This window comes from Deltaproteobacteria bacterium (assembly GCA_016218975.1).
Lineage (GTDB): Bacteria > Desulfobacterota > Deferrimicrobia > Deferrimicrobiales > Deferrimicrobiaceae > JAENIX01.
On the sequence record JACRCO010000001.1, the window covers coordinates 57,672 to 112,615 of the forward strand.

A 54,944-nucleotide genomic window follows, 5' to 3' on the forward strand; every position below is an offset into this window, starting at 1 on the left:
CGGGCGGATCGGTGGTCGTAAGCTACGGAGACTCCGTGGTGCTGGTCACGGCCTGCGGCAACGAGACTCCGAGGCCCGGGATCGACTTCCTCCCCCTGGTCGTCGACTACGTTGAGAAGACGTTCGCCGTCGGGAAGATCCCCGGCGGCTTCTTCAAAAGGGAGGGCAGGCTGTCGGAACACGAGGTGCTGACGTCAAGGCTCATCGACCGTCCGATCCGTCCGCTCTTCCCGAAAGGCTACTACAACGAAACGCAGGTTATCGCCACCGTTCTTTCGGCGGACAAGGAAAACGATACCGGCATCCTGGCGATGATCGGAGCGTCCGCCGCGCTTTCCCTGTCCGACATCCCGTTTCAGGGGCCGATAGCCGGCGCCCGGGTGGGGCGGATCGACGGGAAGCTCGTCATCAATCCTCCCATCCCCGACCTCGACAAGAGCGACATGAACATATTCGTGGCCGGAAGCCGCGACGCCATACTTATGGTGGAAGGGGAAGTGTCCGAGGTCCCCGAAGAAGATGTGCTCGACGCCATCCTGTACGCCCATGAGTCCCTCAAGCCGATCCTCGACATGCAGGAGGCGATGCAGGCCGAATTAGGCAAGCCGAAGCGTGGATTCGAGAAGAAGGACCTGCCCGCGGAAGACCTTGCCCGGATCGGGGAGATCGCTCGAAACGCCCTCCGGGAAGCGTACGACCTCCAGGTAAAACAGGAGAGACGCAAGCGGATAGACGAGATCGCCGAGGCCGTGCGGAACTCCTTCCCCGAAGAGGAGCGGGCGGAAAAGGCCCCCCTCATCGCCGAAGCTTTCAAGAACCTGGAGAAGAAGATCGTCCGCGGAAAGATCCTCGCCGAAAAGAAGCGGATCGACGGACGGGGGCTCACCGACATCCGGAATATCGATTGCCGTGTGGGAGTGCTGCCGCGAACCCACGGGTCCGCGATCTTCACGCGCGGCGAGACCCAGGTGCTCGTCACCGCAACGCTGGGGACCACGCAGGACGAGCAGCGGATCGACTCCCTTCTGGGCGATACCACCAAGGCGTTCATGCTCCACTACAACTTCCCGCCGTTCAGCGTCGGCGAGGTGAAAATGCTTCGGGCGCCGGCGCGCCGCGAGGTTGGGCACGGAGCGCTCGCCGAGCGGGCTGTCACCAAGGTGCTCCCTCCCCAGATCGAATTTCCGTACACGGTCCGCATCGTGTCCGAGGTCCTCGAGTCGAACGGCTCCTCGTCGATGGCCACGGTCTGCGGCGCTTCCCTGGCGATGATGGACGCCGGGATCCCCACGACCGGCGCGGTGTCGGGCATCGCCATGGGGCTCATCAAGGAGGACGGGCAGGTCGCGGTGCTCTCGGACATCCTGGGAGACGAAGACCACCTGGGAGACATGGACTTCAAGGTGGCGGGCACCGCGAAAGGCGTAACCGCCATCCAGATGGACATCAAGATCGGCGGCGTCAGCCGCGAGATCATGCTGACCGCCCTCCGCCAGGCGCGTGAGGGCCGCCTCTACATCCTCGGAAAGATGAACTCCACGATGGACACGGCGCGTCCCGAGCTTTCGCCGTTCGCCCCGCGGATCTACGTGATGACCGTGAAGACCGAGAAGATCCGTGAGATCATCGGCCCGGGAGGAAAGGTCATCCGCGGGATCCAGGAACAGACCGGCGTGAAGATCGACATCGACGACGACGGGACGGTCAAGATCGCTGCCGTTGACGCCGACTCGGCCAAGGCGGCCATCGCCATCATCGAAGGAATCGTCCAGGAACCGGAGGTTGGGAAGGTCTACGACGGGAAGGTGCGTCGCATCATGGACTTCGGCGCCTTCGTGGAAATCTTTCCCGGCACCGAGGGCCTTTTGCACATTTCCCAGATCTCCAAGCAGCGCGTCCGCGCCGTTTCCGACTGCTTCAAGGAAGGGGACGAGGTCAAGGTACGCGTCCTCGAGGTCGACCGGGACGGGAAGATGCGTCTGTCACACAAGGAATTCGAGGTCGAGGGGAAGTTCCCGGTCGCCCCTCCGGGCGAGCCGGGCGAGGGCAGGGGAGAGCGTGAAGGAAGAGGCGATCGGGAAGGAAGGGGAGACCGCGGCCGGGACAGGGATCGCGACCGCGGCGGGCCCAGGGGCCGCAGGTAGATTCGGGTTTACCTCGCCGATGAGCGTCGGGAAAACCATCCTCGACAGCGGCGTCACCATCCTGAGCGAGCAGGTTCCCTACCTGCGCTCCGTCACCATCGGCGTCTGGGTTTCCGTGGGCTCCCGCTCGGAGTCCCCGGTCGACAACGGCATCGCCCATTTCATAGAGCATCTCCTCTTCAAGGGAACCGCCCGGCGGAAGGCCGTCGACATCGCCCGCGAGATCGAGTCCGTCGGAGGCTCGATGAACGCCTGCACCGACCGGGAATACACCTTCTTCTTCGCCAAGGCTCTCGAAAAGGATTTCCCCCTGGTCTCCGACCTTCTCACAGACATCTTTCTCAATTCCAGCTTCGACGGCGAGGAGCTGGAGCGCGAAAAGGGCGTCGTTCTACAGGAAATCCTCATGGTCGAGGACAACCCGGAGGATTACCTTCACGACTTCTTTCACGAATCGTACTGGGGAGGCCACCCGCTCGGATTTCCCGTCCAGGGCACGTCCGGAAACGTCTCCGCCTTCGACAGGGACCGGGTCCGCAAGTACTTCTCGGACCGGTTCCGCCGCCAGGGAACGATCGTCTCGGTTGTGGGGAACCTCCCGCACGAGGACGTCGTCGCCGGGTTCTCCGGGGCCCTGGGTTCCCTTGATCTCGGGCTGCGGCTTTCCCCCGAAGCGCCGCCTCCTCCACGGCATGGCGTGTTTCTCAAGAAGAAGCCGCTGGAGCAGCTCCACCTGCTTTTGGGAGCGCCGGGCGTGTCCCGCGGAAGCGAGCACAAATACGCAGCGCACGTCATGAACGTGGTCCTTGGAGGCGGCATGAGCAGCCGGCTCTTCCAGGAGGTACGTGAAAAGCGCGGCCTGGCCTATTCCATCTATTCCTCCCTTTCCGCCTATGCCGACTCGGGGATTCTGAAGATTTGCGCGGGGACATCCCGTGACAAGGCGGGCGAAGTCCTATCCGTGGTATCCGACGTGATCGGGGAGATCCGGGAAGGTCGGATCGGGGACGAGGAGATATCCCTCGCCAAGGAGCTGATCAAGGGGGGCATGCAGCTGAACCTCGAGAGCTCCGAATACCGCATGTCCCGGCTGGCGATGAACGAGATGTTTCTCGGCCGCATGGAGTCCCCCGAAGAGGCGTTGCGACGGGTGGAAGACGTCACTCCGGATCGGGTCAGGAGCCTCGCCGCCTCGATGCTGCGCCGGGACCTGTTTTCCCTCGCCGCAGTCGGCGACCTGCCGCCGGACAGCGAACTGGTTTTTTGAATATGGGAGCCGACCGGCCGATTCCCGTGCGCTTCCTGAGGGAAGTGCGCGAGGACTTGCTGCCGGCCTACCAGACCGAGGGAGCGGCCGGGATGGACCTGCGCGCCGACGTGGACGGCGAGGTCGTGCTCCCTCCGCTTGGGCGTGCGCTGATCCCTACGGGGATAGCGGTGGCGCTGCCCCCGGGCGTCGAGGCGCAGGTGCGGCCGCGCAGCGGCCTTGCGGCCAGGCACGGGGTGACATGCCTCAATTCCCCCGGCACGATCGATTCGGACTACCGCGGAGAGATACTTGTGATCCTCGTGAATTTCGGCAGCGAGCCGTTCTCCGTACGGCGGGGCGACCGCATAGCCCAGATCGTCTTTTCGCCCGTCCTTCGGGCGGTTTTAAGGGTCGTCGACGATCTCGACGAGACCCGGAGGGGCGAAGGCGGGTTCGGCCACACCGGCATGTAAGCCGGGTACGCGGCGGGCAAAAAAGGAGGAACATCGTGATCGGAAGATATACCAGGCCCGGGATGGCGAAGATCTGGGAACCGGAGAACCGGTTCCGGATCTGGCTGGACATCGAGCTGCTTGCGATGGAGGCGATGGCCGAGAAGGGGTGGATCCCCTCCGACGCGCTTTCGCGGGTGCGCAAGCGCGCGAAGTTCGACGTCGCCCGGATCGACGAGATAGAAAAGAAGGTCAAGCATGACGTCATCGCCTTCCTTACCTCGGTGGCGGAGCACATCGGCGACGACTCGCGGTTCCTGCACGTCGGGATGACCAGCTCCGACGTGCTCGACACGTCGTTTGCGGTGCAGATGCGGCAGGCGCTGACCCTCCTCATCCGTGAAGCCGGGAAGGTGGTCGATACTCTCGGGCGGCGGGCCCTCGAGCACAAGGACACCGTGATGATCGGCCGCACCCACGGCATCCACGCGGAACCGATCACCTTCGGCCTGAAGATGGCCCTGTGGGCGGACGAAATGCGGCGGAACGCCGCCAGGCTGCGCCGCGCAAGGGACGTTATATCCGTGGGAAAGCTCTCCGGCGCCGTCGGGACGTTCGCCAGCATCGACCCGTTCGTCGAGGAGTACGTTTGCCGGAAACTCGGGTTGAAGCCCGCACCGGTTTCGACACAGGTCGTCCAGAGGGACCGGCATGCGGAAGTTTTCTCTACGCTCGCCATAGTCGGATCTTCTCTGGACAAGTTCGCCGTCGAGATCCGGCACCTCCAGCGTACGGAAGTGCTGGAGGCGGAGGAATATTTCTCGGAGGGGCAGAAAGGATCCTCGGCGATGCCCCACAAGCGCAACCCCATCCTTTCCGAGAACATATCGGGGCTGTCGCGCCTCCTTCGCGGTTACGCTGTCACCGCCATGGAAAACGTGGCGCTATGGCACGAACGCGACATCAGCCACTCCTCCGCGGAGCGTGTGATAGCACCGGACGCGACCATCGTCCTCGACTTCGCGCTCGACCGTTTCAACGGCATTATGGACAAGCTGCTCGTTTATCCCGACCGCATGAAGAAGAACCTTGACCGCACGCGAGGCCTGCTCTTTTCCCAGCGGGTGCTCCTGGCGCTGGCCGCCAAGGGACTTTCACGGGAGCGGGCCTACGCGCTGGTCCAGAAATCCGCCATGGAGGCGTGGCGCGGTGAAAAGGACTTCGCTTCCCTGCTCTGGAAGGACCGGGAAATCCGCGCGCTTCTGCTGCGCAAGGAGTTTGACGAATTGTTCGACATCGGGTATTACCTGAAAAACGTCGATGCGATTTTCGACCGGGTATTCAGCGGCAAGACAGCCGCGGGATGATAAGATGGAACTTGGGCGGCCCCGGCACGGGCGCCCAGGGTGGGGGATAAGTACCTAAATGTGCGGCATATTCGGCGTAATCGGGAACCCTGAAGCGGCCAACCTTACCTACCTGGGGCTGTACGCGCTTCAGCACCGGGGACAGGAAAGCGCGGGGATCGCCTGTTCCGACGGCGATGTGATCACCTTTCACAAGGAGATGGGGCTCGTCGCGGACATCTTTTCGGAAGATGTCCTTTCGCGCCTTCCGGGCCACATGTCCATCGGGCACGTCCGTTACTCGACCACGGGCAGCTCGGAGCTGAAAAACGCCCAGCCGTTCGTCGTGGATTTCGAGAGCGGCTCGATCGCCGTCGCCCACAACGGGAACCTGGTGAACACACACCTCCTGAAGCAGGAACTCGAGGTCGGGGGTTCCATCTTCCAGTCCACGATGGACACCGAGGTCATCATCCACCTGATCGCGCGTTCCCGGCGGGCGAAGATCGAGGAGCGGATAGTCGATGCGCTGACCCAGGTGAGGGGTGCCTACTCCCTGCTGTTCCTGACGAGGGACAAGCTCATCGCGGTCCGCGATCCCCACGGCATACGGCCGATGGTGCTGGGGAAGATAAAGGGAGGGTTCGTCGTCTGTTCGGAGTCGTGCGCCCTGGACCTCATCGAGGGCGAACTCGTCCGGGAAGTGGACCCGGGGGAGATGCTCGTGATCGACGAAAACGGCCTGCATTCCTCGCGTCCCTTTTTCCCCGCGCCTCCCCACTTCTGCATCTTCGAGTTCATCTATTTCGCCCGGCCGGACTCGATTTTCGGCGGGATCTCCGTCTACGAAATACGCAAGCGGCTGGGGCGGGAGCTTGCCCGCCTCCACCCGGTCGAAGCCGACATCGTCGTTCCCGTCCCCGACTCCGGGGTGCCGGCCGCAATCGGTTACTCGGAAGCATCCGGCATTCCGTTCGAGATGGGGTTCATAAGGAATCATTACGTCGGGCGGACGTTCATCGAGCCGCAGCAGTCGATCCGGCACTTCGGCGTGAAGATCAAGCTCAACGCCGTGCGCGACGTTGTGAAGGGGAAGCGCGTCGTGGTGGTGGATGATTCGATCGTGCGCGGGACCACGGGGCGGAAGATCATCAAGATGATCAGGTCGGCCGGGGCGAAGGAGGTCCACGTCCGTATCAGCTCGCCCCCCACCTCGTTCCCCTGTTTCTACGGGATCGACACTCCTCTCCGCCGCGACCTCATCGCGGCGACGCACACGCTCGATGAGATCAACCGTTATATAACGTCCGATTCCCTTGGATACCTGACGATAGACAGCCTGCGGGCCTGCGTCCCGACCGCTCCGAAAGGATATTGCGACGCCTGCTTCTCCGGCAGCTACCCCGTGCCGCTGGAAATTGAAGAATCAGAGGAGCAGCTCCCGTTGTTCCGCGGCTCCATCAGGGTTTGATACGGACGCACATTTCTCCTTACCGGAGGTAACACGCCAATGACCCTTCAGACTGCGGCCGCCGCCGGCGACCGCGCCCGGTTTCTTGCGATCCTCAAAGAGAAGAGCTACGAGAAAAGGAAAGTGATCCTGTCATCGGGCAGGGAGTCCGATTTCTACATAGACTGCAAGCAGACCACGCTCACCGCCGAGGGAGCAGTCCTTTGCGGCAGGCTCATCTGCGAGATGCTCGCGAAAGGGGAGTGGCCCGAGGCGGTCGGGGGGATCACCCTCGGGGCGGACCCCATCGTGACGGCGGTCTCGCTGACCAGCGCGCTTCTCGGACGGCCGATTCCAGCCTTCATCATTCGGAAAGAACCCAAAAAGCACGGCACCGCCCAGTGGGTGGAGGGTACGAAGAATCTCAGCGAGGGGATGAAGGTCGCGATCGTGGAGGATGTCGTGACGACGGGCGCCTCGACCCTGCGCGCGATCGAGCGCGCGGAAGGGGCCGGGCTGACGGTTTCCCGGGTAATCGCTCTCGTGGACAGGAACGAGGGGGGCGCCGAAACGATCGCCGAAAAGGGATATCGGCTCGAGTCGATGTTCCTCAAAGAGGACGTCGAAAATGCCTGAAGCTTCGCGCCGCGCGGCTCTCTGCGTTTGCGTGTTCGCCATTTCGGCCGCTACGCTCCTCTTCGCGGGCTGCGGCACCCGTGTCGGACGGCTGTACGAGAGGGTGATGGGTTCGCCCACCTACGCGCAGACGACGGAGAAGTACACCCGCACGAAAGAGGTCCACGACGGGCTCGACACCCGGTTCATCCTGTCCGCCACGTGGCTTTCACCCGACTGGGTCCGTGCGTTCACCGAGGAATTCACAAGCATCTACTACCTCGACACCGAGCGGACGGAGAAGGTGACCCGGCAGTGGAAGGATGAATCGGAGAGGCACGCGCGGTTCTTCGTCGCGCTCTTCGTTCCCGACGAGAGAGGTAACGACCTCGAGAAGGAGGGAACGCTGTGGAGCCTGCGCCTGGTCAGGGCCGACGAGAAGGATTTCGCGCCGGCATACGTCCGGAAATCGGATCTGAAGCCCGCGGAGATCTCCCGGTTCTTCCCTTACTCGGGGACGTGGTACCGCGCCTACGAGGTCGCGTTCCCCAAGGAGGCCATGGGCGGCGAGCCCGCCAAACCCGGAACGCCGCGCCTGAAGCTCGTCCTCTCCGGTGTGCAGGGCCGCGCGGTCCTCGCCTGGGAGTAACGTTCCCCGAAGTCGCTACGCCTGCCCCCCCCTCTCGAGCCTCGCACGCCTCAAGGGGTGCCCTGCTCGAGAGTCATGGTGGCGGAGTTCCTCAGAATCTTTCTCTGCGCAGCAGCGTGTCCTTCCGGCAGTGCTCGTCGTCGAGGTAGGGGTAGTCGATCGTGGTGTGCAGGCCGCGGCTCTCCTTGCGCTGCATGGCGCACCTCACGATCAGCTCGGCGGCCGTGCAGATATTCCGCAGTTCCAACAGGTCCGCGGTCACCTTGAAGTTCCAGTAATACTCCTGGATCTCCCGCTTCAGCATTTCGATCCGGTCGAGAGCCCGCATCAGGCGCTTGTTCGAGCGGACGATTCCGACGTAGTTCCACATGAGCCGCCGTACTTCGTCCCAGTTCTGCGTGACGACGACCGCCTCGTCGGAGTCCTGTGCCTTTCCCGGGTCCCATTTCGGGATAGCAATGCGGGCGCGGGGCTTCCCGGCGTACGTTTCGGCCGACCGCTTGACGGCCCGGGCGGAATACACCAGGGCCTCCAGCAGTGAATTCGAGGCGAGCCGGTTGGCACCGTGCAGGCCGGTGCAGGCGCACTCGCCTATGGCGAAAAGCCGCCGGATGTCCGTCTCTCCGTGCAGGTCCGTACGCACGCCGCCGCAGAGGTAATGGGCGGCGGGAACGACCGGGATCGGCTCCTTCGTCATGTCGATGCCGAAGGACATGCACGTCTCGTAGATGTTCGGAAACCGCCGCTTTATGAACGCGCTTCCCTTGCGGGTTATATCGAGGTAGACGCAGTCCTCCCCCGAACGCTTAAGCTCCGAGTCGATGGCTCGCGCTACTATGTCCCTCGGCGCCAATTCCGCCATGGAATGGACGTCCTTCATGAAACGGTTTCCGGCCCGGTTCAGCAGGACCGCCCCCTCCCCGCGCACCGCTTCCGAGATGAGGAACGATTTGGCGTGCGGGTGGAACAGGCAGGTGGGGTGGAACTGCACGAACTCCATGTTCGCGATCGTGGCGCCTGCCCGGTAGGCCATCGCGATTCCGTCGCCGGAGGCGATGTCGGGGTTGCTGGTATAAAGGTAGACCTTCCCCGCGCCGCCGGTGGACAGGATCGTGGCATCCGCGATGAAGGTGTGGATCGCCCCCGATTCCCGGTCGAGGACATAGGCGCCAAGCGCCTCGTCCGCCCCGCGGCGGTCGAACGCCTCCAGCCGCTGCCGCGTTATGAGGTTGATCGCCACGTGATGCTCGTAGAGGCGGATCCGCCGGTTCGCCCGTGCCTTGGCGAGCAGGGCGCGCTCGACCTCCCGGCCGGTCAGGTCCTTGGCGTGGAAGATGCGGCGCCGCGAGTGTCCGCCCTCGCGTCCAAGGTCGAATTCCTGCTTTCCGTCCCTCCGGGTGAACCGGACGCCCCAGTTGATGAGCTCTTTTATCCTTGCGGGCGCGTCGCGGACGACCATGTCCACCACCTCGGAACTGCAAAGCCCCGCCCCGGCCCGGTGGGTGTCATCTATGTGCGACTCGAAGGTATCCTCTCCGCTCCATACCGTTGCGATCCCGCCCTGGGCGTAATTCGTGCTCGACTCCGACGCCTGGACTTTCGTGACGATCGTCACCGTGCCCAACTTCGCCGCGCGAAGGGCGAAACTCAAGCCGGCGATTCCGCTTCCTATCACCAAAAAATTCGAGGTGCGTTCCATGACGCCTTCCCTCCCGTTGAAAGCCTCCTCCCAAGGTTGACAGGGAATGGGGGTTCTCTTAGAATTGGAAATTATGATTTATTTCCGCATATTTTTAATCATATCCCTGGCTGTTTGTCCAACGGTACTTTGGGCGGACATATACCGGTTCGTGGACGGGGACGGCGTCGTCCATTTCACAAATACACAATACGACGGTAAATATGAGCTTTACCTCAGGGAAGGGATCAAGGAGCCCCCCGCGTCTCCCCGCAGCGAAGCTTCCAGCGGATGGATGATGGATTATGCCGACCGTTATTCCCGGGCGCATAACCTTTCCCCGGCGCTCGTAAAAGCGATCATCCGGGCGGAGTCGAACGGCAACCGGTTCGCCGTCTCCCGCAAGGGGGCCAAGGGGATGATGCAGCTAATGCCGTTCACGTCGAAACGCCTCAAGGTGAGCGACCCGTTCGACCCGGTGGAAAACATCGAGGGAGGCGTGAAGTACATCAAGGAACTTCTGGGTACGTTCGGCGGCAATGTCACCCATGCGGTCGCCGCCTACAACGCGGGGCCGGCAGCGGTTCAAAAGTTCCGCGGCATCCCCCCCTACCCGGAGACCCGGACATACGTCAAACGGGTGCTGAGCCTCTACGAGAAGTACTCCGCAAAGGAATGAACCGCCAGTCCCGTCTCAACCCGCCTACGATCCTTACCCTTCTGCGGATCCTGACGATCCCGATCGTGGTGGTTCTCCTTTATGTCCCGGACGATTACGAAATTTCCTATTCACGTTCGCTGGTTACGTTCGCCCTGTTCGTTGCGGCCACCGTGACGGATCTCTTCGACGGGTACCTCGCCCGGCGGTACGAAATGGTGACCGCGCTCGGGAAACTCCTCGATCCGCTGGCCGACAAGCTGCTTGTATGTTCCGCCATGATAATGCTGATTCCTCCCGAACGGGTTCCCGCGTGGATGGTGGCGATCGTCGTCGCGCGGGAAATCGGGGTGACGGCCCTGCGCGGCGTCGCCTCCACGGAGGGACTGGTCATCGCCGCTTCCAAACTCGGCAAGGCCAAGACGCTCCTCCTGAACATCGGCGTTGCGGCGCTGATCCTTCATTACCCGGTTTTCGGGCTCGACGCGCACCTCGTGGGAATGGGGTTTCTCATCGGCGGGATCATCCTGACGGCCTGGTCGGGGATCGACTACTTCTTCCGGTTCGTGGGGGAGATCTTCAAGCAGTGACCGGGGTCCGCCCGATCTGTTCCTGCACTATCTGTTTCTTGACAGCGAGCGGCGGATTCCCATAAAATCGACTTTCCGAATGCGGGCGTAACTCAGTGGTAGAGTGCAACCTTGCCAAGGTTGAAGTCGCGGGTTCAAATCCCGTCGCCCGCTCCATCCTCCTTCGCTCGAAATTAACAATTAAAACCTTCTGAATTTCGAGCTACGGAGGATAGCCCGCCGTAGCTCCGAGGCTCGGGCTTCTTGTTGCGCTGACGGAGCCAAGGAGGGCACCGATAACATGCCTCCTGACGATCAAACCCCTCCGGGGTTTTTTTTTATTTAAGGGGGACGCAGACCGGGCACGGCGGCGCCCCGGCAGTTTCCGCAAGCCTCCTGTCCTCTTCGGACTGGTACTGAGGAGTGTCGACGCGTTCCAGGCGTTCGTCGCCTTCAGCGAATGCCTTTTCCTTCCAGATCTCGTCATCGGACCAGCGGAAGGGGAGCATCTTGACCGTCCCCGGGGACGACAGGGAGGAGAACGCATCGAGCGCCTCGACAAGGATACGCCGCTGCAGCTCGGGATCGCCCGGCTTGCCCGTAGTGTGTCCGAGGGGATAGTCGAGGAACGCCGCGCGGGGCGGCCGGACCGCGTTCGTGATGTCGAGGGCGCTCGTCATGCACAGCGTCGGGATGCCCGCCGCCTCCAGGTGCCTTGCGACCAGTCCCACGGACTGGTGGCAGACAGGTCAGACGGGTACGAGAAGGACCGCATCGACCTCTTCTTCCCGCAGGCGCTGAAGCAGTTGCGGGGCCAGTTCCCCGGTGACGCGGCGCGCCGAGTAAATTCCCCCCATGAACGATTGAAACCGGCTTGCGAGCGACCCGATGACCCCTTCACGGGCAAGCCGCCGCAGTGTGTCTATCGGGAAGACGACGTTCGGATCGGTCCGGGCATCGGAAAGGTCGTACGCGAAATGGGTCGCGCGGAGCATGGACGAATCCACGTCCGCAGGGATATCGCGCAGGGATGTGTCGTCCTTGTAATGGAAGGCGACCTGCCCCGCCACGTAGACGCCCCCCGAAGCGGCGAGCCCGAGACGGCATTCCGACAACGGCTTCGATAAGTGCGTCAAGGGGGGCGCGGTCTCGCTCACGATCCACTTGTACGCGGTGTATCCGAGCCTTGCGTAGTTGTCACGTATCCTCGGGATGTACTCTACAGGGACCGAGTGCGCGGCTTGCGTCTTTTCCGACGTCATGGGGACCTCCGTTTCCGGGAGTTCTTCAGGTATTGTATCTCAACGGCGTCTTCCCCCGAGATACGACTCCTTGATCTTCGGGTCGTTACGCAGGTCGAGGGAACAGCCCTGGTGGGCGATCCTTCCGGTCTCCAGCACGTAGGCGTAGCGGGATGCCTTAAGCGCCTGGCGGGCGTTCTGCTCCACCAGCAGCACGGTAGTCCCTTCGTCGTTTATCTCCTTCACGATGCGGAAAATATCGGTAACGACCAAGGGTGCAAGTCCGAGCGACGGTTCGTCCAGCAGCAGAAGTTTCGGTCGCGCCATCAGTGCGCGGGCGATGGCCAGCATCTGCTGTTCGCCCCCCGACAGTGAGCCGCCCCGCTGCCCCAGCCGGTTTTTAAGCGCGGGAAACCGTTCAAGGAGCCTCTCCAGGTCCTTCCGCACTTCGACGCCCTTCCTGTGGTATGCGCCCATCTCGAGGTTTTCCAGGACCGTCATCCGGGAAAGGATCGCCCTGCCTTCCGGAACGAGGGAAATCCCTTTCCGTACTATGGTATCCGGTGAGAGCCCGGTGATGTCCTCCCCCCGGAACGCGATCTTCCCTCCTGCGGGAGGCAGCAGGCCGGTGACGGTTTTCATGAAGGTCGTCTTCCCGGCCCCGTTGGCGCCGAGGATGCAGACGACGCTTCCCGCTTCGACGTCGAGATCGACGCTTTTGAGCGCCTTGATGTTCCCGTACGATGCCTCGAGCCCCCGGACTTCAAGCATCCCGCTCTTCTTCCTCTTCCTTGCCGAGATATGCTTCGATCACCTCAGGATTCCCCCGTATTTCCACGGGGGTCCCTTCCGCGATCTTCCTGCCGAAGTTCAGGACGACCAGCCTGTCGCATACGTTCATGACGAGCTCCATGTCGTGCTCGATCAGGAGCACTGTCACCCCCGATGCGCGGATCTCGAGGATCAACCGGTGAATTTCCAGGGTCTCGGCGTCGTTCATGCCAGCCGCGGGCTCGTCCAGAAGCAGGAGCCGGGGCTCGGCGGCCAGCGCGCGTGCGATTTCCAGGCGTCTCTGATGGCCGTACGGAAGTTTCCCCGCAGGGGAGTCCTCGAAGCCGGCAAGCCCCATCAGCGAAAGGAGTTCGTCCGTCTTTTCCCTGATACCCGCCTCTTCCGAACGCTGCCCCCGGGTCCGGAGGACGCTCCTCCAGATCCCGGCGCGGCTTTTCGCGTGCCTGCCGACCATTACGTTTTCCCGTGCCGACATCTTCGGGAACAGGCGGATATTCTGGAAGGTGCGTGCGATCCCGTTCCGCGTGGCGTCGTGCGGTTTGCGCCCCGCGAGGTCTTCCCCGCGGAAGAGGACATGCCCGCCGCTCGGCGGGAAAACCGATGTGATGATGTTGAACAGGGTCGTCTTCCCGGCTCCGTTCGGTCCGATCAGGCCCGAGATCTCCCCCTGCTTCACCGAGAAGGAGACATCGCTCAAAGCATTCAGGCCGCCGAAGCTCTTTCCGACACCGGCAAGAGAAAGCAGCGCCACCTTATCCGCCTCCCGGGTTCCTCCCGCCGTTGGCAAGGCGGGCCATAAGCGCGGGATCGATCAACCCCTGCGGCCGGAATACCATCATCAGGACGACAAGAATCCCGTAGATGATATACCGGTAGTCGATGACCGCCCGGAGCAGCTCCGGGAGCACGGTCAGAAGGGTTGCGCCGAAGACCGGGCCGAACAAGACCTCGCTTCCCCCGAATACGGCGAAGACAAGGATCTCGACGGCACGGTGGTATGTGAAATCCGCGGGGCTGATGTAGGTAGTGGCGTGCGCGAACAGCGCCCCGGCAAGCCCCGACAGAAACGCTCCCTGGCTGAAGGCGAGAACCTTGTAATAGGTGGTGTCTATCCCCGAGCATTCCGCCGCGGTTTCGTCCATGCGGATGGCCGTGTACGCCCTCCCCACGCGGGAGGAGTAGAGCCGCAGGAAAAACAGGATTGCGATGATGACGCACAGAAGCAGGATCAGGAATACCGCGAGGCTTATGAACTGGTTGTTCATCAATCCCCGGGATTCGGGCGAAACGCCCGCGTTTTCGGCGAAGGCCAGGATCTCGCTCCCCATTTGCGGGATGGCGGCGATCCCGACGGCGCCCCCGGTCAGCGATTCCCAGTTGATGAAGATCACCCGCAGCACTTCGCCGAAACCGAGCGTCGCTATCGCCAGGTACACACCCCTAAGGCGCAGTGCGGGGATGCCTACGAGAATGCCCGAAACGCCCGCCAGGACCGATCCGGCGGAGATCCCCGCGGGTATGGAGTATCCGTGCTGCGTGGTAAGGATCGCGGAGGCGTATGCCCCGATGCTCATGAACCCGGCGTTGCCGAGGGAAAGCTGCCCGGTGGAGAGCGTAACGAAAATGCTGATGCCGAGCAGCACGTTGATGAGAAGGAACGAGCCGACCTGCAGGTGATATGGGTTCAGCCAGTCGAACGACACCGCGTCACCGCTGCATTTCCGTCGGCGCCTGGCCGAACAGCCCCTGGGGACGGAGCAGCAGCACCGCTATGATCGCGGCGAACGCGATGGCGTCGCGGTAGCCGGAGTTTCCGTAGGCGACGACGAACGTCTCGGAAAGGCCGAGGAGCAAGCCCCCCGCCACCGCGCCGGCGACACTCCCCATGCCGCCGAGAATGATGATCGCCAGCCCTTTGAGTCCCATGGCCAGCCCCATCTGGTTGTTTATATAGTTGAAGGCCATGCCGACAAGGACGCCCGCCACGCCTCCCATGGCGGACGCTATGACTACCGTGGCGGTGATGATCTTCGTGGTGTCGACACCGAGAAGGGCGGCGGTCTCCAGGTTCTCCGCCGTTGCCCGCAGCGCCTTGCCGGCCTTCGTCCGATGGAGCCAGAGGGAGAGACCCGCCATGAGGAGAAGGGAAATCGCCAGGATCGCCGCCTGCACGAGATAAACGGTGAGCGGACCGATCTCGAACCGGATCTCCGCGAAGGGCGTCTCGAACAGCTGGTTCCCCGCCCCGAAAATCTTGTGGGCCACGTTTTCCAGAAGGATGGAAACGCCTATCGTGCTTATGAGCGGAGCCAGCGGGGACACACCCGTCCGTCCGCGCAAGGGCCGAAGGGCGATCCGCTCCAGCAGGAAACCCATCGCCGCGGTGGCGGCGATCGCTCCCAGGAACGCCATCCAGAGCGGCGCATGGGCCTTCGTGACGATCAGCATACCCACGAACGCCCCGAACATGAAGATCTCGCCGTGCGCCATGTTGATTATGTCGAGCACGCCGAAGACCAGCGTGTAGCCGAGCGCCACGATGGCGTAGATACTGCCCAGGGTGATGCCGTTTATCAGCTGTTCCGCGAACAATGACTTTCGGCGTCTATTGGAATATCTGGAACTTCCCGCCCTTGATCGTCAGCACGACGGGGTCCATGACGACGTCCCGTTCGGCGTCGAAGGAAAACTTTCCGAGGACCCCGTTGAAATTCCGGACTTCCGCCAGTGCGTCCCGCAGTTTTTTGCGGTCCGCCGTCCCGGCTTTTTTAAGCGCTTCCGCCATGATGTAGAGCGCGTCGTAAGCCTGCGCCGCGAACTGGTCCGGTTTTTTCCCGTATGCTTTCTGATAACGCGCGACGAATGCCTTCACCTTCGGGTCGTTCCTTTCGGCGAACCACGGCGTCGCAACGATGAGTCCTTCGGACGCCTCCTTGGCGATTTCGATGACCTTGGGCGAATTGAACCCGTTCCCGCCCACGAAAGGGACCTTGATCCCCATCTTTCGGGCCTGCGAAAGGATCACGCCGCCTTCCTCGTAAAGCGCCGAGCAGAAAACCGCGTCGGGGGAAAGAGCCTTGATCTTCGTAAGCTGCGCCTTGTAGTCCGACTGCCCTCTCTGGAACGTTTCGGTCGTGACGACGGTGAGTTTCAGGTCCGATGCCACCTTTTTCATCGTGTCGTAGCCCGACTTGGTGAAGACGTCGTCGTTGCCGTAGAAGAGCGCCACCTTGCGGATGTTGTATTTCTTCACGGCTTTGTTCACGGACGCCGGAATCGCGAGGGACTCGGGGAGAGAATTTCGGAAAACGTACTTGCCGATCAGGGTGATACCCGCCGCGGTAGTGGACGTCCCCATGATCGGTACGCCGCCGGAGTTCGCCACGGGCGCCACGACCTTCATCTCGGTGGAAAGGGTGGGGCCCAGGATCGCTGCCACCCGGTCGGAGTTGATGAGCTTCTGCGCGGCCGCCAGCGCCTGCTCCTGTTTTCCGGACGAGTCCATGACGACGAGCTCGATGTTCACTTCCCTTTTGGCGTTGATCTCTTCGCGCGCGAGCTTGAAGCCGTTCGTTATCGCCTCTCCGTAGCCGGACCCCTGCCCCGTTATGATCGAGATCACTCCGATCTTCGCGGGAATCGCCGGGCCTTTCGCTTTTGCCGGAGCCGCCGCTTTGGGCGAATCTTTCGCTGCCCCCATGAAGACCAGGGCGAACGCCAGAACGAATGCCAGGCCGGCCAACCGGAACGTGCGGGACATTTAACCCCCTCCTTTTTTCACAGGGCGGGCTTGAGAGTAACCTGCCTGCGGTCGGGATATGGCTTGCCAGCCGAAGCTCCGAAGCCAGGTGTTGTCGTAGCGGCGAGGAGCGAAGGCTGGTGCCCGGGGAGAGAATCGAACTCTCACGGCTTATTCAGCCTCGGGATTTTAAGTCCCGTGCGTCTGCCAGTTCCGCCACCCGGGCGCGCCTGTCAAAACATAACACAAAAACCTGACAGCACAAAAACAGCGCACAAAAACAAACAAAAACAGGGACGTTCTTAAAAACTCTACGAGGTTCAGACGTGATAAGGGTGCGTGAGTAAAGAGAAAGCTTGCCGGTGGAATCGACTTTTTAAGAACGTCCCTGTTTTTGAGGTGAGAAGGGAGGATGGAGGCGGCACCCGGATTTGAACCGGGGGATAAAGGATTTGCAGTCCTCTGCCTTACCACTTGGCTATGCCGCCGTAATGCTAATTGTCGGGCGAAACCTGCCGCGCTGTCAAGCGCGCCGACCAGCGGCCCTGGATATTTTATTATCTCTGTATGCGACAAGAGGGTGAAGGCCACGATATCGGCCCTCACCCTCCGGACTATTCGGGATCAGTACCTGGTTCCGGGCCGGGTGTCTTCTCCTATTTTCGCCCGGGGCGAAACCGCGTCACGTAAATTCGATTCCAAAAGAAAACGAAAACAGCGATTCCCGGAGACGGCAAGCCATGAGTCCGGTTGCATTGGAGGCGGAAAAGGACGGCATCGCCGTCCTGCGGCTCGGCATGCCGGATGGACGGAACTTCCTGGGGCCGGAGGACATCGCCCGCTGCATCGAACTCGTCGATGGCGTTTCCGCAAACGATTCCATACGTGCGCTGGTGATTACCGGGGGGGAGAACTACTCCGCTGGGACGGATTTCATGGAGGCGATGCGCATTCGCCTGGATCCCGGCTCCGGGGGGCTCGCGTACCGGTTTCTATCGGATTGGAAGAAGTTGTGCGACAAGGTACGAGGCCTTGAAATCCCCACCGTCAGCCTGGTCCGAGGGGTTTGCGAGGGGTCGGCGCTGGGTCTGGCCGCCGCCGCCGATTACATGATCGTCGACGCGACGGCGAGAATCCGGCTTCCCGAGGTCAAGGTCGGCCTCATACCCGGAAACGGCGCCACATGGTTCCTTCCGCGGCGGATGGGAGCCGCGGCCGCCAAATACTTCGGTCTAACCGCCTCCACGATGAGCGGCAGGGAAGCGGCGGGCTTCGGACTGGCGCAGGGGTACGCCGGAGACGAGGCGCTTGGCTTCCTGGTCGGACTCAAGCGAGTGGAAGGTCCTCTCGACGGGCGCAGGATATCCGCGATGCTGGAAGAAACGGGCGCCTCCGTCGACGCTTGCAAGGACGGCATACGCGATCTTGCGCTGAATATCGACCGCCACTTTGGGTACGGGATAGCCGGCAAGGGTTATCTCGGGGACATTTTCGCAAGCCTGGAGGGCGCCTCCGCGAACGGGGACGAATTCGCCCGGAGGGCGCTGGCAGCCATGCGGTCGGCTTCGCCCCAGGCGGTGTGGGCGACGGAGTTCCTCATCGACACCTTCGCGCAGCATGGTCTTTACGGCGAGGACGAAGCGAGGGAAGCGGAACTCAAGTTCTCTCAGGAGTTGACCGCCGGTTTCGCCCACCTGGAAGGCGTCCTCGGCCTCGTGAAAGGCTTTGCCTCCGGAGAGTCCGACAGCCACCTGGACCGTATCGTCCTGTCCGACGCCAAAGGGTTCCGTGCAGCGATTCCGGCTATGCCCGTTTCCACGGGATCCGCGCTGGAGCATGACGCCTCGTTCCTCTATGGAGGAACGGAGTACCTGCTTCCCCGCGGGACTTATCATTGCGGCGAGAAGGGCCGGGTCCTGCCGCCGAAGGGCGGCACGGGCCTTCCTGCGTCGTTTCGAGTCGATCTTCGCAACTCCCAATGGTCGGATGACAGGGTCGTGGACGAGCTCGGCGTTCTCCGCTCTCTGCTGGAGACCAGAATGGGATGGCGCGTGGTCCGCCGCGCATGGCTTTGCAATCCGGAAAAGTTCGAGCTCGACATGGTCTACCCGTACGCGTGGAGCGTGCGCCCCTCCGTCTCCCTCGATTTGAGCGGTTTCCCGGTGATACGCCGCTTCGAGGACGGAAGGATCAATCCCGCCTGGGCCGTCTTCGACCGCCTCGAGACGCAGGGACTGCTGGACGAGCGGTGCGTGATCAATATCGGAGAGGACCAGAAGGACGGGAAGAACGTCGACGTACGGACATACACGTACCGGGAGATCAGGCGGGAAGCCAACCGCCTGGCGAACGTGCTGACCGGCATGGGTGTGGCGCCGGGGGACATGGTCGTCATGTACATGTCCACCGACATCGTCGGGCTTATAGCGCAATTGGCGGCGACGCTTGCCGGCGCGACCTACCACTTCGTATTCGGCGCAAAAGGTCCGGATATCTTCAGCGACACCGTCTACAACATGGGCGCCAAGGTGATAATCACCGAAGACGGATACCGCGTGGGAGACAGGTCCCGCGAGTTGAAAAAGGATTCGGTCGACGTTGCCCTGTCCCGCTTTCTTCCGAAGCCGGTCTTCAGGGAGAGGCTCGAAGCGGCGCTTGCGGGTCTCCCGGAAGATCTGGCGGAAGAAGGGAAGACCGTCGGCGCGGCGGTGATCGACCGGCTCGAGGGGAAGGTCACTTACAGCAGGGACTCCATGCGCGATTTCCTCGAAGTCCTTCACGAAGCGCACATAAAGAACGTCGTCCTTGAGTCCCTGGACGAGGATTCCGCGGAAGATCTGAAAAAAGCGCTCCGTACGAGGGAAGAGGAGATCCGCCGGGCGAAAATGCGGATAGCCGCATCCGGGCGCGACGAACGCATTTTCGACCGGTATGCCGCAATCCTGACGGCGGCCTTGCGGGGAGGGGCGGGCGAACCCGGCACGGGAGAAGGAAAGGAGCCTTGTCCGCAGGCAGGCAGGGAACTCGCCGCCGCCTTGCAGGAGCATTGGGAAGAGGTGCTCGAAACGACGGGAGAGGCGATAGAAAGCCGCCACCGCGACTGGCTGAAGAGCCATCTTCGGCGGATCGCGAGCGGGGCGCCGGGACCCACTCTGGATTCTCTCCTTGCCGAAGACAATAAGCTGGATGTTCCGGAGTTCATCCTGCGCCATGCGCAGCGAAACGGCGTGGGCGCGGAGCGGCTGGGCGGGATACGGCGGCAAAGGCTGGTCATCGATCTCATCATCGGCGCATTCGAGCAGCCCTTCGAGCGCGACGAGAAGCTGATCGTTTACGACCGGCTCACGAAGCTGGGACTTCTGCCGGGCGCTCCCGTCGTTTCGGGGCGAGACGTTCTTTGGGACGACGCGATACGGCGGACGGAAGAAAAACTCAAGGCCGAAGGAAAAGATATCGACGAGTTCACCGCGGTCGAGATGGGAGGCGGGGATCCGGCGATGCTCAGCTACTCCAGCGGCTCCACCGGGCAACCCAAGGGCATCATCTCGCTTGTGGGCGCACTTGTCGCCGGCGGCCAGACGATGTTCAACTCCTTCGGGCTGGCCCCCCACGAGATCCACCACACCTCCACCGACTACGGCTGGATCGTGGGTCCGGCGTATGCCCTGTGGTTCCCGATGATGGAGGGACGCAGCTTCATCCTCCAGAGCTTCACCCCCACTCCCCGCAGACTTGCCCAGGCGGTCGCGGACCACCGGGCTTCATTCCTGAAGGCCGGTTCCCCGATCTACGAGGCGATGTCGAAGGTCGACGGGCTCTTCGAACCCGCCAAGGGGGGATTCGACGTAAGTTCGCTCCAGCGGGAAGGCGCCCCCGGGATTTGCGGTTGCGCCGCTCCCTACTCCTATCCGGCGCACGCGCGGATCCAGGCCGTCCTCGGCGATGTGGCCATCAACTCCCTGTGGCGGACGGAAGATTTCGGATCCCAGCACGCCACTTTCAAGCGGCGGCCGGGCGTCGAGAGCCGGTGCGCGGAGACATACCGGAGCGAGCTCGGGAAGCTTGCCGGAGGTCGCGATCCTTTCGCCGTGGCGGCCGAAGTGCGGACCCCCATCGAAATGGACTTCGAGCATCCTGAGATCCTGCCGCTGCCGTGGGTGAATCCCGTTATCGCCGACCGGCTGGAAGATGAAGAAGGCAATCGGGTCGGATCCCCGCGCGAGGTGACCGAGGCGCTCATAACGGCGAAGGGACGAGGCCGCAAGGCGGTTATCGGGCAGCTTCTTTACCGCGGCTCCCAGCCGCACCGCATGGCCTGGCTTATGGGAAGCAACGAAGGCCGCCGCGGGCCTGCCCGGCCCGATGCGAAGCTCACCGCGGCGAAATATTACAACCACGCCTTTGCGCCCGAATGGCCGGGAAAGGGCAGGGAAGGCAGGCGCCTGGCGCACGACGGCGGCGACTCGGCCTACTGGGTGCGGGTTATCTACGATCCCGAAACACCGGAGGACGCGCTGATCCTTTCCGGCCCGGAAGACCCGGTGACTCCCAGGACCTTCTACGCATCGGGCCGCTCCGGTAACATCGCCAACGTCAACGGCCACCTGGTCAACGAGACCATGTACGAAAACGTGCTGAACGAACACACCCGGTACTTCCGGAAAGTCGGCGTGACCTTCATCCACCATCCCACGAAGGACCGGACGCCGGTCGTTGTCGTCGCGTTACAGCCGGGGATCCAGCCCGGCCAGGAACTGATCGACCTCGTACAGATGACGATCAACCAGAAATTGAATCCCCAGGTCAAGCCGGAACCCCAGGACATCGTCTTCCTGATTGCCGAGGCGCCGGGTTTCGAAGGGGAGGAAACCTTCCTGCCGATGACGCTGACGGCGAAAATCATGTACGAGCTGATAAAGTTCTACGCCGCCAGGCCCCTTGAAACCCTCAAAAAGATGCAGCAGGCGCTGCTGCCCGGCGAGGTCCGCGCCTCGATCCGCGGGGGAGACACCGAGTTTTTCCGGGCGAGCGCATTGTTCCAGGGGATGCCGAACCTCGACGGGCTGAAGGTCAAGGGAACCCTCGTAAATCTGCTGGACCGGGTCATCGCTTCACGCGAGGGAGACGAATCGGTGAAGGTTGCCTTCCGCCCCGAGGCTCCTCCGGCTATCTCCCATGCGGGAGTTCCGGAACGGCTTATAAAGCGTCTCGGCACGAAACCGCTGCGACCCGGCATCGACCCGATTCCTCCGTACCAGGAAGCATACGGCATCGTCCGCAACGAAGACGGAATGAGCATGGTGCACCGGGACCCCGCGCTCGGATTCCTCAAGTTCGTACGCCCCACCCCGTCGCCGAAAGCGGGTCAGGCCCTTGTCCAGATACTTTACGCCGGAGCGACCTACAACGTTATCAACGGGATCACTTCCGACCCGGTCGACGTTCTGGGCGAAAAGGACCATCATGTGCTCGGCGACGCCGCTGTCGCACAGGTCCTGGCGCTGTCCCCGGAAGCAGAGAACGAGGGGCGTTTGGCCATCGGCCAGCTCGTGCTCGTGGATCCGCTGGTGTTCAACCGACAGGCGCCCACGGTGACGCTCGACGCGCAGCGTGAAGGCCACATAGGCGGATATCAGGGCGGGCGGGACCAGGCCACTCTCCAGGCGTTCGCCGCTTTCGATACCGGCAGCCTGATCGAGGTCCCGGTCGACATGCCGCTCCCGCTGGCGGCGACGCTGATCCTGAACGGGCCGACCGTGGAGCACGCGCTATTCAGCCCCCGCAAGCTCGATCTCACATCGGACGACGTCCTTCTGACGCACGGCGGTAGCGGCCACACCGGGTCCATCGCTATCGACATGGCGGTTGCCCTGGGCATCCGTGTCCTCGCGTACGTCTCCGATGCGGCGGAAGGCGAACTTGTCCGCAAGCGGCACCCCGGGGCCGACCTCGCGTTCATCCATCGCAATGAACATCCGGAAGCCTTGCGGGCGGCGCCGGCCGGCGACCCGGAAGGGCTCGCCAGGTGGAGGGAGGCGGCGGACCGCCTCGTGAAATCGGTTCCCGCCGGGTACCGTCCTACGAAAATAATGCAGAACGCCGGCAGGGGGCTTATGGCGGCGGACTTCCTGCTGCTGCGGCCCGGCAGAAGGGGAAGCCGCACCGCCTGGTTCTCCGGGGCCTTCGGTCTCTACGGCACGTTGAACGGGTACGACGCGACGCTTTCGGCTTGCGAGGCCCTCGGCCCGGACGGCGCGGATGTGAAACTCGGGGAAAACGTGCTGGTCCACTACGGCGCCGGATCCGACCCGGACGGGATGGACGCGCAGGCAGTCGCCGCCATTGCGGAAGCTGCCCGGCTCGGAGCGCGGGTGACGGTGCTCGCCGAGACCCAGGAACAGCAGAACCTGCTGCTTCGCCGTGAAGACATTTCCGTGCATTTCGGCAAGACCCGCATACGGAACGTCGAGGCCCTGCGCGAGGGGGAAGGGAAAAAGAAGCTCCTGTGGCCCGAACATATGCCCGACGTGGACGAGGGACGCTTCGATCCGGAAAGGGAGGCCCACGAAAGCTGGCCCGGCCGGGACGCGCAGGCGCGCTTCGCCACGGAAACGGTCAGCGTGGTCAAGAACTCGCTGGCTCCCTACAACACCAACGGCAACGGATTGTGGGACGTGATCTGGGACAACGGCCGCCGGGACCGGCTGGGATTGAACGTCGCGATTCTCGCGGAGCAGACCGGCCGCGTGGTGTATGGAGAAACCGATTCCGGGCAGACGCTGACCTGGCACCTCGCACAGGGCTGGATGCTGCAGAGGACGATCCTGGTCCCGGCGGACCCGAAAGCGCTCGGTCCGGGCGCCACGGCGCGGGAGAAGATAATACGCATGGCGGGCTCCCACATGTACGAGCCCCACGAGGCTCAAGCCTTGCGGGACAAGATCGACAAGGGAATATATCGCTTCCAGGGGCCCGACCGGATTCACGGTGCGGACAACGTTCCGCTCGGGTTCAGCGACCAGCTTCGGGGACGCGCTCCCGGCTCCACTGCGTACAGGATCGCGACGGATCTCGACCTTGTCCGCTCGGAGCGCGACCTGCTTGCGGCCCAGGGAATCCGGATAGCCGAAGAGCTTTCGCTCATGAGGCTGCTTCTCCACCACGCCGGCGCGGACGGTTCAATCGCGACTATCGAGTTCATGCTCAATCAGCCCAAAACGAGCAATACGCTTCGCAACTCCGACCTGCACTGGTTCCGCGGCGACGCGGTAAGACAGCTCAGGATGCTGCTCCGCAGGGTCCGGGAAGATTCAGGGATAAAGGCTCTTGTTCTGACCGCCGAGGGCACCCGGGCCTTCGTGCCCGGACAGAACAGCGACGAACTCGCCGTCATGGACGACGAGCGGATCACGGAGCTCGCCGCACTCGCCCAGGAAACGATGAGCGCCATCGAGAGCTTCGGGATCCCGGTCGTGCTGAACCTGAACGGACTGGCGCTGGGCGGCGGAGCAGAGCTTGTGGCCGCGGCTCACTACGTCGTCGCTTCCCGTGTCGAACGCATATACATCGGGCAGCCCGAGACAGTCATCAACCTGATCCCAGGGTTCGGCGGCACCCAGCGGCTTGTCCGGCTGATGGCGGACGGATCACGCCTCGGGCGAAGGGCCGGTTTGCTGTTCGCCGCCGATACGATCCTCACCGGTGCGCCGATGAGCGTCGAGGAAGGGTACGCGCATGGCCTGATTTCGGAGCTTGTCCCGTCGAATTCCCTGTGCAGGGCATACCGGCTGGCGGCCGGCCACGCCATGGGGACGGACGATACGCTCCGCCGCGCCATGGAAGAGCGGCGCCGTGCCGTGAAGCGCTGGGAAGATCCCATGATCGACGAGGAGACAGGGCTCCCCGTGGCCCCGTCGATAGTCACCGGGGACGAGCATATAAAAAGGTATCTGCGGCACGCCGAAACCGTCGGGCGAAGGGGGACGGTGTTGCGTTATGCCCTGGATCTCATCGTCCGCAACATCACGGAAGGGGTCCGGTACGGGGAGGAAGCGTACTTTTTCGGACAGGCGGGCGCAAGCGGCGAATTCAGGCAGTCGATTGCACGTTTCCGCAATCATGTTCCGCTGCCGCGTCCTCCGCGCCGGCCGATGACTGAAGGGGAACGCGCCAGGGTCCGGGTGCTGGCGGAGGAGGCGATGGCGGAAGCCGGAATGCGCGACCTGTCGCAGTGGAAAGATGCCGCCGTGCGGGAGGCCGGGGATAGTGCCGAACGTATCCGCCTGCGTAGAGCCGGCTGACAGGGCCGACCGGCTGATTATCAACCTCTCCCGCCGCGCTTCATCGGGCGCCTGTTCCCCGATGCCTCTCTTTCGAACTCCGGCAGTATCTTCCTGAAGAACGCGTTCCTGACAAGGGAGCCGATGATCTGCCAGTTGCTGATTTCGGGCTTTTCCACTGGCCCCGAGATGTCGGCCTTCGCCGCCGCGCTTCCTGCAAAATCGTACGGCCGCATAAGCGCGGTGATGTTGCGCCGCCCGGGACAAATAGTGTTAGTATTGTTCGTACCCCGATACCCCTCCCAAAAAGGAGGAATGGTTGTCGGATTCCGTTTTTTTCATAACAGGGGTGGCCGGGTTCATCGGCTCACACGTTGCCCTGGCTCTCTTGAGGCGCGGCGACCGCATCTTCGGACTGGACAACTTCGACCCCTTCTACGCCCGGGAGATCAAGGAGCGGAACCTTGCTTCGCTCACGGAGTACCCGGGTTTCAATTTTATCGAGGGAGACATCCGGGACGTCTCCGACCTGAAGCGCTGGGGGCAAGGCGAATCCCCCGATGCTCTGATCCACCTCGCCGCGAAGGCAGGCGTGCGGCCGTCGGTGGCGGATCCAGCGTCGTATACGGACGTAAACGTCATGGGCACCGTGCGCGTCCTGTCGTGGGCCAGGGAACGTTCCGTCCCGCGCGTCCTCTTCGCCTCCTCCTCGTCCGTGTACGGCGGGAACAGGAAAGTTCCCTTTTCCGAGGATGATTTCGTCGACCATCCCGTCAGTCCCTACGCGGCCACCAAGAAGGCGGGGGAGCTGCTTTGCCACACATGGTCCCACCTTTACGGGATGAACATCGCGGCGCTGCGGTTTTTCACGGTCTACGGACCGGGGCAGCGGCCGGAGATGGCGATCCACAAGTTCACCCGCAACCTGCTGTCCGGCAAGGAAATCGAAATCTACGGCGACGGGACCACGCGCAGGGATTACACGTACATAGACGACATCGTGGACGGCGTCCTCGGAGCGCTCAAAGCGCCCGCAGGGTACCGGGTCTACAACCTGGGAGAGTCGGCCACCATCTCGCTGTCCGACCTCGTTGCGAGGCTGGAGGAGGCCACCGGAGTCCGCGCGAAGCGGAAGGTCCTTCCTCTCCAGCCGGGAGACGTTCCGTTGACCCATGCCGACATATCGCGGGCCCGCGCGGAGATCGGGTACGAGCCGAAAACTCCCGTCGAGGCCGGGCTGAAAAAATTCGTCCGGTGGTACCGCAACACCATGATCACACCATAATCATCCAAAGGAAGGAGGCAGTGATGAAGATCACACTTTCCGTCATCAAGGCGGACATCGGATCCATCGGCGGGCACATCCGCCCGAGCTCGAAGCTCCTCGACGAGGTCCGCCGGAAGGTCGCCGAGCTCGGGAATGGACTGCTGATCGATACCTACATAGGTCACACGGGCGACGATATCGCGATCCTCATGACGCACACGCGCGGGAACCTGGATGAAAAGGTTCACAAGCTCGCCTGGGAAGCCTTCCTCGCGGGAACGGAGGTGGCGAAGGCGCAGGGGCTTTACGGCGCGGGGCAGGACCTGCTCAAGGACTCCTTCTCGGGGAACGTGAAGGGCATGGGCCCGGCGGTTGCGGAGATGACCTTCGAGGAGCGGCCCAACGAGCCGTTTCTCTTGTTCGCCGCGGACAAGACGGACCCGGGCGCCTATAATCTTCCCTGCTACATGGCGTTCGCGGATCCGATGCACAGCGCCGGCCTCATCCTCTCGCCGAAGGTCGGTATGGGATTCACCTTCCGGATCATGGACGTCGAACATACGGAGGGAGACAGGATCATAGACCTCAACGCCCCCGAGGACCTTTACGACATCGCCGCGCTGCTGCGCGACCAGGAGCGATTCGTCGTCGAATCCATCTACTCCCGGTCCACGGGAGACATCGCCGCGTCCGTGAGCACGACGCGCCTGCACAACATCGCGGGCAAGTACACAGGCAAGGACGATCCCGTGATGCTGGTGCGCGTACAGGGGAACTTCCCGGCCACGGGGGAAGTCATCTCCCCGTACACCATAGGCCACTTCGTGGCGGGATTCATGCGGGGGAGCCATCACGGCGCGCTGATGCCGGTGCCGCGGAACACGGGCACTTCATTCTTCGACGGCCCGCCGATCGTCTCCTGCCTCGCGTTCTGCACGAAGAACGGGAAGCTCACGGAGCCTGCCGACGCGTTCGACCATCCGTATTGGGAGTACGTGCGCACGAAGGTGTCGGCGAAGTCCGAGGACCTGCGGCGTCAAGGCTTCTTCGGGCCGGCGATGCTCCCGTACAGCGAACTCGAGTACGGCGGTATCGTGGACAGGCTGAAGAAGATGGATGCGCGTTTCCGCATCGCGTCCGGGAAGGAAGAAGTCAAGACCTGAAGCCGACAAGGGACCGGCCGAGTCTTTGACTTCGCCGGTCCCTTTGTTTTTGCCGCAAAGGATGGCGGCATGTCGCGGAGGCCATGGACAGCCGGGAGCGACGGCCCGACCGGGAGGGATTTTGGGAAACACGCTCGACCTTCGATTCGACTTTTCCCTTGTGCTCGAAAAGAACCTGAGGAGCGGTGAGGGCCTTACCGCCGCGCAGCTGCGAACGGCCCTGCGGCGCGCGGAGAAGGCCGCCCTTGGGGCGGCGCGCCGGCATGCCGCCGGAGAGATCGGTTTCCCCGACCTTCCGTTCGGCGTTTCGGAGGCCCGGAGCATTTCACGCGATGCGGCGAATCTGCGGAAGCGCTTCACGCACATGCTGGTGCTCGGCATAGGCGGCTCCGCCCTGGGAACGAAGGCCGTCCTTGAAGGAATCGGGGGAGAGGAGAGACGGAAAGGCCTCTCCGTAACAGTCGCGGACAACGTCGATCCGGATTCGTTCTTTCCGATACTGCGCTCCCTTCCGATGAAGAGGACGGTCGTCGTCGCCATCAGCAAGTCGGGTGGGACCGCCGAGACGAACGCGCAGCTTTCCCTCGCGATCGACGCGCTCAAGAAAGCGAACGGAGGCTCCTGGAAGGAGCGCCTCATCCTCGTGACCGATCCGGAAAAGGGGATCTTTCGCCGGATGGCGGCGGAAGAAGGCATAAAGGCCTATCCGGTTCCCCCGAACGTCGGGGGCAGGTTTTCCGTGCTGTCGCCGGTCGGCCTCCTGCCGATCGCGGCGGCGGGGGTGTCCGTGGAGAGGCTGCTCGACGGAGCGCGGTTCATGGAGGAAACTTTCAGGGGCAGGTCTCCCGAGGACAACCCGGTCCTGTTCGCCTCGGCGGTGTACGCGCATTACATGATCAGCGATCTCAAGCCGGTTCATGTATGGATGACTTACGGCAAGGGGCTCGAACGGGTGGCGGAGTGGTGGCAGCAGCTCTGGGGGGAAAGCCTCGGGAAGACGAGGAAGGACGGGAAGGCGGTCGGCCAGACGCCCGCGCGGGCGGTGGGCGTTACGGACCAGCACTCGCAGGTCCAGCTCTACCAGGACGGCCCCGCCGACAAGATCTACACCTTCGTACGCTGGAGGGAGGGAAAGGAAAAAGGAATCGTTCCGCGGGCGGGATTCGCGCCCGACATGTCGATGCTCGGGGGCAGGCCCCTCCGGGACCTGTTCGATGCGGAATTCGATGGCACCGTCGGCGCGCTCTGGAGCGCGGGCAGGCCGATCGTGCGTATCGATATCGGCGCGCGGGACGAGGCGCACATCGGCGCATACCTTCACTTCTGGGAATGGGTTACGGCGGTCGTCGGGGAATGCGCCGGAATCGACCCGTTCGACCAGCCGGGAGTCGAGGAGGGCAAGAAGATCACGCGCGCGCTGATGGGGGAGAAAGCCTCATCGTCGCGGCGCAAGGAATTTCTCGGGAAGATGAAAGGGCGGGCGCCCGCCGCGATCCGCGTTCGCACGGACGGGTAGTTTCGTGGCGGGACGAATACAAATCCTTTCCGACACGGTCGTCAACCAGATCGCCGCCGGCGAGGTCGTGGAACGTCCCGCATCCGTGCTCAAGGAACTTCTCGAGAACGCCGTGGACGCCGTTGCCTCGCGTATAGAGGCGGAGGTCTCCGGGGCATTTCCCTTCACGCTGCGGGTATCCGACAACGGGACGGGCATGACCCAGGACGAGCTCGAAATCGCCGTCCGCCGTCACAGCACGAGCAAGATCCGGTCGGCCGAAGATCTCCAGAAAATTTCCACTTACGGCTTCCGCGGGGAAGCGCTCCCTTCCATAGGCTCGGTCTCGAATCTGCGGATAGTGACCCGCCCCGCCTCGCGGACCCTGGGCGCGGAAATCGCAGTGGCGGGCGGAGAGATCAAGACGCTCCGGCAGGCGGGGACTCCGGCGGGGACCACCGTGGAAGTGTCCGATCTTTTCGGCAACGTTCCTGCAAGGAGGAAGTTCCTCAAAACCCCTCGCACCGAGATGCTTCACCTGTGGGAGGTATTCCACATGGTGGCCCTTCCGCGCGAGGGGATCGCGTTCCGGATGTACGACGGCAGAAGCGCCGTCTCCTACGAGGCGGCGGAGACCCGCCTGGCCCGGGCGATCAGGTATGCGGGAGACGACGGGAAATATCTCGTCCCTCTGCATCTTTCCTCTCCCTTCTTCCGCGTGTCGGGGTGGGCGGGGCTTCCCCATCTGTCACGTTTCGGTGCAACCGGCATGTCTTTCTTCGTCAACGGACGCCATTTCCGCGATAGGGCGGTCTTCGCCGCAGTCAAGGAGGCGTACAGGGGGATCCTTCCCGCCGACAGGTATCCGGTCGCATTCGTATTCATCGAGTGCGATCCCATGGAAGTCGACGTAAACGTCCATCCCTCGAAGACCGAGGCGAGGTTCCGTTACGCAAGGGAGCTCTCAGAGCTTCTGCGACACGCGATCGGCGGCGCGGTGGGGGAGCCTCCCGCCCTGTCGATCCCCCCGAGGCCCGCCGTGCAGCCGGAAGGCGAACGGATTCCCGTATCGTCTCCGCCGGCCGGAGTCGGGGAAAACGGCCGGCTCTTCGCGGGCGCACCGGAATTTCCCGCGGCGGCGGGGCTCGGGCAGACCGAGCCGGGAGCGGGCTTCTTCTCCTCCCTCAAGCCCGTCGCGCAGATCCTCGGAACATACATCGTCTGCGAAAAGACTGGAGAGGTCGTGATCATAGATCAGCATGCCGCGGACGAAAGGATCGTCTATTCCCGGCTGAAGGACCTTCTCCTCGGAAGCGGAGCCGCCGCACAGCGATGGCTTGTCCCGCAGCTGGTCACGTTGCCCGGCGCGGCTATGAGCGAGCGGGCCGAAGTGGAGAGCTTCCTCTCACGCACGGGATTTCTCTTCGAGCCTGCGGGAAGGGACAGGTACAAGCTTTCGGGCGGTCCGGCGATCCTCGGGCATTTCGACGTGAAGCGGTGGTGGAAGGATTTCTGCGAATTCCTGACAGCACAGGAGACCGCGCCGAAGGGTATCTTCGACGCGGACCGGGAATTGTGGCGGATAGCGTGCCATGCGTCGGTGCGCTCGGGGGACATCCTGGAAAAGGAAGGCATGCGCGCACTGCTGAACGAGCTCGACCATGCCGTCGGCGCCCATAGCTGCCCGCACGGCCGCCCGGTGTGGGTGAGAATATCCGGCGCCGAACTGGGGCGGATGTTCGGGCGGACCTGAAAGCGGCCGGATCGCGACAAGATGGAGGAAAACCGCCTTCTGGCGTTGTCCGGGCCGACCGCCGCGGGAAAGACCGCGCTCGCCCTCTCCCTCGCCCGCATCTATCCGCTGGAAATAGTGAACGCCGACTCCCTCCAGGTATATCGGGGAATGGACATCGGCACCGCCAAGCCGGACGCCGGGGAAAGGAACGAAGTTCCCCACCACCTTATCGACGTCGCGAACCCCGACGAGGAGTTCAACGCCGGCCGGTTCGTGGCCGAGGCGGAGATCGTCATACGCGGTATCAGGCAGCGGGGAAAGTTTCCGCTGGTGGCGGGGGGGACCGGGATGTATATCCGGGCGCTGCTGCGCGGGCTCGATCCGCTTCCTTCCGATCCGCGGATCCGTGCGGGGCTCGCGCGCCGGTGGAAAGAGGAGGGCGGCGCAGTCCTGTTCGGGGAACTCGGGAAGATCGATCCGGCTTCCGCGGCGGCGATCCATCCCTCCGACCGGATCCGTGTCTTGCGTGCGCTGGAGGTGGCCGCAGTCGCCGGGGTTCCTGCAAGCGGCCTTAAAGGCCGGTGGAGCAACGTGGAAAGGAAATTCCGAATCCTGTTCATTTCGCTTTCCATGGAGCGTGAAAAACTGTACTGTCGCATCGAAGAACGCGTGGAGAAGATGTTCCGTGACGGGCTGGTGGAAGAGGTGCGCGGGCTATTGGCGGCGGGATACGGGGCGGACCTCAAACCCATGAAGTCGCTGGGGTATCGTCATGTCATATCGCATCTTTCCGGCGCCGTTTCCCTTTCGGGGGCGGTCGCGGAAATAAAGCGGGACACGCGGCGTTACGCGAAGCGCCAATCTACCTGGCTCTCCCGGGAGCCCGACGCGGTGCGGATCGACGCGGAAAACGCGGCGGAAACGGCTGCCGCATTGGCCGGAAAGTTCTTGAGTTGACCCGTAGATTGCCGTAAATTAAGAAATTACCCTCGTAATAAGGAGCGCGGATGATCCTTCAGTATCTGGATTTCGAAAAGCCGATCATCGACCTTGAGAACCGCCTCGAGCAGCTACGGCGTGTGGACGACGGGACGGACAAGAACCTCCGGGAAGAAATCGTCAAGCTGGATAAAAAGATCGGCAAGATCCGCAAGGAGATATTCTCGAACCTGACGCGCTGGCAGATCACACAGCTTGCCCGCCATCCGAATCGGCCATATATGCTCGATTACATAAACCTTTGCTTTAAGAATTTCCTCGAGATCCACGGCGATCGGGCGTTCAAGGACGACCCCCCGGTCGTCTGCGGCTTCGCGGAGCTGGACGGCGAAAAGGTCCTCATCATCGGGCAGCAGAAAGGCCGGAACACGACCGAAAAAATCCGCAGGAATTTCGGCATGGCGAACCCGGAAGGGTACCGCAAGGCGCTGCGCGTGATGAAGCTCGCGGAGAAGTTCCGTCTTCCGGTCATCACGTTCGTCGACACCCCCGGCGCGTTTCCGGGCATCGGCGCGGAGGAGCGGGGACAGTCCGAGGCGATCGCAAGGAACCTGCTTGAGATGGCGCGTCTGGAGACCCCGATCCTCGTCGTCGTCGTCGGAGAGGGAGGCAGCGGCGGGGCGCTTGCGCTGGGAGTCGGCGACACTATACTTATGATGGAGTACGCCGTCTACTCGGTCATCTCGCCTGAAGGCTGCGCTTCGATCCTCTGGCGGGACACCGCGCGTGCGGAGACCGCGGCGGAAATGATGAAGATCACCGCCGTAGACCTCAAGAAGTTCGACGTAGTGGACCGGATCATCCCCGAGCCTCTCGGGGGAGCCCACAGGGACCACAAGGCGGCCGCCGACGCGGTCCGGGTCGCCATGGTCGAGTCCGTCGCCGCCCTAAAGCCCCTCTCCGTGCGGGAGCTGCTCGACCGCCGGTACGCGAAGTTCCGCGACATCGGCGTTATCCGCAGGAAGACGGGGAGCAACGGGTGACGGCGCACCGGCTGAAGGAACTGCGCGTCGAAATCGACCGGCTGGACGACATGATCCTCGACCTGCTGAACCGCAGGGCGAAGGCGGTGATCGAGGTCGGGAAGATCAAGTCGGACGAGAACCTCCAGTTCTACGTCCCGGAGCGGGAGGTCGAGATCCTGCGGCGCCTCACGGCCGCGAACCCCGGCCCCTTCCCCAACGACGCGCTCAAGGCGATTTACCGGGAAGTCATCTCGGCCTCCCACGCGCTGGAGAAGCCGCTCTCCGTGGCTTTCCTCGGCCCCCGCGCGACTTTCACGCACCTTGCGTGCCTGAAGCATTTCGGCGAGAGCGCCGACTACGTCCCGCAGATCAACGTTTCGGAGGTCTTCCAGGCGGTTGAGCGCAGCGTGGCGGACTTCGGCGTCGTCCCGATCGAGAACTCCAGCGAAGGGATCGTGAGCAACACGCTGGACATGTTCGTCGCGCACAACCTTATCATCTGCGGCGAGATCATGGTCGAGGTGTCCCATGACCTGCTCTCCGTAACGGGAGACCCGGAGCACATCAGGAAAATCTACTCGCATCCGCACGCGATCGCCCAGTGCAGGGGGTGGCTGGAGAAGAACCTGCGGGCAACGCCCGTTTTCGACGTGGAGAGCACGGCGCGCGCCGCGGAGCTGGCGGCGGACGATCCGTCCGCTGCTGCGATCGCCGGGGAGGCGGCCGCCAAGATCTACGGGCTCAAGAGCATCCGGAAACGGATCCAGGACAATACGAACAACTTCACGCGGTTCATCATCCTCGGGAAGATCGCGCCGAACCGGACCGGAAACGACAAGACCTCGATCGTGTTCGCGGCCAGGGACGAAGTGGGGGCGCTCCACCTCATGCTGGAGCCCTTCGCGAAGTACCAGGTCAATCTCACCAAGATCGAATCCCGGCCGGTAAAGACGAAGGCCTGGGAGTACCTCTTCTTCCTCGACATGGAGGGGCACATCTCGTCCGACCCGGTAGCGAATGCCGTGGACGAGCTCCGGATGCGGGCCCAATTTCTGAAAATCCTCGGATCCTATCCCCGCGCCATCTGACGCCGGTGCCGCGGCGCCGGATACCGGTTTGCAGGCGGGGGAGGCGGGAGAGGAAGGAAGGAAATAGATATGATCATCGTGTTGAAAGCGGGATCGACCGACGGGGAAATACTGCTTGTCGAGGAGAAGATCAAGTCCCACGGGCTCTCCGCCCACATCTCGAGAGGGACGGAGCGGACGATCATCGGGGCGATCGGAGACGAGCGCCACCTCGACCCCGAGGCGTTCGAGGGGCTGGAATGCGTCGAGAAGGTCCTTCGTATCCTCAAGCCCTACAAGCTGGTCAGCCGTGATTTCCGGAAAGAGGACACCGTCATCACCGTGCGGGGGAAGAAGATAGGCGGCGGAAGCGTCGCGCTCTTCGCGGGCCCCTGCTCGGTGGAGAACCGGGAAATGATGATCGGGATCGGCGGGTCCGTGGCGGCGGCGGGCGCATCGTTCCTGCGCGGAGGAGCGTTCAAGCCCCGCACTTCACCATACGCATTCCAGGGGCTGGGGGAGGAAGGCCTGCGTTACCTGGCCGAGGCGCGCGATGCGACGGGGCTGCCTGTCGCCACCGAGCTCATGGACCCGCGCGACATAGACCTCGTCGCCAGGTACGCGGACGTGATCCAGATCGGCGCCCGCAACATGCAGAATTTCCGGCTGCTGACCGAGGTGGGAAAGCTGAACATGCCGGTTATCCTCAAAAGGGGGCTTTCCGCCACGATCGTGGAATGGCTGATGTCCGCCGAGTACATAGCCTCGGAGGGGAACCAGCAGATAATCCTCTGCGAGCGCGGGATACGCACCTACGAGCAGGCCACCCGCAACACGTTCGACGTTTCCGCCATTCCGATCGTGAAGGGGCTTTCTCATCTTCCCGTGATAGCGGACCCCAGTCACGCGGCCGGGAAGGTGGGCCTCGTGGAGCCGCTCGCCGCCGCGGCCATCGCCGCCGGCACGGACGGCGTCATGGTGGAGGTTCACAACAGGCCGGAGGCGGCGCTTTCCGACGGCCCGCAATCGCTCAAGCCCGAAGCGTTTCACGCGATGGTCTCCCGGCTGAACAGGATCGCATCCGCCGTCGGGAAAACGTTGGGGTGCGCATGAGCAGGGAACGGGTCGGAATCCTCGGGCTGGGGTTGATCGGAGGGTCGCTGGCCCTTTCCCTGAAGGGGAAGCGCGGCGCTTTCGAAGTATGGGGGTGCGATCGCAACAGGAAGCACGTCCGGCTGGCGCTTGCCGACCGCGCAGTCGCGCGAGGATGCACGGAGAAGGAAATCGCGGATTGCGACATCGTGGTCGTCTGCGTCCCCGTGCTCAGTTCCCTGGATATCTTTAAGCGGCTTGGCCGCGGGATGCGCCCGGGGACGATCCTGACGGATGCCGGCAGCGCAAAAGCGGCGGTGGTCCGCGCGGGGCATAAGGCGGTGCGGGCGGGCGTGGAGTTCGTGGGAGGGCACCCGATCGCCGGGACGGAAAATTCGGGATATCAGTCCGCCGACGCCTCGCTTTTCAGGAACAAGACCTTCATACTCACTCCGACCGAAGCGAACACACAGGAATCGCTCCGACGGGTGGAGCGGCTGTGGGAAACGGCCGGCGCGCGGGTCCTGCGGATGGACCCGGCCCTGCACGACCACGTGTTCGCCTACGTGTCCCACCTTCCGCACGCCGTCGCCTACGCTCTCGTGCACTCGGTGGCAACGCTGGATTCGAAGGTCCCGCTGGGATACTCGGCCGGGGGGTTCAGGGATTTCACGCGGATCGCCTCAAGCAACCCGGAGATGTGGAAGGACATCGTGCTTCAGAACCGTAAAGAGGTCCTCTCCGCGGTGGGACACTATCGCAGGAACCTCTCGCTGCTCACGGAGCTGATTCGCCGCAGGGACGAGGCCGGCCTTCTCGCGTATTTCCGCAAGTCGAAAAAAACCAGGGACGGGATGTGAACCGGGCATGAAAAACAGGGTCAGGATCTCGGGATCCATAAGGATCCCGGGGGACAAGTCGATCAGCCATCGGGCGGCGATGCTGTCCGCGCTGGCGGACGGGGAGAGCCGAATCCGGGGTTTTCTCCACGCCGGGGACACTTACTCCACGGTGGGGATGATGCGCGCGCTCGGCGCTTCGGTCATCCAGGATTCCGATAACGAAATCGTGGTCGGGGGATGCGGGCTGCGGGGGCTTTCCGAACCGGATGACGTGATCGACGCCGGCAATTCGGGGACGACGATGAGGATCGGCGCGGGGATACTCGCGGCCCAGCCCTTCATGACGGTCGTGACGGGTGACCGGTACCTGCGCCGCCGGCCGATGAAGCGTATCGTGGAGCCGCTGGCCCGCATGGGTGCGGCGATTTCCGGGCGAAAGGGAAACACGCTCCCGCCGCTCTGCATCCGCGGCGGAAATCTTGCCGGGATCAGGTACGAGATGCCCGTGGCCTCCGCCCAGGTCAAGTCGTCGCTGCTCTTCGCGGGTCTGTTCGCCGACGGGCCCACGACCGTGGTCGAGCCCCTGCCTTCGCGGGACCACACCGAGAGGATGCTTTCCGCCATGGGCGCGAAGGTGACCCGGGACGGGAACGAGGTCACGGTCCACCCGGCGGAACGCCTCGATCCGCTCTCCATCGCCGTCCCGGGGGATATCTCCTCGGCGGCGTTTTTCATAGTTCTCGCGGCTTCGGTCCCCGGTGCGACCCTGCGCCTCGAGGGGATCGGCGTGAACCCGCTGCGGACGGGCCTGGTCAACGTGCTCAGAAGGATGGGCGCGGAGGTCCAGCTCGAATCGCTCCGCCAGGAGGGCATGGAGCCGGTGGCCGACATCGAGGTCCAGGGGCTGGAGCTGGCCTCCACGGAAGTCTCTCCCGCGGAGATCCCCGGGATGATCGACGAAGTCCCCGCTCTGTGCGTGGCGGCGGCCCTTGCGGTCGGCCGTACCGACATCCGCGGGGCGGGGGAGCTGCGCGTAAAGGAATCCGACAGGATCGGCGCGATGGTGTCCGCCCTCGCGTCGCTTGGCGTGCGATGCGGCGAGTATCCCGACGGGTTGTGGATCGAGGGCCCTTCCGCCATCGTCCCCGGGGCGCGTTGCGACAGCCTGGGAGACCACAGGATCGCGATGTCCCTCGAAATCCTCGCCGCCGCCTCCGGCGTCCCCATCGAAGTCGCCGACACGGCGTGCATCGACACTTCCTTCCCGACCTTCCGCTCTCTTCTTTCGAGGATCGTTTCTTGAGGGAAAAGCCCATCGTGACGATAGACGGTCCTTCGGGGGCGGGAAAGACGACGGTCTCCCGTCTCCTCGCGGAACGCGCATCCCTGACCCGGCTGGATACCGGGGCGATGTACCGGGCGTGCGCTCTCGCTGCCCTCAAAAGCGGGATCCCCTGGTCGGACGGAGAGCGCCTGGGCCGTCTGTGCGCGGAGATGGACCTCGATTTCCGGAAGGGGGACGGCGGAGATCTACGGCTGTTCCTGTCGGACGAGGACGTAAGCGAAGCCATCCGTACGCCCGGGATCAGCATGGGCGCCTCGGAGGTTTCGGCCCACAGGCCGGTCCGGGAGGCGATGGTTTCGCTGCAGCGGAAACTGGGCGAGGCGGGCGGCACCGTGCTCGAAGGCCGCGACACGGGGACGGTCGTGTTTCCCGACGCCGAGGCGAAGTTTTTCCTGGACGCCGTCGCTGCGGTCAGGGCGAGGCGGCGGTTCCTGGAATGGGGCAAGGAAGCGCGGAAACCCTTCGAAGAGGTGCTCCGGGAGGTGCTGCAGCGGGATGTCCAGGACAGCACGCGGGAACATTCCCCGCTGAGAATGGCCCGGGACGCGGTGTATATCGACACCACCACGCTCACCGCGGACGAAGTGGTTACGGAGATGCTCAGGCATATCCCCGGCGAGCCGGGGAAAGGGAAATAAGCCTTGAAACGGATCCTGATCGCGCGCAGCGCGGGTTTCTGCTTCGGAGTCAAGCGCGCCATTTCCATCGCAAACGAGACGGCGGGAAAGGCGTCGGACAAGGCTCCGGAAGAGGGCGGCCTGCCCATCCGTTCTCTCGGCCCCCTTATCCACAACCCGCAGGCGGTGGAGGAGCTCGAAAAGAAAGGGGTGCACGTCGTCGAATCGGTGGACGACATTCCTTGCGGAAAGGTCATCGTCCGCTCGCACGGCATCACCCGGCGCGACGGCGAGGCGCTGGCGGCCAAGGGGGTCAGGATCATCGACGCCACATGTCCCTTCGTGAAGAAGGCGCAGGAGCACGCGCGGTCGTTGAGCCGGGAGGGGTACGCGGTGATAGTGGTGGGTGACGCAAACCATCCCGAGGTGAAAAGCATCATCAGTTATATAGGTACCGGCGTGCCCATCCTCACTTCCCTGGAAGACCTGTGGGAAGCGGCGGGAATCCGCAAGGCGGGGATCGTCGCGCAGACTACCCAGTCGTTCGAGAACCTGATGGAGTTCGTATCAGTGGCGCTGAAGACCATTCCGGAGGTCAGGGTATACAACACGATCTGTCACGCCACCGTCCTCCGCCAGAAGGAGACCATGGCCGTGGCCCGCGAGGCCGACGTCATGGTGGTTCTGGGCGGGTACAACAGCGCAAACACCCGTCGCCTGGCCGAAATCTGCAGCGATTTGAACCCCCGGACGCGCCACATAGAGACCGCCGCGGAACTCTCCCCCGAGGCGCTGGCGGGAGTGGAATGCGTGGGGGTGACGGCCGGGGCCTCCACCCCCGAATGGATCATCGAGGAACTGGTTGAAAGGATCCGCACTATATGGAAAGAAGAAAAAATTCAAGTTTCCTATTATCAGTGATAACATACATAATTTCAGAAGCATTGCATGTTGGACGGATACTTCATTCCGGGGTGCACTGACCTTTCGGCGAGGAGCAGCCATGGAAAACAAATCGAACAGACCGGACCGGTCCGTGGGAGCGGATGAGGGGGGACAGGCCGGCCCGATCGCAACCGGCAGGAACGAAGACGATTTCGCGAAACTGTACGAGGAAAGCATCGAGGTCCCCGAGGAAGGCCAGATCATCCACGGCGTGGTGATCAAGGTCCTCAAGGAATACGTCGCGGTCGACATCAACCGCAAGTCGGAAGGGATGCTTCCCCTCGAAGAGCTTCCGCCGGAAGAAGCCGCCGCGCTGGTCCCGGGCAAACGCATCGACATAATGGTGGAACGTTACGACTCCGAACAGGGGTTCGTGCTCCTTTCACGTTCCAAGGTCCTCAAGATCCGCGTGTGGGACGACCTCCAGAAGGCTTTCGACGAGGGGACCGCGGTACCCGGTTCCATAGTGGCCAAAGTGAAGGGCGGATTCACGGTGGAAATAGGCGTCAAGGCCTTCCTTCCCGGCAGCCAGGTGGACATCCGGCCGGTGCGCGACAACGATTCCGTGGTGGGACTTGCGGGGAAATTCAAGATCCTCAAGTTCTCCCGGAAGAAGGCGAACGTCGTCGTGTCCCGCCGTGCGGCGCTTGAAGAGGAGCGCGAGTCCCAGAAAAAAGGGATCCTGGAGAAGATCCAGGAAGGCGACACCGTGGAGGCGAGGGTCAAGAACATAACCGACTACGGCGTATTCATGGACCTGGGCGGGCTCGACGGGCTGATGCACATAACCGACATGAGCTACGGCAAGGTGACGCACCCCTCCGACATCTGCAAGGTCGGCGAACCGCTCAAGGTCAAGGTCATCCGGTTCGACAGGGAGAAGGGAAGGATTTCCCTCGGGCTGAAACAGATGAAGTCCGATCCGTGGCTCGACATCGAAACCCGGTACGCGGCAGGCGGGCGCGCCAGGGGAAGGGTCACCAACATCACGAAATACGGCGCCTTCATCGAGCTCGAGGAAGGGGTCGAAGGCCTTCTGCACGTCTCCGAAATGTCCTGGAGCAAGAAACTGAGGGACCCCTCCGAGATCCTCAAAGCCGGCGATACGGTCGACGTAGTCATCCTCCGGGTGGAGAAGGAGCACAAGAAGATCTCCCTCGGCCTGAAGCAGCTCCTTGTCAATCCGTGGGACGAGCTGCGCGCGAAGCACCCCGAGGGGTCCACGGTGGAAGGGGTGGTGAAGAACATAACGGACTTCGGCGTTTTCGTCGACGTCGGCAGCGAGATCGACGGGCTGGTGCACGTATCGGACATTTCCTGGAACCAGCGCGTGAAACACCCCTCGGAAATGTTCAAGAAGGGGGACCGGGTGCAGGCCCGCGTCCTCAAGATCGATCCCGAGTCCCAGAAATTTTCCCTGAGCATAAAGCACCTCACGCTGGACCCCTGGACGGGAATCGAGGCGCGTTTCCGGAAGGGCGACGTCGTGAACGGAAAGGCGACCCGCGTGGCGGATTTCGGCGTGTTCGTCGAGCTGGCCGACGGCGTCGAGGGGCTCGTGCACATATCGGAGCTGTCGCGCGAGAAGGTGGAAAGTCCGGGTTCCCTTTTCAAACCGGGAGACGAGATCGGAGCGGTCGTGCTGTCGGTGGACCGGGCCAACAAAAAGATCTCCCTCTCCATCCGCTCCTACCATGATGATCTGGATCGGAAAAACATGGAATCGTACATGTCCCGGTCTTCCGAGCCGTCCGACAATCTGACGGTGCTGGGCGAAGCGCTACGAGCGAAGCTGAAGATCAACAGCGAGTGAAGCAAGGCGCCGCATGACGACAGATTCGCCCCTTCCGGCCCCGCGGAGCCGCCGCCCGTTCCTTCGCGGCTGCGCGATCGTTGCCCTGGTGTTCGCCGCGTTCTTCATCCTCATCGGAGTCGTTTCACGCATGGACGACATGTCCCTGAAAACAGGGGACAAAGTCGCGGTCCTTCCGGTAACGGGCCTGATCGCCGACTCCGAGGCGACGATAGAACAGCTCAAGAAATTCGCCAGGGACGATTCCGTGAAGGCGATCGTCATACGCATAAATTCCCCGGGGGGCGGGGTCGGACCGTCCCAGGAAATCCATGAGGAGGTCAAGAAGCTCCAGGGCAAGAAGATCGTCGTCGCCTCGATGGGGGCTCTCGCGGCTTCCGGCGGATACTACATCGCCTGCGCGTCGCAGAAGATCTACGCGAATCCCGGTACGATAACCGGCTCCATCGGGGTTATCATGTCGTTCGTGAGCGTCAAGGACCTGATCGGAAAGATCGGCGTCAAGGGGATGGTGGTGAAGAGCGGGGAATTCAAGGACCTGGGGTCCCCCGTGCGCGACATGAAGCCCGAGGAACGGAAGCTTCTCAAGGAGGTGGTGGACAACGTCCACCTCCAGTTCGTGGACGCCGTGGCGGAAGGAAGGAAGCTTGACAAGAGCAAGGTGTTGAAGATCGCCGACGGGCGGATCTTCTCGGGGGAGCAGGCCAAGGCGCTGGGCCTGATCGATGCGCTCGGAAACCTGGAAGACGCCGTGGCGGAAGCGGGGAAGATGGCGAATATCGAGGGAGAGCCCCGCGTGGTGACGCCGCCGAAAAAAAAGATCTCCATCCTGGAATTGCTAAAGGAAGAGGCGAAAAGTATAATCGGGGATAAATTGACCGAGTATCGAATCCGCCTCGATTACCTCGCACAATAAAATAATCCCGTGGAGGGAATGAAAGCATGACGAAGAGCGATCTCGTTCAGAAGCTGTCGGAGCAGGTCACGACTTTGACGAAGAAGGAGTGCGAGGTCATAGTCGACACGGTCTTCCTTCAGATGAAGGACGCGCTGCAGAAGGGGGAGAAGATCGAGATCCGCGGGTTCGGCAGCTTCACCGTCCGCGTCCGCCGCGCCAAGGAGGGACGCAACCCCAAGACCGGCGAGAAGGTGTCCATCCCCGAAAAACGGATTCCCTTCTTCAAGGTAGGCAAGGAACTCCGGGAACTGGTCAATACCTGACGGCCTGATGGAGCGCATGTTCTCCCCCTGGCGGATGGAGTACCTCCGCGGGGGAAATTCCGGCGGTGCGGGAAGCCGGTGCATTTTCTGCGCCGGGGAGGCCGACCGGAGCGATCCGGAAGCGCTGATCCTGGGGATCTATCCGCGCACCCTCGCGATCTGCAACCGCTATCCCTACAACAACGGTCACATACTTCTCGCTCCGCGGCGGCACGTCGCGGAGCTTTCCCTTCTCTCGAAGGAGGAGCTCGCGGAGCTGATGTCCCTCACGGCGCTTGCGTCGAAAGCGCTCGAGGACGAATATTCCCCGGAAGGGTTCAACGTCGGGATGAACCTGGGGAAGACTGCCGGGGCGGGGATCGCGGACCATCTGCACATGCACATCGTTCCCAGGTGGGGAGGGGACACGAATTTCATGACCGCAGCCCTGACGACGCGGGTCCTGCCCGAATCCCTGACGGAAACCCACGCGCGCCTCACTCCAAGGTTCGAGCCGCTTCGACCTTAAAGCTACATTCCATGATGAATGTCAGACCGGATAACGTACGTGCGTTGTGCAGGGACGCCGGAGAACGGACTCTGCCGCGGGCGAGCCGCCGAGACGGGGTGCCCCTCGCGGGGGCGTATAGCGACGAAGCGGGAGCCAGGGAGGGCGGAGCGAGAAGCTATCGAGCCGCAGCCCGGCCATGGATGGCCGGGCAAGGCGTCCCCCGCGAGGGGTACCCCGCGAGGCGTGTCGAGCCTGCGGGGAAACGTCCGACTTCGGTCGGGCACATGCAAGGTGCTTGACGTATGTCGACGCAGCTCACCCCCGCCATGCGGCAGTACGTGGAGATCAAGTCCCGCTACCGGGACTGCATCCTCTTCTTCCGCATGGGCGATTTCTACGAGATGTTCTTCGAGGACGCCATCAAGGCCGCGCGGCTCCTCGACATAGCGTTGACCAGCCGGGACAGGGAATCGAACATTCCCATGTGCGGCGTCCCCTGGCACGCCCGCAACGCGTATCTTTCCAGGCTCATCCGGCAGGGATGCAAGGTGGCGATATGCGAGCAGATCGAGGAGCCCGGGGGGAAGGGGCTCTTCCGCAGGGAGGTGACGGAGGTCGTCACTCCGGGCCTCGTGTTCCACGACGAGTGCCTCGACGCCCGCGGCAACAATTTCCTCGCCGCGGTGCGGTTCGTCCCTCCGTACGCCTACGCCGCCCTCGACGCAACCACGGGGGAATTCTTCCACGAAGCGTGCGACACGGCGGAAGGCCTGGCCGACGCCCTTTTCCGGCTTTCCCCCGCGGAATCCGTTTCGCTTGAAGGGGAGGGGGATCCTGCGCAGGGCCGGTTCCGGCGGCTCCTGGAGGGGAAGCTACACTCCATGCTTTCGCCGGCCGCGGTCGAAGCGTTTTCCGCCACGGAACCGGAAGGTATGCCCGCACCGGGCCATCCCGCAAGGGGGGTCGTTCGCGCGGCGCTTTACTACCTCCACCTGCACCAGCCGGCGGCGCTTGGCGAAATAACGCGCATAGAGGAACGGGAGGGTCGCCGCTACCTTTCCATGGACGAAACGGCGGTGCGGACGCTGGAAATTTTTTCCACCATGTCGGGTGAGCGTCGGGGGAGCCTCCTGTGGGCCGTCGACCGTACCCGTACCCCGATGGGGGCGAGGCTGCTGCGCGCCTGGCTCGCCATGCCGCTGGTTGATCCCGTGAAGATCGGCGAACGGCACGATGCGGTCTCCGAACTGGCGCAATCCCACGATGTGAGACGGGAAATCGGAAATCTGCTGTCCGGGATGGCGGACCTTGCCCGCCTTGCGTCACGGCTCGCGCAGGACCGCTCCGGCCCGCGCGACATCGCCGCCCTGGCGGACGCGCTGAACCTGCTGCCCGGGGTCCGGGGGCGGCTCGCCGCGGCCGGTTCTCGCCTTCTGGTTCGGGCGCGTGAAGGCGTGGGGGACCACTCCGCCGCGGCGGGAAGAATCGGGGCGGCGCTGCGCGACGATCCGCCCGCCGCATTCCGGGAAGGGGGAATCTTCCGGGAAGGATTCGATTCCCGTGTCGACGAACTGGTTCATCTATTGACACACGGGAAAAACATGCTCGCGGAGATGGAGGAGCGGGAGCGGCAGCGGTCCGGAATCTCGAACCTGAAAATCCGGCACAACCGGATATTCGGGTATTACATCGAGATCTCGAAGGCGAATCTGGACAGGGTCCCGCCCGAGTACATCAGGCGGCAGACGCTGGTCAACGCGGAGCGGTTCGTCACGCCGGAGCTTAAAGACTTCGAAGCCAGGACGCTCAGGGCGGAAGAGGAAAGGAACGCCCGAGAGGAGGAGCTGTTTCTTGCGCTAAGGGAAGAGCTCAAAGGACATCTTCCCGGCATCGTGAAGGCCGCGGAGGCGGTCGCGGAAATAGACGTGCTGCTTTCCTTCGCCGATCTTGCGGTAGCGGAAGGGTACAGCCGCCCCGTCGTGAACGACGGACTGGACATCGTCATCGGGAACGGCAGGCATCCTGTCGTCGAGCGCATCCTGGGCCGCCACGCCTTCGTCCCGAACGATTGCCGGCTCTCCCCCGAGGGCTGCCAGATGTCGGTCATCACCGGCCCCAACATGGCGGGGAAGTCCACCTTCATCCGCCAGGTGGCGCTTATCGCGCTGCTGGCGCACGCGGGGTCATTCGTTCCGGCGGAAAATGCCGAGATCGGCGTAGTGGACCGCATATACACACGGATCGGCGCCTCCGACGACATTTCCCGCGGGGAGAGCACCTTCATGGTCGAGATGCGGGAGACCTCGCGCATACTCTCGGGCCTCACCCCGAGAACGCTGGTGGTCCTGGACGAGGTCGGACGCGGAACGAGCACATTCGACGGGTTGAGCATCGCATGGGCCGTCGCCGAACACCTGCACGATTCCCCGCACCGCCCCAAGGTGCTGTTCGCCACCCATTTCCACGAACTCACCGACATCGTCCAGACCGCTTCCCGGGCGAGGAACTTTCACGTGGCCGTGCGGGAATGGCAGGGGGACATCATTTTCCTGAGGAGGATCGACCCGGGGAGCGCAAGCAAATCCTACGGGATACAGGTAGCCCGCCTGGCGGGAATACCGGAGGACGTGGTCGCGCGCGCCCGAGATATTTTGAAAAACCTCGAATCCGCCGAGTATAATGAATACGGATTGCCGAACATCGCCGGCCCGGGAGCCATCGACGGGAAGGACGCAGCCCAGATGGTGCTGTTCGGCGGGCGGCGCACGCAGGAGGAAGAAGCCGTCCTCGAGGAAATCCGCAGGACGGACGCGGAGCGGACCTCCCCGCTGGACGCCCTTCTTCGGCTCGCGGAGTGGAAAGAGAGGATGCTGAAGGGAAAACGGTGAACCGTCCCCCGCGCTATTTCCGCTCGGCCGTTCTGGCCGCGGCGCTTCTCCTCCTTCCGTCAGTGTCGTCGTCCCTCGCAGCGCACGTCGTCGTTTCGGGCATCCGGTTCTGGACGAACGAGGAATACACCCGGGTCGCCGTTGACCTTGCCGACGAGGCGAAGTACGAAGCGAACTTCCTGCGTGCCGACCCCGCGCGGGGCCTTCCGCCGCGGATCTTCATCGACATAGAAGACGCCGACGTCCGCGAGGAGATCCTTCGGCGGCCGGTGCAGGTGCGCAACGGGCTGCTGAAGGTCGTACGCGCCGGCCGGTTCAGGAAGGGCGTCGTACGCGTGGTGATCGACCTGGAGAGGGAGAGCGGCTATCGGGTATTTTCGATGTCGGATCCCTTCAGGATCATCGTCGATATCAACGGAAGGCCGGACGGGGAATCCGCGCCTCCCGCGGATTCCGCAGCAGCGCCCCCCGGCGAGCCTCAGGCCCCCGCGGAACCTCCGGAGGCGAATCGGCCGGATCACCCGAAGGCGCGTTCCGCTTCGCCGCATCGCGGCAGGATCCGGGTAATGCTGGACCCGGGGCACGGAGGGAAGGACCCGGGGGCCGTCGGCCCAACGGGGCTTAAAGAAAAGGACGTCGTGCTGGCGATAGGCCGGATGGTCCGGGACAGGCTGGCCCGGGACGGAGCCTACGATGTCAGGATGACGAGAGACACCGACGTCTTCATCCCGCTGGAAGAGCGGACCGCTATGGCGAACGAAGCGAGGGCGGACATGTTCGTGTCCCTTCATATCAACGCGAGCCCGAACCGGAAGGCGGAGGGGATTTCCACCTATGTGCTGAGCCGGGCAAGCGACCGGCACTCGCTCGAACTTGCCGCGCGCGAGAACGGAGTCCCCGTCGCGAAACTTTCGGCGGTCAAGTTCATCATCGACGACCTGTCCACCTACGGGCGGAAGAAGGAATCGCTTCGGCTCGCAAAGACCGTCAACGACTCGATCGTGAAGAACGTGAACGGCCGGTTCGGCAGGGTGCACGACCTCGGGCTTAAGCAGGCGCCGTTCTATGTCCTCGTCGGCGCGCGCATGACGGCCGTCCTCGTCGAATCGTCGTTCATCACCAACAAGCGGGAAGAGGCCCGTCTTTGCGACCCCGAGTATCTCGCAACGATCGCCGACGGCGTGGTCGAGGCGGTCCGCTACTACGGGGAAAAGCGCACCCTGGCCCTCGCAGACCGGTGAGGAAACCGCCTTGTCCCTCCCTGCATACCCCGAAGATCCGTCCCGCGAAGACCTCTCCGACCGCGAGTATCTGGAATATTTGAAGGCCTTCCATTCGGAAACGCTCGCCGCTCTCGGGAAGGAGCAGCGCGAAGGCCTTTGCGAAGGTGACGACGCCTGCCGCCGCTATTCAGGCGCGATGGACGCCATCCTGAAGGGGCTGCACGACCGTTCCCGCCGCAGGTTCCTCGCCACCGCGCCCGACGTGAAATACCGGCTGTCGGCCGTGGCCGTAGGCGGCTACGGCCGGAGCGAACTATGCCCGAAGTCGGACATCGATCTTCTCTTCCTGCATCCATACAAGGTGGACCGCTACGTCGAGGCGATGACGGAGTGGATGCTCTATCCGCTATGGGACCTGGGGCTCGAGGTGGGGCACAGCGTCCGCAACGTGAAGGAAACGATGCGGATGGCGTCCATGGACGACTCCATCCGGACTGCGCTGCTGGACTACCGGTTCGTCGCCGGAAGCGAGGATTTTTTCCGCGACGCCGAACGGGAGCTGGAGAAATTCCTCTTCTACTCGGGGGCGGACAGGTTCATCGAGAAGAAGCTCGCGGAGATGCGGGCCCGCCACGCGAAATACGGATCGACCGTTTACGTACTCGAGCCGAACGTCAAGGAGGGCAGGGGAGGACTGCGCGACCTTCACACGGCGGTCTGGACGGCCCGCGTGAAGTACAAGTGCGGCAACCTCGTCGACCTGCGGAACAAGGGAGTTCTCTCGTCGCACACCATACGGGCAATCCGGCACGTGCTGTCCTGGCTGTTGAAGACACGCAACGGCCTCCACTACCTGACGGGGAAGAAGACCGACGTCCTGACGTTCGAGATCCAGGAGCAGATGGCCGATCTCTTCGGATACCGGACCCACGGCAAGCACTACGGCGTCGAGCGGTTCATGCGCGCCTACTACATGCACGCCCTCTCCTCCGCGCGCCTTGCGGACGAACTGCTGGAGGAGGTCGACCGGTTCATCTCGGAGGGCGGCAGGAGGCCGTTTCTTCCGTTCAGGCGGAAGACGGTGACGGGGGAGGGAATCCTCTACCGCGGGAAGCTCAGCCTGCGTGACAGCGCCTCCTTCCAGAGGGACCCGGTCGCCATTCTCGAGTTCTTCCGCACTATGCAGAAGACGCATTCCGAGCTTACCGTCCAGGCGAAGAAGAGGATACAGCAGGCCTTGCCGCTGGTCGGGCAGGAGTTCCGGGAAGATCCACGGGCGGGGCGGCTTTTCCTGGAAATCCTCGCCGACCCCCGCGGCCTCAGGGACTCGCTCCTGGCCATGAACGAATGCCGGTTCCTCGGCCGGTATTTCCCGGAATTCGCGCCGTTGTACAGCAAGGTGCAGCGCGACATCTACCACGTCTACACGGTGGACATCCATTCCATCCGCGCCGCCAGCGTCCTTTCCGAATTGGAAAACGCGGCCGCCCGTACGAAGGAGGAAGAGGAGCTTCTGGGGATCTACATGAATGTCCCGCGCCGGGACCTGCTGAACCTCGCGATCCTCATCCACGACATCGGGAAGGGAAAGGGACACGGACATTCGCAGATCGGTGCGGAGATAGCCGCCAGGATCGGACCTCGCATCGGGCTGAAAGAGAGCGAAACCGCGGACCTTGTCTTTCTCGTGGAGAACCACCTGCTGATGGCGCACACCTCCCAGCGCCGCGACCTGCACGACATCGAGCTCGTCCTGTGGTTCGCCGAAGCGGTCGGAAGCGCTTCCCGGCTGGACCAGCTCTATCTCCTCACCTATGCGGATCTTCGGGAGGTCGGCCCCGAGGTGTGGACCCAGTGGAAGGCAATGTTGCTCGGGGAGCTGTACGGCAAGGCGAAGAACGTCCTGGAGACCGGGAAGCTGAAGAGGGTTTACGAAGAGCGCCCCCTCCAGCGACGCGAGGAGGTGCGGGAGCTGCTGGCCGCCTTCCCGCGCACGGCCGTCGACAGGTTCCTGGCGCGGTTCGACGACAGGTACTTCCTGGGGACGCCCGACCGTTGCTTCGCCGAGCACCTTCGGCTCCTTTGCGGTTTCGACGGGACCTCCCCGAAGGTCGAAGCGGTGGACTACCCCGAATCCGGCTCCTCGGAGCTGATCATCGCCTGGAACGACCAGCGGGGGCTCTTCGCCAAGATCGCGGGGACGCTTTCGGCCAACGGGATCAACATCCTCAACGCATCCATCTCCACCTCCATCGACGGCGTCGCGCTGGACGTGTTCTACGTTACGTACATGGGGAAGAGCCTTGCGGGCGATCCCAAGAAGGATAGGCTCTTCCAGGACCTCGCCGCGGTCCTCAAGGGGGAAGCCACGGTGGAGCAGCTCCTTGCCGAGAGGAAAATCGCGCGGTTCGTGCGGGACAAGGTGGCGAAGTACCGCCCTACGCGTGTGTTGTTCGACAACTCGGTCTCCTCGCGCTACACTGTTGTGGATATATTCACGTATGACCGGCTCGGCCTTCTGTACGATATCACCCGCACCCTCACCGGGTTGGGGATAGACATAGCGCTGTCGAAGATTTCCACCAAGGCCGACCAGGTAGCCGATGTTTTCTACCTGACCGACCGGGGCATGGGAAAGATCGTGGACGAGGGACGCCTGGAAGAGATCCGGGCCTCACTCCTCGAAGCGATCGGGGAATGAAGGGGCAGGGATGAAAGTAGGCATCCTCTCCGACTCGCACGACAAGCGGGGAAGCGCTGCCGATGCGCTGGCGGTTTTCCTGCGGGAACATGCGGAAGCGGTCCTGCACCTCGGCGACGTCTGCTCACCGCCGGTGGTGGAGCCGTTCAGGAAGGCGGCCATGCCGTTCCACGGAGTCTTCGGGAACAACGACTACGACCGGTTCGGTCTTCAGACCGTCTCCGGTAACGGGTTCCATCGCGGGCCGCACGTGATCGAGCTCGCGGGGCGGAAAATCCTCATGGCGCACGCCTTCGACGACCTGCAGGGCGAGATGAACGAAAGGGGGAAATTCGACCTCGTCCTCTTCGGGCACACGCATCGCCCCCTTACGATGCGGATGGGGAGCGCGATAGTGATCAATCCGGGGGAGTCCTGCGGGTTCATGAGCGGAAGGGCCACCTGCGCGGTGATCGACCTTTCCACCATGGATGCGAGGATTCTGAATCTTGCGGAAGCCACGGCCGTCGCCGCCGGCGGTTTCGATCCCGGAACCCGAATCCGCAAATAGGGCCGTGGAGATAGATTCTCTCGTCGACGCCTACCTCATCGAGTTGAGGATGGGGAAAAGGCTCTCCCCGAACACGCTGGATGCATACGGACGCGATCTGCGCCGGTTCTCGTCGTTCCTTATCGAAAACTCCATTTCCATCGACGGATTCCGGAGGAGCCACTTCCTCGGTTTTCTTTCCGCCACGAACGTGTCCGCGCGCAGCGCCGCCCGCCTCGTTTCCTCCGTGCGTTCGTTTTTCAGGCACCTTGTGCGGGAGGGGAAGCTTTCCGCAAACCCGATCTCGGAAGTGCGCGCCCCGCGCATCGGCAGGCCGCTTCCGAAATACCTGACGGTGACGGAGGTGGGCAATCTGCTGGAGGCGCCCGACAGGAGCACTCCGGAGGGGATGCGGGACCGCGCGATGATCATGCTCATGTACGCCGCGGGCCTTCGAGCCTCCGAGGTGGTTTCCCTCGCCCTCCAGAACGTCGACACGAACGGAGGGTTCCTGCGCGTTATCGGGAAGCGCGGGAAGGAACGAGTCGTCCCGGTGGCGGACGCGGCGCTCGAGGCCCTGCGTGAATACGTGAAGGGATGGCGCCCGAAGTTCCTGAAAGGGAAGGCGACGAGCGCGCTGTTCCTCAGCCGCCTCGGACGGCAGATAACGCGCCAGACGCTTTGGAACCGGATCGGGCTTTGGGCGGGGGCGGCGGGGATACGCACAAGGATTTCACCTCACACGTTACGGCACTCTTTCGCCTCCCACCTGCTGGCGGGAGGAGCGGATCTGCGGGCCGTGCAGGCGATGCTCGGCCACGCGGACATCGCGACGACCCAGATCTACACGCACGTAACTTCCGAACGGTTGAAGGAAATCCACCGGAAGCACCACCCCCGCGGCTGAACGCCATAGACGCGCACGCGAACGCACGCGGGGAAGCCGAAAAAAAACACGAAATTCTTCGTTGCGATTCGTCCCCGACGGCGTTATAAAGGTATGCGAAACTCCGTGTATGCAGAATACAATGTTCGGCTCGTAAGAAAAATCCATACAGAAGGGGAATGCGTTATGGGATTCCTGTCGAGCAGCGTAGGCCGTAAGGTCGTGATGGCGGTCACCGGATTCTTCATGCTCTTCTTCGTCCTGGTGCACATGCTGGGAAACTCTTCGATCTTCATAGGTCCGGCGGCGCTCAATACGTACGCCGAAAAGCTTCACAGCCTGGGCCCGCTGGTGTGGATCTTCCGCGGGTTCATGGCCCTCATGCTCGTGTTGCACCTCTGGCTCGGGATCACGCTGACGCTGGAAAACAGCGCGGCGAACCCGTCGAAGTACGCCGTCAGCAAGAAGCTGAAGGCGACCTTCTCCAGCGAGACGATGATCTGGACGGGGGTCCTGCTCCTCTCCTTCCTCATCTATCATCTCCTTCAGTTCACGCTCCGCGTCACACCGGACATCCTTCCGGATGCCGTCGCGAGCAAGCCCGGCGACGTTTACAAGATGGTGGTCACCAGCTTCAGCATCACGCCGATCTCCATCGTCTACCTTGTCGCCATGTTCACGCTGTTCCTCCACCTGAGCCACGGGATACAGAGCCTCTTCCAGACCGTGGGATGCAGCAACGACAAGACGCTCCCGAAGTTAACCGCGATCGGCAAGCTGCTCAGCGTGCTTTTCCTGGTGGGGTACGGCGCCATCCCGGTACTCATCCTCGCCGGAATTTTGGCCAAATAGGGGGTCCACAGTGATACTCAACGGAAAGTGTCCGACAGGACCGGTCGAACAGTCATGGGACAAGGCCCGCTTCGACATGAAGCTGGTGAACCCGTCGAACAAGCGGAAGTACAAGATCCTCGTCGTCGGCACCGGGCTTGCCGGGGCCTCCGCCGCGGCGTCCCTGGGCGAGCTCGGGTACAACGTGGAAGCGTTCTGCTACCAGGACAGCCCTCGCCGGGCCCACAGCATCGCGGCACAGGGCGGGATCAACGCAGCCAAGAACTACCCGAACGACGGCGACAGCATCAAGCGGCTCTTCTACGACACCGTGAAGGGCGGCGATTTCCGGGCGCGCGAGTACGACGTATGGCGGCTCGCCCAGGTGAGCAACGAGATCATCGACCAGTGCGTTGCGCAGGGCGTTCCATTCGCACGGGACTACGCGGGCTACCTGGATAACCGCTCCTTCGGCGGCGCGCAGGTGTCCCGCACCTTCTACGCGCGGGGCCAGACCGGGCAGCAGCTCCTGCTGGGCGCCTACTCGGCCCTCTCCCGCCAGATCAAGCTGGGAACGGTGAAGATGTTCACCCGCACCGAACTGCTCGACATCGTGCTGGTCGACGGCGAGGCGAAGGGGATCACCTTGAGGGACCTCGTCACCGGCGAGATCAGGGTCCACACCGGCGACGCGGTCTGCCTCTGCACGGGCGGCTACGCGAACGTGTTCAATCTATCCACGAACGCTCGGGGATGCAGCGTCACGGCGATCTGGAAGGCGTACAAAAAAGGCGCCTTCTTCGCCAACCCCTGCTACACGCAGATCCATCCCACCTGCATCCCGCAGGCGGGCGACTACCAGTCGAAGCTGACCCTCATGTCCGAGTCCCTCCGGAACGACGGCCGGATCTGGGTGCCGAAGAAGAAGGATGAGAAGAGGGCCGCCAACGACATCCCCGAAGAGGACCGCGATTACTACCTCGAACGGAAGTACCCGAGCTTCGGCAACCTTGCGCCCCGCGACATTTCTTCCCGGGCCGCGAAGGAACAGTGCGACGACGGGCGAGGCGTCGGCCCCGGCGGGCGCGGCGTATATCTTGATTTCCGCGATTCCATCAAGCGTCTCGGCGAGAACCTGATACGCGAGCGGTACGGAAACCTCTTCGAGATGTACGAGCGGATCACCGGGGAGAACGGCTACAAGGTTCCGATGCGGATCTATCCCGCCTCCCACTACGCGATGGGGGGCTTGTGGGTGGACTACACGCTGATGAGCAACATCCCCGGCCTCTTCGTGCTGGGCGAGGCGAACTTCTCCGTCCACGGTGCGAACAGGCTGGGCGCAAGCGCCCTCATGCAGGGCCTTGCCGACGGCTATTTCGTCATTCCGTACACGATCGCTCCTTACCTGGCCGCCTCGAAGCCGGGGAAGGTGAATACGGACCACCCGGAGTGCAGGAAGTCGATCGACGACGTGAACGGGTTTATCAGGAAGCTCCTCTCGGTGAACGGGAAGGAGACCCCCGCCGACTTCATGCGGAAGCTGGGGAACATCACGTGGAACCTCGTGGGGATGGGACGGAGCAAGGAATCCCTCACCGAGGCCCTCTCGAAGATCCCGGAGGTCAAGGAAGAGTTCTGGAAAAACCTCAAGGTGAGCGGGAGCCCCAAAGAGCTGAACCAGCAGCTCGAAAACGCCGGCCGGACGATAGACTTCATCGAATTCGCCGACCTTCTCTGCCGCGACGCCCTGGCCCGCGACGAATCGTGCGGCGCCCACTTCCGGGTGGAGCACCAGTACGAGGACGGGGAAGCGAAACGCGACGACGCGAACTACATGCACGTGGCGGCCTGGGGATACAAGGGCGAAGGCGCGGAGCCCGAGCGGCACACGGAACCGCTCGATTTCACCGTAATCAAACCCGCGGTAAGGAGCTATAAATAATGAGCGGACAAAGCGAACACAATACAAAGACCCTGAAGCTGATCGTCTGGAGGCAGGCCGGTCCTGACAAGCCCGGCCGTTTCGAGACCTACACCGCGAAAAACATAACCGACCACCACTCCTTCCTCGAGATGCTCGACGTGGTGAACGAGGAACTCATCAAGGATGGGAAGGAGCCGATCGTCTTCGACCACGACTGCCGGGAGGGAATCTGCGGCGTCTGCTCGCAGGTGATCAACGGCCTGGCCCACGGCGGCCAGGAGCGCACCACCGTCTGCCAGCTCCACATGCGCCTCTTCAAGGACGGCGACACGATCTACATCGAGCCGTGGCGGGCACGGGCGTTTCCCATCATCAAGGACCTGATGGTGAACAGGGGCGCTCTTGACAAGATCATCCAGGCGGGTGGGTACACCTCCGCCCACACCGGCGGGTGCCCGGACGCCAACTCCATCCCCATCCCGCGTCCCGAAGCGGAGTACGCGATGGACGCCGCCGAGTGCATCGGATGCGGGGCCTGCGTGGCCGGCTGCCCGAACGGCGCGGCGATGCTCTTCACCGGTGCGAAGGTCTCCCAGCTCGCGGCGCTGCCGCAGGGTCAGGTGGAGGCGGCCGAGCGGGTCGTCGCCATGCTCCAGGCGGCGCAGGATTGCGGCTTCGGCAACTGCACCAACCATTACGAGTGCCAGGCCGCCTGCCCGAAGGGGATCAACGTGAAGTTCATCGCCCGGCTCAACCGGGAGTACTTCAAGGCGCAGTTCTAAAGCAAGACCGGAACGAACTTACAAACGGGGACGTTCCTGAGGTTTTACCTACAAACGGGGACGTTCCTGAGGTTTTACCTGAAAACAGGGACAGTCCCGGGAAGATCGGGTTTTTACAGCGGCTTGATCGTAAACGGATAGTAAAAAGCGGGGGCGGAAACGCCCCCGCTTTCGTATAGGTTGGTTTACAAGGTTGACTGGTGAACTTCGCGATTATTTCCGGATCCGTTTCCTCGCATAACCCGAAATCCCGATAAGGCACGTCCCGAGAAGAATCAGCGTCCCGGGCTCGGGAACCGGTGCAGTGGCGCCATGCCCCATCAGATCGTCGTTGCCGCAACCCATCGTATAGTGCGCGTAGAAATCGGTCCCGTAACCGAGGAAACCGATATCGACCGTCACGGCGTTGTGGTTGCCTCCCAGGAATCCGGTTGAGCCGTCGCTTAAACCGGTTTCGTACATCAACGTACCCTGACCGAGAAAAATGCCGGTGCCGTCGTCGGAGTATTTCCACGGATTCGAGCCTCTGTTTGAGCTGAACCAGGCCGTCTTTACGCGGGAATCGGAGGTCAGGCCGAATATCCTGTAGATGCTGTTTGCAAAGTCAAGCTGCAGGGCATAGTCGTAACCATAGGTATTGTACGTGGTAGCGTAGCCAAAAGCCGGATTCGTCACCGTCCCGTATTGCGGAGCGGCGCCTGTGGCGAGGAATATGTCGCCGGAAGTATAGCCGGAATTGCCGTTTTTGAAGTTGTAGCCCCCGATCATCTTCAGTTTGTTCCCTTGCAGGGTAAAACCTTCGAGATCCCAGGTCTGGTTGATAACGCATCCGGGTTCGACTTCGTTGTCTTCGCGGCTGCCGTACCACGGGTCGCTTGAAGATTGCCTGCCGTCGTAGATCGTGATGTTGGCCGCAAAAGACCAACCGGCGCCGAACACGATAAGGAGAGCCGCAAGAAGGATCAAGGAAGGCTTTTTCATTATTTACCCCTGTTCCGGTCCAATATTGTTTACTGTTTTTATCAGAAGCAGAATCCGTGCCATATGGAACCAAAAAAGTTAGGCAATGTAAAATGCTGCAATATCAGTATCTTGCGAGATTCAAAACGATCATGATAGATGAGGGGCGTTCAGAAAGGGTAAATAATTGCCCACACAGATAAATACATTATATTGATGTGGAAATAATTCCACACATTACTTTCTTTGACGGCGGGCGATTCTTTTCGCATACTCAATTTAGATGGAAGTCGTCACGAC

44 protein-coding genes and 3 tRNA genes (1 of these 47 only partly in view) are annotated in these 54,944 nt (G+C 62.8%); 35 read left to right on the forward strand and 12 right to left on the reverse strand.

The features are described 5' to 3' along the window. The 7 genes in view from pnp to HY896_00290 are tightly spaced (at most 58 nt apart) and all read left to right on the forward strand, a layout consistent with a single transcriptional unit that may run on beyond the window. Positions 1-2,144 carry the 3' portion of a polyribonucleotide nucleotidyltransferase gene (gene pnp, locus HY896_00260; protein ID MBI5574779.1) on the forward strand. Its footprint begins 73 nt before the window's first position, so only the last 2,144 of its 2,217 coding nucleotides appear in the window; its start codon lies beyond the left edge, outside the window; the stop codon is at positions 2,142-2,144. Beyond that, positions 2,059-3,411: an insulinase family protein gene (locus HY896_00265; protein ID MBI5574780.1), complete on the forward strand. Its 1,353-nt coding sequence runs from the start codon at positions 2,059-2,061 to the stop codon at positions 3,409-3,411. Before pnp ends, HY896_00265 begins: the two co-directional genes overlap by 86 nt. A gap of 2 nt (positions 3,412-3,413) precedes the next feature. Continuing rightward, positions 3,414-3,866, forward strand: coding sequence for a dUTP diphosphatase (gene dut / locus HY896_00270; GenBank protein MBI5574781.1), 453 nt, complete (start codon positions 3,414-3,416; stop codon positions 3,864-3,866). Positions 3,867-3,901: 35 nt separating this feature from the next. Beyond that, positions 3,902-5,212 carry an adenylosuccinate lyase gene (locus tag HY896_00275; protein MBI5574782.1) on the forward strand — a complete coding sequence of 437 codons (1,311 nt, stop codon included), beginning with the start codon at positions 3,902-3,904 and terminating at the stop codon, positions 5,210-5,212. Between the two features lie 58 nt (positions 5,213-5,270). Continuing rightward, positions 5,271-6,662 (forward strand): amidophosphoribosyltransferase, encoded by a 1,392-nt coding sequence (locus HY896_00280; GenBank protein MBI5574783.1) that lies wholly within the window; start codon positions 5,271-5,273, stop codon positions 6,660-6,662. Between the two features lie 39 nt (positions 6,663-6,701). Then, a complete protein-coding gene (gene pyrE / locus HY896_00285; GenBank protein MBI5574784.1) occupies positions 6,702-7,277 on the forward strand; it encodes an orotate phosphoribosyltransferase in 576 nt (191 codons plus the stop codon). Beyond that, the gene (locus HY896_00290; GenBank protein ID MBI5574785.1) at positions 7,270-7,905 is read left to right on the forward strand and encodes a hypothetical protein; all 636 of its coding nucleotides are present in this window, start codon (positions 7,270-7,272) and stop codon (positions 7,903-7,905) included. The genes pyrE and HY896_00290 overlap by 8 nt, the downstream gene beginning before the upstream one ends. 91 nt (positions 7,906-7,996) lie before the next feature. On the opposite strand, the gene nadB is transcribed toward HY896_00290, so the two are convergent. Then, a complete protein-coding gene (gene nadB, locus HY896_00295; protein ID MBI5574786.1) occupies positions 7,997-9,604 on the reverse strand; it encodes an L-aspartate oxidase in 1,608 nt (535 codons plus the stop codon). Positions 9,605-9,677: 73 nt separating this feature from the next. On the opposite strand from nadB, the gene HY896_00300 reads away from it, so the two are divergent. The 3 genes from HY896_00300 to HY896_00310 all read left to right on the forward strand — a co-directional run bounded on the left by HY896_00300 (position 9,678) and on the right by HY896_00310 (position 10,987). Beyond that, positions 9,678-10,262: a lytic transglycosylase domain-containing protein gene (locus HY896_00300; GenBank protein MBI5574787.1), complete on the forward strand. Its 585-nt coding sequence runs from the start codon at positions 9,678-9,680 to the stop codon at positions 10,260-10,262. Beyond that, positions 10,259-10,831, forward strand: coding sequence for a CDP-diacylglycerol--glycerol-3-phosphate 3-phosphatidyltransferase (gene pgsA, locus HY896_00305; protein MBI5574788.1), 573 nt, complete (start codon positions 10,259-10,261; stop codon positions 10,829-10,831). The genes HY896_00300 and pgsA overlap by 4 nt, the downstream gene beginning before the upstream one ends. A gap of 81 nt (positions 10,832-10,912) precedes the next feature. Then, positions 10,913-10,987: transfer RNA gene (locus HY896_00310), tRNA-Gly, on the forward strand. A gap of 161 nt (positions 10,988-11,148) precedes the next feature. Here the strand turns inward: HY896_00310 and HY896_00315 are convergent. The 9 genes from HY896_00315 to HY896_00355 all read right to left on the reverse strand — a co-directional run bounded on the left by HY896_00315 (position 11,149) and on the right by HY896_00355 (position 17,070). Then, complete coding sequence (locus HY896_00315) at positions 11,149-11,541, reverse strand: hypothetical protein (protein ID MBI5574789.1); 393 nt, start codon at positions 11,539-11,541, stop codon at positions 11,149-11,151. 18 nt (positions 11,542-11,559) lie between these two features. Continuing rightward, the gene (locus tag HY896_00320; protein MBI5574790.1) at positions 11,560-12,072 is read right to left on the reverse strand and encodes a hypothetical protein; all 513 of its coding nucleotides are present in this window, start codon (positions 12,070-12,072) and stop codon (positions 11,560-11,562) included. A gap of 39 nt (positions 12,073-12,111) precedes the next feature. Then, complete coding sequence (locus HY896_00325; GenBank protein MBI5574791.1) at positions 12,112-12,822, reverse strand: ABC transporter ATP-binding protein; 711 nt, start codon at positions 12,820-12,822, stop codon at positions 12,112-12,114. Next, positions 12,815-13,588, reverse strand: coding sequence for an ABC transporter ATP-binding protein (locus tag HY896_00330; protein MBI5574792.1), 774 nt, complete (start codon positions 13,586-13,588; stop codon positions 12,815-12,817). The genes HY896_00325 and HY896_00330 overlap by 8 nt, the downstream gene beginning before the upstream one ends. 7 nt (positions 13,589-13,595) lie before the next feature. Next, the gene (locus HY896_00335; protein MBI5574793.1) at positions 13,596-14,546 is read right to left on the reverse strand and encodes a branched-chain amino acid ABC transporter permease; all 951 of its coding nucleotides are present in this window, start codon (positions 14,544-14,546) and stop codon (positions 13,596-13,598) included. Between the two features lie 4 nt (positions 14,547-14,550). Next, the gene (locus tag HY896_00340; GenBank protein ID MBI5574794.1) at positions 14,551-15,435 is read right to left on the reverse strand and encodes a branched-chain amino acid ABC transporter permease; all 885 of its coding nucleotides are present in this window, start codon (positions 15,433-15,435) and stop codon (positions 14,551-14,553) included. A gap of 13 nt (positions 15,436-15,448) precedes the next feature. After that, complete coding sequence (locus HY896_00345) at positions 15,449-16,603, reverse strand: ABC transporter substrate-binding protein (GenBank protein ID MBI5574795.1); 1,155 nt, start codon at positions 16,601-16,603, stop codon at positions 15,449-15,451. A 117-nt stretch (positions 16,604-16,720) separates the two neighbouring features. Beyond that, positions 16,721-16,808 (reverse strand) — tRNA-Leu (locus HY896_00350). 187 nt (positions 16,809-16,995) lie between these two features. Further along, a tRNA-Cys gene (locus HY896_00355) sits at positions 16,996-17,070 on the reverse strand. A gap of 252 nt (positions 17,071-17,322) precedes the next feature. On the opposite strand from HY896_00355, the gene HY896_00360 reads away from it, so the two are divergent. Further along, positions 17,323-24,882, forward strand: coding sequence for an enoyl-CoA hydratase/isomerase family protein (locus HY896_00360; protein ID MBI5574796.1), 7,560 nt, complete (start codon positions 17,323-17,325; stop codon positions 24,880-24,882). A gap of 20 nt (positions 24,883-24,902) precedes the next feature. On the opposite strand, the gene HY896_00365 is transcribed toward HY896_00360, so the two are convergent. Next, positions 24,903-25,097 carry a hypothetical protein gene (locus HY896_00365; GenBank protein ID MBI5574797.1) on the reverse strand — a complete coding sequence of 65 codons (195 nt, stop codon included), beginning with the start codon at positions 25,095-25,097 and terminating at the stop codon, positions 24,903-24,905. A gap of 83 nt (positions 25,098-25,180) precedes the next feature. Between HY896_00365 and HY896_00370 the strand changes: the two genes are divergently transcribed. From HY896_00370 to HY896_00485, 24 genes are all read left to right on the forward strand, one after another. Beyond that, entirely contained in the window at positions 25,181-26,146 is a 966-nt protein-coding gene (locus tag HY896_00370; protein ID MBI5574798.1) for a GDP-mannose 4,6-dehydratase, read from the forward strand. 23 nt (positions 26,147-26,169) lie between these two features. Then, positions 26,170-27,291, forward strand: a complete 1,122-nt coding sequence (locus HY896_00375; GenBank protein ID MBI5574799.1) for a fructose 1,6-bisphosphatase — start codon at positions 26,170-26,172, stop codon at positions 27,289-27,291. Between the two features lie 121 nt (positions 27,292-27,412). Next, on the forward strand, positions 27,413-28,807 hold the full coding sequence (locus tag HY896_00380; GenBank protein MBI5574800.1) for a glucose-6-phosphate isomerase: 1,395 nt from the start codon (positions 27,413-27,415) through the stop codon (positions 28,805-28,807). Positions 28,808-28,811: 4 nt separating this feature from the next. Beyond that, positions 28,812-30,539: a DNA mismatch repair endonuclease MutL gene (gene mutL, locus HY896_00385; GenBank protein MBI5574801.1), complete on the forward strand. Its 1,728-nt coding sequence runs from the start codon at positions 28,812-28,814 to the stop codon at positions 30,537-30,539. 21 nt (positions 30,540-30,560) lie between these two features. Then, positions 30,561-31,478: a tRNA (adenosine(37)-N6)-dimethylallyltransferase MiaA gene (gene miaA, locus HY896_00390; GenBank protein MBI5574802.1), complete on the forward strand. Its 918-nt coding sequence runs from the start codon at positions 30,561-30,563 to the stop codon at positions 31,476-31,478. 50 nt (positions 31,479-31,528) lie between these two features. Beyond that, positions 31,529-32,503, forward strand: coding sequence for an acetyl-CoA carboxylase carboxyltransferase subunit alpha (locus tag HY896_00395; GenBank protein MBI5574803.1), 975 nt, complete (start codon positions 31,529-31,531; stop codon positions 32,501-32,503). Next, positions 32,500-33,573, forward strand: coding sequence for a prephenate dehydratase (pheA, locus tag HY896_00400; GenBank protein MBI5574804.1), 1,074 nt, complete (start codon positions 32,500-32,502; stop codon positions 33,571-33,573). The genes HY896_00395 and pheA overlap by 4 nt, the downstream gene beginning before the upstream one ends. Before the next feature lie 69 nt (positions 33,574-33,642). After that, on the forward strand, positions 33,643-34,665 hold the full coding sequence (gene aroF, locus HY896_00405) for a 3-deoxy-7-phosphoheptulonate synthase (protein MBI5574805.1): 1,023 nt from the start codon (positions 33,643-33,645) through the stop codon (positions 34,663-34,665). After that, positions 34,662-35,504: a prephenate dehydrogenase gene (locus HY896_00410; protein ID MBI5574806.1), complete on the forward strand. Its 843-nt coding sequence runs from the start codon at positions 34,662-34,664 to the stop codon at positions 35,502-35,504. Before aroF ends, HY896_00410 begins: the two co-directional genes overlap by 4 nt. A gap of 7 nt (positions 35,505-35,511) precedes the next feature. Then, on the forward strand, positions 35,512-36,789 hold the full coding sequence (gene aroA, locus HY896_00415) for a 3-phosphoshikimate 1-carboxyvinyltransferase (GenBank protein ID MBI5574807.1): 1,278 nt from the start codon (positions 35,512-35,514) through the stop codon (positions 36,787-36,789). Then, on the forward strand, positions 36,786-37,469 hold the full coding sequence (locus tag HY896_00420) for a (d)CMP kinase (protein ID MBI5574808.1): 684 nt from the start codon (positions 36,786-36,788) through the stop codon (positions 37,467-37,469). Before aroA ends, HY896_00420 begins: the two co-directional genes overlap by 4 nt. Before the next feature lie 3 nt (positions 37,470-37,472). Continuing rightward, positions 37,473-38,369 carry a 4-hydroxy-3-methylbut-2-enyl diphosphate reductase gene (gene ispH, locus HY896_00425; protein MBI5574809.1) on the forward strand — a complete coding sequence of 299 codons (897 nt, stop codon included), beginning with the start codon at positions 37,473-37,475 and terminating at the stop codon, positions 38,367-38,369. 82 nt (positions 38,370-38,451) lie between these two features. Next, a complete protein-coding gene (locus HY896_00430) occupies positions 38,452-40,206 on the forward strand; it encodes a 30S ribosomal protein S1 (protein MBI5574810.1) in 1,755 nt (584 codons plus the stop codon). A gap of 13 nt (positions 40,207-40,219) precedes the next feature. Then, on the forward strand, positions 40,220-41,122 hold the full coding sequence (gene sppA, locus HY896_00435; protein MBI5574811.1) for a signal peptide peptidase SppA: 903 nt from the start codon (positions 40,220-40,222) through the stop codon (positions 41,120-41,122). 26 nt (positions 41,123-41,148) lie between these two features. Further along, complete coding sequence (locus HY896_00440) at positions 41,149-41,427, forward strand: integration host factor subunit beta (protein MBI5574812.1); 279 nt, start codon at positions 41,149-41,151, stop codon at positions 41,425-41,427. Between the two features lie 7 nt (positions 41,428-41,434). Beyond that, positions 41,435-41,935 (forward strand): HIT domain-containing protein, encoded by a 501-nt coding sequence (locus HY896_00445; protein ID MBI5574813.1) that lies wholly within the window; start codon positions 41,435-41,437, stop codon positions 41,933-41,935. 284 nt (positions 41,936-42,219) lie between these two features. Beyond that, a complete protein-coding gene (mutS, locus tag HY896_00450; GenBank protein MBI5574814.1) occupies positions 42,220-44,805 on the forward strand; it encodes a DNA mismatch repair protein MutS in 2,586 nt (861 codons plus the stop codon). Beyond that, positions 44,802-46,046: an N-acetylmuramoyl-L-alanine amidase gene (locus HY896_00455; GenBank protein ID MBI5574815.1), complete on the forward strand. Its 1,245-nt coding sequence runs from the start codon at positions 44,802-44,804 to the stop codon at positions 46,044-46,046. The genes mutS and HY896_00455 overlap by 4 nt, the downstream gene beginning before the upstream one ends. A gap of 10 nt (positions 46,047-46,056) precedes the next feature. Then, positions 46,057-48,729, forward strand: a complete 2,673-nt coding sequence (gene glnD / locus HY896_00460) for a [protein-PII] uridylyltransferase (protein ID MBI5574816.1) — start codon at positions 46,057-46,059, stop codon at positions 48,727-48,729. Positions 48,730-48,739: 10 nt separating this feature from the next. Next, positions 48,740-49,279 (forward strand): metallophosphoesterase, encoded by a 540-nt coding sequence (locus tag HY896_00465; GenBank protein ID MBI5574817.1) that lies wholly within the window; start codon positions 48,740-48,742, stop codon positions 49,277-49,279. A gap of 4 nt (positions 49,280-49,283) precedes the next feature. Further along, a complete protein-coding gene (gene xerD / locus HY896_00470; protein ID MBI5574818.1) occupies positions 49,284-50,165 on the forward strand; it encodes a site-specific tyrosine recombinase XerD in 882 nt (293 codons plus the stop codon). Between the two features lie 165 nt (positions 50,166-50,330). Next, positions 50,331-50,996, forward strand: coding sequence for a succinate dehydrogenase cytochrome b subunit (locus HY896_00475; protein MBI5574819.1), 666 nt, complete (start codon positions 50,331-50,333; stop codon positions 50,994-50,996). Positions 50,997-51,006: 10 nt separating this feature from the next. Further along, complete coding sequence (locus tag HY896_00480; GenBank protein ID MBI5574820.1) at positions 51,007-52,920, forward strand: fumarate reductase/succinate dehydrogenase flavoprotein subunit; 1,914 nt, start codon at positions 51,007-51,009, stop codon at positions 52,918-52,920. Then, positions 52,920-53,684, forward strand: a complete 765-nt coding sequence (locus HY896_00485; protein MBI5574821.1) for a succinate dehydrogenase/fumarate reductase iron-sulfur subunit — start codon at positions 52,920-52,922, stop codon at positions 53,682-53,684. The genes HY896_00480 and HY896_00485 overlap by 1 nt, the downstream gene beginning before the upstream one ends. Before the next feature lie 213 nt (positions 53,685-53,897). Here the strand turns inward: HY896_00485 and HY896_00490 are convergent, their stop codons facing one another. Continuing rightward, on the reverse strand, positions 53,898-54,665 hold the full coding sequence (locus tag HY896_00490) for a PEP-CTERM sorting domain-containing protein (protein MBI5574822.1): 768 nt from the start codon (positions 54,663-54,665) through the stop codon (positions 53,898-53,900). Positions 54,666-54,944 lie beyond the last annotated feature (279 nt).

Coding starts and splice junctions, on each gene's coding strand:
- aroF (MBI5574805.1), top strand. CDS start 33,643: ATGATCATCGTGTTGAAAGCGGGATCGACCGACGGGGAAATACTGCTT.
- HY896_00410 (MBI5574806.1), top strand. CDS start 34,662: ATGAGCAGGGAACGGGTCGGAATCCTCGGGCTGGGGTTGATCGGAGGG.
- HY896_00440 (MBI5574812.1), top strand. CDS start 41,149: ATGACGAAGAGCGATCTCGTTCAGAAGCTGTCGGAGCAGGTCACGACT.
- HY896_00290 (MBI5574785.1), top strand. CDS start 7,270: ATGCCTGAAGCTTCGCGCCGCGCGGCTCTCTGCGTTTGCGTGTTCGCC.
- HY896_00300 (MBI5574787.1), top strand. CDS start 9,678: ATGATTTATTTCCGCATATTTTTAATCATATCCCTGGCTGTTTGTCCA.
- dut (MBI5574781.1), top strand. CDS start 3,414: ATGGGAGCCGACCGGCCGATTCCCGTGCGCTTCCTGAGGGAAGTGCGC.
- HY896_00360 (MBI5574796.1), top strand. CDS start 17,323: ATGAGTCCGGTTGCATTGGAGGCGGAAAAGGACGGCATCGCCGTCCTG.
- HY896_00475 (MBI5574819.1), top strand. CDS start 50,331: ATGGGATTCCTGTCGAGCAGCGTAGGCCGTAAGGTCGTGATGGCGGTC.
- pgsA (MBI5574788.1), top strand. CDS start 10,259: ATGAACCGCCAGTCCCGTCTCAACCCGCCTACGATCCTTACCCTTCTG.
- HY896_00325 (MBI5574791.1), bottom strand. CDS start 12,822: ATGCTTGAAGTCCGGGGGCTCGAGGCATCGTACGGGAACATCAAGGCG.
- HY896_00375 (MBI5574799.1), top strand. CDS start 26,170: ATGAAGATCACACTTTCCGTCATCAAGGCGGACATCGGATCCATCGGC.
- HY896_00395 (MBI5574803.1), top strand. CDS start 31,529: ATGATCCTTCAGTATCTGGATTTCGAAAAGCCGATCATCGACCTTGAG.
- HY896_00465 (MBI5574817.1), top strand. CDS start 48,740: ATGAAAGTAGGCATCCTCTCCGACTCGCACGACAAGCGGGGAAGCGCT.
- HY896_00345 (MBI5574795.1), bottom strand. CDS start 16,603: ATGTCCCGCACGTTCCGGTTGGCCGGCCTGGCATTCGTTCTGGCGTTC.
- pyrE (MBI5574784.1), top strand. CDS start 6,702: ATGACCCTTCAGACTGCGGCCGCCGCCGGCGACCGCGCCCGGTTTCTT.
- HY896_00485 (MBI5574821.1), top strand. CDS start 52,920: ATGAGCGGACAAAGCGAACACAATACAAAGACCCTGAAGCTGATCGTC.
- HY896_00280 (MBI5574783.1), top strand. CDS start 5,271: ATGTGCGGCATATTCGGCGTAATCGGGAACCCTGAAGCGGCCAACCTT.
- aroA (MBI5574807.1), top strand. CDS start 35,512: ATGAAAAACAGGGTCAGGATCTCGGGATCCATAAGGATCCCGGGGGAC.
- nadB (MBI5574786.1), bottom strand. CDS start 9,604: ATGGAACGCACCTCGAATTTTTTGGTGATAGGAAGCGGAATCGCCGGC.
- HY896_00430 (MBI5574810.1), top strand. CDS start 38,452: ATGGAAAACAAATCGAACAGACCGGACCGGTCCGTGGGAGCGGATGAG.
- HY896_00320 (MBI5574790.1), bottom strand. CDS start 12,072: ATGACGTCGGAAAAGACGCAAGCCGCGCACTCGGTCCCTGTAGAGTAC.
- mutS (MBI5574814.1), top strand. CDS start 42,220: ATGTCGACGCAGCTCACCCCCGCCATGCGGCAGTACGTGGAGATCAAG.
- HY896_00490 (MBI5574822.1), bottom strand. CDS start 54,665: ATGAAAAAGCCTTCCTTGATCCTTCTTGCGGCTCTCCTTATCGTGTTC.
- miaA (MBI5574802.1), top strand. CDS start 30,561: ATGGAGGAAAACCGCCTTCTGGCGTTGTCCGGGCCGACCGCCGCGGGA.
- HY896_00365 (MBI5574797.1), bottom strand. CDS start 25,097: ATGCGGCCGTACGATTTTGCAGGAAGCGCGGCGGCGAAGGCCGACATC.
- HY896_00445 (MBI5574813.1), top strand. CDS start 41,435: ATGGAGCGCATGTTCTCCCCCTGGCGGATGGAGTACCTCCGCGGGGGA.
- sppA (MBI5574811.1), top strand. CDS start 40,220: ATGACGACAGATTCGCCCCTTCCGGCCCCGCGGAGCCGCCGCCCGTTC.